The 41765-nt window shown below is 69.6% G+C and carries 25 protein-coding genes and 1 tRNA gene; 12 read left to right on the forward strand and 14 right to left on the reverse strand.

The features are described from left to right. Window positions 1–117: 117 nt before the first annotated feature. From pth to ACZ7M3_RS40970, 6 genes are all read right to left on the reverse strand, one after another. Window positions 118–729, reverse strand: coding sequence for an aminoacyl-tRNA hydrolase (gene pth / locus ACZ7M3_RS40945; RefSeq protein ID WP_067376219.1), 612 nt, complete (start codon window positions 727–729; stop codon window positions 118–120). A gap of 81 nt (window positions 730–810) precedes the next feature. Then, complete coding sequence (locus ACZ7M3_RS40950; RefSeq protein ID WP_472070484.1) at window positions 811–1401, reverse strand: 50S ribosomal protein L25/general stress protein Ctc; 591 nt, start codon at window positions 1399–1401, stop codon at window positions 811–813. 172 nt (window positions 1402–1573) lie between these two features. Then, window positions 1574–2548, reverse strand: a complete 975-nt coding sequence (locus ACZ7M3_RS40955; RefSeq protein ID WP_095854208.1) for a ribose-phosphate diphosphokinase — start codon at window positions 2546–2548, stop codon at window positions 1574–1576. Window positions 2549–2697: 149 nt separating this feature from the next. Beyond that, on the reverse strand, window positions 2698–4146 hold the full coding sequence (glmU, locus tag ACZ7M3_RS40960) for a bifunctional UDP-N-acetylglucosamine diphosphorylase/glucosamine-1-phosphate N-acetyltransferase GlmU (protein WP_472070486.1): 1449 nt from the start codon (window positions 4144–4146) through the stop codon (window positions 2698–2700). A gap of 117 nt (window positions 4147–4263) precedes the next feature. Continuing rightward, window positions 4264–4334 (reverse strand) — tRNA-Gln (locus ACZ7M3_RS40965). An 11-nt stretch (window positions 4335–4345) separates the two neighbouring features. Continuing rightward, entirely contained in the window at window positions 4346–5221 is an 876-nt protein-coding gene (locus ACZ7M3_RS40970; RefSeq protein ID WP_472070488.1) for a hypothetical protein, read from the reverse strand. A 167-nt stretch (window positions 5222–5388) separates the two neighbouring features. Between ACZ7M3_RS40970 and ACZ7M3_RS40975 the strand changes: the two genes are divergently transcribed. Next, window positions 5389–6696, forward strand: coding sequence for a sensor histidine kinase (locus ACZ7M3_RS40975; protein WP_472070490.1), 1308 nt, complete (start codon window positions 5389–5391; stop codon window positions 6694–6696). A gap of 213 nt (window positions 6697–6909) precedes the next feature. Here the strand turns inward: ACZ7M3_RS40975 and ACZ7M3_RS40980 are convergent, their stop codons facing one another. Together ACZ7M3_RS40980 and ACZ7M3_RS40985 are read right to left on the reverse strand one after the other, a co-directional pair. Further along, window positions 6910–7443: an SUKH-3 domain-containing protein gene (locus ACZ7M3_RS40980; protein ID WP_472070492.1), complete on the reverse strand. Its 534-nt coding sequence runs from the start codon at window positions 7441–7443 to the stop codon at window positions 6910–6912. Window positions 7444–7525: 82 nt separating this feature from the next. Continuing rightward, entirely contained in the window at window positions 7526–8035 is a 510-nt protein-coding gene (locus ACZ7M3_RS40985) for a YwqJ-related putative deaminase (RefSeq protein ID WP_095854213.1), read from the reverse strand. A 228-nt stretch (window positions 8036–8263) separates the two neighbouring features. Here ACZ7M3_RS40985 and ACZ7M3_RS40990 point away from each other — a divergent pair, with 228 nt between their 5' ends. The 3 genes from ACZ7M3_RS40990 to ACZ7M3_RS41000 all read left to right on the forward strand — a co-directional run bounded on the left by ACZ7M3_RS40990 (window position 8264) and on the right by ACZ7M3_RS41000 (window position 13029). Beyond that, window positions 8264–9250: an SMI1/KNR4 family protein gene (locus ACZ7M3_RS40990; RefSeq protein ID WP_450482476.1), complete on the forward strand. Its 987-nt coding sequence runs from the start codon at window positions 8264–8266 to the stop codon at window positions 9248–9250. A 7-nt stretch (window positions 9251–9257) separates the two neighbouring features. Further along, window positions 9258–11954: an SUKH-4 family immunity protein gene (locus ACZ7M3_RS40995; RefSeq protein WP_472070494.1), complete on the forward strand. Its 2697-nt coding sequence runs from the start codon at window positions 9258–9260 to the stop codon at window positions 11952–11954. Between the two features lie 187 nt (window positions 11955–12141). Beyond that, the gene (locus ACZ7M3_RS41000) at window positions 12142–13029 is read left to right on the forward strand and encodes a cellulose-binding protein (RefSeq protein WP_472070496.1); all 888 of its coding nucleotides are present in this window, start codon (window positions 12142–12144) and stop codon (window positions 13027–13029) included. A 9-nt stretch (window positions 13030–13038) separates the two neighbouring features. On the opposite strand, the gene ACZ7M3_RS41005 is transcribed toward ACZ7M3_RS41000, so the two are convergent. The 3 genes from ACZ7M3_RS41005 to ACZ7M3_RS41015 form a co-directional block, all read right to left on the reverse strand. Beyond that, on the reverse strand, window positions 13039–14649 hold the full coding sequence (locus ACZ7M3_RS41005; protein ID WP_472070524.1) for a sodium/solute symporter: 1611 nt from the start codon (window positions 14647–14649) through the stop codon (window positions 13039–13041). 32 nt (window positions 14650–14681) lie between these two features. After that, a complete protein-coding gene (locus ACZ7M3_RS41010; RefSeq protein ID WP_472070498.1) occupies window positions 14682–15179 on the reverse strand; it encodes a DUF485 domain-containing protein in 498 nt (165 codons plus the stop codon). Window positions 15180–15376: 197 nt separating this feature from the next. Beyond that, a complete protein-coding gene (locus tag ACZ7M3_RS41015) occupies window positions 15377–16870 on the reverse strand; it encodes an MFS transporter (RefSeq protein WP_472070526.1) in 1494 nt (497 codons plus the stop codon). 410 nt (window positions 16871–17280) lie between these two features. On the opposite strand from ACZ7M3_RS41015, the gene ACZ7M3_RS41020 reads away from it, so the two are divergent. Further along, complete coding sequence (locus ACZ7M3_RS41020) at window positions 17281–18069, forward strand: ABC transporter ATP-binding protein (protein WP_351300865.1); 789 nt, start codon at window positions 17281–17283, stop codon at window positions 18067–18069. After that, window positions 18066–20633, forward strand: a complete 2568-nt coding sequence (locus tag ACZ7M3_RS41025; protein WP_472070500.1) for an ABC transporter permease — start codon at window positions 18066–18068, stop codon at window positions 20631–20633. The genes ACZ7M3_RS41020 and ACZ7M3_RS41025 overlap by 4 nt, the downstream gene beginning before the upstream one ends. Window positions 20634–20742: 109 nt before the next feature. Here ACZ7M3_RS41025 and ACZ7M3_RS41030 read toward each other — a convergent pair whose 3' ends face one another. Continuing rightward, entirely contained in the window at window positions 20743–22200 is a 1458-nt protein-coding gene (locus ACZ7M3_RS41030) for a DUF2079 domain-containing protein (RefSeq protein WP_472070502.1), read from the reverse strand. Window positions 22201–22471: 271 nt separating this feature from the next. On the opposite strand from ACZ7M3_RS41030, the gene mfd reads away from it, so the two are divergent. Further along, the gene (gene mfd, locus ACZ7M3_RS41035) at window positions 22472–26002 is read left to right on the forward strand and encodes a transcription-repair coupling factor (RefSeq protein ID WP_472070504.1); all 3531 of its coding nucleotides are present in this window, start codon (window positions 22472–22474) and stop codon (window positions 26000–26002) included. 72 nt (window positions 26003–26074) lie between these two features. Here the strand turns inward: mfd and ACZ7M3_RS41040 are convergent, their stop codons facing one another. After that, a complete protein-coding gene (locus ACZ7M3_RS41040; protein ID WP_472070506.1) occupies window positions 26075–26659 on the reverse strand; it encodes a TetR/AcrR family transcriptional regulator in 585 nt (194 codons plus the stop codon). A gap of 164 nt (window positions 26660–26823) precedes the next feature. Between ACZ7M3_RS41040 and ACZ7M3_RS41045 the strand changes: the two genes are divergently transcribed. After that, complete coding sequence (locus tag ACZ7M3_RS41045; protein WP_472070528.1) at window positions 26824–27702, forward strand: SCO6745 family protein; 879 nt, start codon at window positions 26824–26826, stop codon at window positions 27700–27702. Between the two features lie 145 nt (window positions 27703–27847). On the opposite strand, the gene ACZ7M3_RS41050 is transcribed toward ACZ7M3_RS41045, so the two are convergent. Further along, window positions 27848–28036, reverse strand: coding sequence for an Rv0909 family putative TA system antitoxin (locus ACZ7M3_RS41050; protein WP_472070508.1), 189 nt, complete (start codon window positions 28034–28036; stop codon window positions 27848–27850). 163 nt (window positions 28037–28199) lie between these two features. Between ACZ7M3_RS41050 and ACZ7M3_RS41055 the strand changes: the two genes are divergently transcribed. The 4 genes from ACZ7M3_RS41055 to ACZ7M3_RS41070 all read left to right on the forward strand — a co-directional run bounded on the left by ACZ7M3_RS41055 (window position 28200) and on the right by ACZ7M3_RS41070 (window position 41350). After that, window positions 28200–28925: an HNH endonuclease family protein gene (locus tag ACZ7M3_RS41055; protein ID WP_472070510.1), complete on the forward strand. Its 726-nt coding sequence runs from the start codon at window positions 28200–28202 to the stop codon at window positions 28923–28925. 316 nt (window positions 28926–29241) lie between these two features. After that, window positions 29242–40203: a LamG-like jellyroll fold domain-containing protein gene (locus ACZ7M3_RS41060; protein ID WP_472070512.1), complete on the forward strand. Its 10962-nt coding sequence runs from the start codon at window positions 29242–29244 to the stop codon at window positions 40201–40203. Between the two features lie 3 nt (window positions 40204–40206). After that, window positions 40207–40560: a hypothetical protein gene (locus ACZ7M3_RS41065; RefSeq protein ID WP_472070514.1), complete on the forward strand. Its 354-nt coding sequence runs from the start codon at window positions 40207–40209 to the stop codon at window positions 40558–40560. Between the two features lie 349 nt (window positions 40561–40909). Then, window positions 40910–41350 carry an SUKH-4 family immunity protein gene (locus ACZ7M3_RS41070; protein ID WP_472070516.1) on the forward strand — a complete coding sequence of 147 codons (441 nt, stop codon included), beginning with the start codon at window positions 40910–40912 and terminating at the stop codon, window positions 41348–41350. The last annotated feature ends 415 nt before the right edge of the window (window positions 41351–41765 follow it).

Raw genomic sequence — 41765 nt, forward strand, 5'->3', positions numbered from 1 at the left:
CAACTCCGGCCGGTTCCGGCGGGCGACAAGTCGGCAGTTGTACGCGTACATCGACCGCTCCTGAGACCTCCCGGAGACCTCCCGGAGACCTCCGGGAGAACCGCCCCGGAGAACCGATCAGGAGTTGTACGTGCCCTGCGCCCGCTCCAGCCCCTCGATGACGAGGCACTCCACGGCGTCCGAGGCCCGGTCCACGAAGTAGTCGAGTTCCTTGCGCTCCGCCGAGGAGAAGTCCTTCAGGACGAAGTCGGCGACCTGCATCCGCCCCGGAGGCCGCCCGATGCCGAACCGCACCCGGTGGTAGTCGGAGCCCATCGCCTTCGTCATCGACTTCAGCCCGTTGTGGCCGTTGTCGCCACCGCCGAGCTTCAGACGCAGGACGCCGTAGTCGATGTCCAGCTCGTCATGGATCGCGACGATGTTCGCCGTCGGCACCTTGTAGAAGTCCCGCAGCGCGGTCACCGGGCCGCCGGACAGGTTCATGTACGACATCGGCTTGGCCAGGATCACCCGGCGGTTCGCCGGCCCCGGCGGGCCGATGCGCCCCTCGATCACCTGCGCCTGTGCCTTGCCGGCCCGCTTGAACCTGCCGCCGATCCGCTCCGCCAGCAGGTCGGCGACCATGAAACCCACGTTGTGCCGGTTCATGGCGTACTCGGGGCCGGGGTTGCCGAGGCCCACGATCAGCCAGGGGGCGCCCGCATCGGTCGTCACGTCGGTGTCTCCCATGTGTCCTTGATACGCGGCAGCCGCCGCCCCTGAGGGGAGCGGCGGCTGACACAGATGAAGATTCCGGGGGAATCAGGCCGATCAGGCTTCGGCGGCCTCGGTGCCCGTGGCCTCGCCCTCGGTCGGCTCCTCGGCCTGGGCGGACAGGACCTGCAGGACGACCGCGTCCTCGTCGATCGCCAGCGTGGTGCCCTTGGGCAGCGGGATGTCCTTGGCGAGGATGGAGGCACCGGCCTCCAGGCCCGCGATGGAGACGGTGACCGACTCCGGGATGTGGGTGGCCTCGGCCTCGACCGTGAGGGTGTTCAGCACGTGCTCGAGCAGGAAGCTGCCCGGGGCGAGCTCGCCCTCGGTCTGCACGAAGACCTCGACGGTGACCTTCTCGCCGCGCTTCACGAGGAGCAGGTCGACGTGCTCGAGGAAGCCCTTGATGGCGTCGCGCTGGACGGCCTTCGGGATCGCGAGCTCGGTCTTGCCCTCGATGTCCAGGGTGAGCAGAACGTTCGGGGTGCGCAGGGCGAGCTGCAGCTCGTGGCCCGGCAGCGTGATGTGGACCGGCTCGGTGCCGTGGCCGTAGACCACGGCGGGAACCTTGCTGTCACGGCGGATGCGGCGGGCGGCGCCCTTGCCGAACTCGGTACGGGTCTCGGCGGCGAGCTTGACCTCGGACATGTGCACTCCTCGTAGAAATCTGGGGAAACCAGGGAAGGCGGTCACCCGGCCAAACCATCGGCCTGCTACGAAGAGCGCGTCGATAACGGACCGCCGCACAAAAAAGTGCGGCCTCCCTCGCCGAGCAACTTGAGCAGTCTACTCGGCAGGGAGGCCACACCCAAAAGGATCTCTACTGCTCCTCGAACAGGCTCGTCACCGAGCCGTCCTCGAAGACCTCACGGACCGCGTTGGCGATCGTCGGCGCGATCGACAGGACCGTGATCTTGTCGAGCTCCAGCTCGCCCGGGGTCGGCAGAGTGTCCGTGAAGACGAACTCGCTGACCTTGGAGTTCTTCAGACGGTCGGCCGCCGGGCCGGAGAGCACACCGTGCGTGGCCGTGACGATGACGTCCTCCGCGCCGTGCGCGAAGAGGGCGTCGGCGGCGGCGCAGATCGTGCCACCGGTGTCGATCATGTCGTCGACGAGGACACAGACGCGGCCCTTCACGTCACCGACCACCTCGTGGACGGTGACCTGGTTGGCGACGTCCTTGTCACGGCGCTTGTGCACGATCGCCAGCGGGGCGTCCAGGCGGTCGCACCAGCGGTCGGCGACGCGCACCCGGCCGGCGTCCGGGGAGACGACGGTGAGCTTCGACTTGTCGACCTTCGCCCCCACGTAGTCCGCCAGGATCGGCAGCGCGAAGAGGTGGTCGACCGGGCCGTCGAAGAAGCCCTGGATCTGGTCGGTGTGCAGGTCGACCGTGAGGATCCGGTCGGCACCCGCCGTCTTCATCAGATCGGCGATCAGACGCGCCGAGATCGGTTCACGTCCACGGTGCTTCTTGTCCTGCCGCGCGTAACCGTAGAAGGGCACGATGACGGTGATGCTCCGCGCGGAGGCCCGCTTCAGAGCGTCGATCATGATCAACTGCTCCATGATCCACTTGTTGATGGGAGCCGTGTGGCTCTGCATCAGGAAGCAGTCGGCGCCGCGCGCGGACTCCTGGTAGCGGACGTAGATCTCACCGTTGGCGAAGTCGAAGGCCTTCGTCGGGACAACCCCGACACCCAGCTTATGGGCGACCTCCTCGGCAAGCTCGGGGTGGGCGCGGCCGGAGAAGAACATCATCTTCTTCTCGCCGGTCGTCTTGAACCCGGTCACAGCACTGTCTCCTCAGAGGTGTCTCAGCTGGGGCATGAGGAGTCTTCTCAACCGGAGTGCGAGAAGCCTTCTCAGCTGGGGGTACGGGTGCGCATTTATGCGGGTGTGCACTTATCACGGTACGCCGTGTCAGACGCACCTGTTTCCGGTCAGGCTTCGCTCTCCGGCTCCCGGGACGCCGCCTCGGCCGCCTTCGCGGCCGCGCTTCCGGGACGCTTGCGGGCCACCCAACCCTCGATATTCCGCTGCTGGCCACGGGCCACGGCCAGCGAACCGGGGGGTACGTCCTTGGTGATCACGGAGCCCGCCGCGGTGTACGCGCCGTCCCCGACCGTGACAGGAGCCACAAACATGTTGTCCGAACCGGTACGGCAGTGGGAGCCCACGGTGGTGTGGTGCTTCTCCTGCCCGTCGTAGTTCACGAAGACGCTCGCCGCACCGATGTTCGAGTACTCGCCGATCGTCGCGTCGCCCACGTAGGACAGGTGCGGGATCTTGGTGCCCTCGCCGATCGTGGCGTTCTTCGTCTCCACATACGTGCCGATCTTGGCCTTCAGACCGAGGCGCGTGCCCGGACGGAGGTACGCGAACGGGCCCACGCTCGCCTGCGGCCCGACCTCGGCCCTGTCGGCGACGGTGTTGTCGACGCGGGCCCCCGCGCCCACCGTGGTGTCCTTGAGGCGGGAGTTGGGTCCGACCTCGGCGCCCTCGGCGAGGTGCGTGGCGCCCTGGAGCTGGGTGCCCGGGTGGACGATCGCGTCCTGTTCGAAGGTGACCGTCACGTCGATCCAGGTCGAGGCGGGGTCGACGACGGTCACTCCGGCGAGCATGGCCTCGGTGAGCAGCCGGTCGTTGAGGATGCGGCGGGCCTCGGCGAGCTGGACGCGGTTGTTGATACCGGCGATCTCTCGATGGTCGCCGGCGACGGCCGCCCCGACCCGGTGCCCGGCCTCGCGCAGGATCCCGAGGACGTCGGTCAGGTACTCCTCGCCCTGGCTGTTGTCCGTCCGCACCTTCCCGAGCGCGTCCGCGAGGAGCTGCCCGTCGAAGGCGAAGACCCCGGAGTTGATCTCACGGATCGCGCGCTGCGACTCGTTCGCGTCCTTGTGCTCGACGATCGCGGTGACCGCGCCGCTGGCGTCGTCCCGCACGATGCGGCCGTAGCCGGTGGCGTCGGGGACCTCGGCGGTGAGCACCGTGACGGCGTTGCCGTCGGAGGTGTGGGTGGCGGCGAGCTGCCGCAGGGTCTCGCCGCTGAGCAGCGGGGTGTCGCCGCAGACCACGACGACCGTGCCGTCGACGCCGCCGCCCAGCTCCTCCAGGCCCATTCGGACGGCGTGGCCGGTGCCGTTCTGTTCGGCCTGTACGGCCGTCCGTACGCCGGGGTCGATCTCGGCGAGGTGCGCGGTGACCTTCTCGCGGGCGTGACCCACCACGACGACCAGGTTCTCGGGCTCCAAGGCGCGTGCGGCCGCGAGCACATGGCCGACCAGGGAGCGGCCGCACAGTTCGTGCAGGACCTTGGGTGTGGCCGACTTCATACGGGTGCCCTCACCCGCTGCGAGAACGACGACGGCTGCCGGAGGAATGACGCTCACGGATATGCCCTTCGGCTTCGGATGGCTGGGGTGTGGACATCCGCAGGATACCGGGGCGTATCAGCAGTGACATGAGAGCGGGCCCTGACGGAGCTGTCAGGGCCCGCTCGATGGGGGCTCCCGGGGAAGGAATCGAACCCTCATTCAAGAGACCAAAACTCTTTGTCCTGCCATTAGACGACCCGGGATAGTTCGCGCGCTATGTCCGATTCGGCTCATCGGCTTCGCGTGCGGACAACACTATGCCGTACCACCAGCCCTCGATGCGACGGTATAGGTCGGCGCTTTGGAGGACGCGAACTACGAGGCAACCCCGGTAGTCCTGGCCAACGTTCCGCCGGTTGGTTTTCGGGCTGTGCTTCTTGAGGCTGGTCTTGCCGAATGCTGCGGCGTTGCCGCCAACAAGCTCTGTCCAGAAGCGCTCGGCGCCTTCTACGTCTCCCGACTCGTGGATGTGGACGTGGAACCGCAGGCGATCGGCGCTCACGCCCAGCAGTCGCAGCCAGGCCAGATAGACCTCGATCATGTGGGGATCGCTGTTGATGAAGGTGACCCGCTCTTGAGGGAGGTGCGGCTTGCTCTTGGAGCCCTCCGCCCAGTACAGGCCGACGCCGAGCAGGAAGAGCTCGCGGTCGGACATCGCGCCGATGCTGGTCGTGGCTGCTTGCTTTGTTTGCCGACGTTCCTCTTCACGCAATCGCATCGTGACTTCCCAGCCGCGCTTGGCGATGGCTGAAGCCTCCTCCCGGGTCCGCTTCTTCCTCTCCGGCGTCGGCAGATCCCGTACCCAAAGCGAGATCGAACTCTTCGAGCAGCCCAGCTCCACCTGGATCTGGTCGTAGGTCCAGCCCTGGAGCCGTAGCTCGCGGGCCTTGGTGCGGAGGTCGTCCTTCGCGTTCGGGCGTTTGGTCCACTCCGGAGGCGGCTCGCCCTCCAGGAGGCGGTTGAGGATGTCGTTGTTGTCGACGTGCAGCCGGTCGCGGATCTGGCGGCGGCTCAGTCCCGCCCGGCGCAGCGTGATCGCTCGTTCGCGCAAGGTCTCGAAATCCGCGTACTTGTTCTGTGAATGTGCCATGGGCATACCGTCCGGGCGGAATGCGATCTTCCGGGGGCGAACGGTGAGTGAATCAGCAGTTCGAGGGATATTGGTGGGTTTCGCTTCTGTTCGATTGCGGGGTGTGGTGTAGGCCAGGAGGTGAAAGTCACCGGAAATGGGGCGGGGTGCGAACGTAGGCTGGAGGCATGACCACGACGGGGGAAGAGCACACCGCGGCCGGTAGCGGGCCGTGGTGGTGGGTCAGATGGCGTAGTGCCGTGTTGGACGCGAGCCTGGCGTCGGCGTCGGCGGTGGAGTGTGCGATCGAGGGGATTCCGTTCGCGCGCGACGCGGGCCTGCCGGTTGCGGTGGGCGTGGGGTTCGGGCTGGTCGCCGGCTCCGTGCTGCTGTTGCGCCGGCGCTGGCCGATCGCGGTCGTGCTGGTGTCGATCGCCATCACGCCCGCCCAGATGGGGTTCCTGATGGGACTCGTCGGGTTGTACACGCTCGCCGCGTCCGAGCTGCCGCGCCGGATCATCGGGGCGCTCGCGGGGATGTCCTTCGCGGGGATGCTGATCGTCACGTTCGTGCGGGCGCACCAGGGCATGGTGCGCGGGGACGTGACGATGGGGGACTGGTTCGTTCCGTTCGTCTCCATCACGACCGCGATCGGGATGACCGCGCCGCCCGTCCTGCTCGGGCTGTACGTGGGGGCGCGGCGGCGGCTGATGGAGAGCCTGCGGGAGCGGGCGGACTCGTTGGAGCGGGAGTTGCAGCTGCTCGCCGAGCGGGCCGAGGAGCGGGCGGAGTGGGCGCGCAACGAGGAGCGGACGCGGATCGCGCGGGAGATGCACGACGTGGTGGCGCACCGGGTGTCGTTGATGGTGGTGCACGCGGCGGCGCTGCAGGCCGTGGCACGGAAGGATCCCGAGAAGGCCGTGAAGAACGCCGCGCTGGTGGGGGACATGGGGCGGCAGGCGTTGACGGAGTTGCGCGAGATGTTGGGTGTGCTGCGTACGGGGGACGGGTTGTCGTCCGTGCGGGTGCGGGCGGTGCCGTTGGCGGCCGTGGGGGTGGCGGCCGCGGCGGCGGCTTCGCGGGCGGTCGATGACGGGGCCGAGGGGCCGAGTCTTGCCGAGCTGGACGAGTTGGTCGGGCAGTCGGCGGCTGCGGGGATGGTGGTGGATCTCTCGGTGGAGGGTGACACCCGGGGGTATGCGGCGGAGATCGAGCAGACGGCGTACCGGGTGGTTCAGGAGGCTCTGACCAACGTGCACAAGCATGCGGCGGGGGCGAAGACGCATGTTCGGCTCGCTCATCGGGGCGCGGAGATCGCGATGCAGGTCGAGAACGAGTGTCCGCCGGAGCCGGGGTCGGCGTCGGCCATGCATCTGCCCAGTGGTGGTAACGGCCTGGTGGGTATGAAGGAGCGGGTTGCCGCGCTGGGGGGAGTGTTCGTGTCCGGGCCGACGGATTCGGGTGGGTTCCGGGTGTCGGCGGTGATCCCGGCGTAGGCCCTTCGGGGGGCGCGGTTGTCGGCTGCGGGTGGGTGGGGGTTGAGCGCGCAGTTCCCCGCGCCCCTGGGGGCGGGGCTGCGCCCCGGGCCCCCGCATCGGGCTGGTCGGCGTCGTCCTCAAACGCCGGACGGGCTGGAGGCTTTTAGGGGCGCGGGGAACTGCGCGCCCAGCCCCCACCGGCCCGCGGTGGAAGAACCCTCCCGGGGGCCGTCAGCCCGCGGTCAGGCGGACCGGGGCGATGCCGGACAGGAGGGTGGTGAGGGCGGTGTCGATCTCGGGGCCCAGGTACCAGTCGCCGGTGTGGTCGAGTGCGTAGACGCGGCCCTCGGAGTCGATGGCGAGCAGGGCTCGGGAGTCGGACTCCTCGCCGAGGGGGCAGACCTCGGTGTCCAGGGCGCGGCCGAGGTCGCCGAGGGTGCGGGCCATGTGGAGGCCGTGCAGGGGGTCGAAGTGGAGCGCGGTCGGCGCCAGCTGGCGGCCGGGCCCGGAGGGCTTCACGTGCAGTCCGCCGAATTCCGCCCACGCCTCCACCGCCGCGGGGAACACGGCGTGCCGGTGTCCCGCGGACGACTCGTGGCCCCGCAGCGCGTCGGCCCAGTACTCGGCCTGCTTTATGTCCCAGCGCCCGGGCTGCCACCCGGCGGAGCGCAGCGCGGCGTCCACGGGTACGGAGAAACGTGATGAGGGTCCCCCCTGCTCGAGCGGGGCCGAGAGCTTGGGGGAGGAGGAGTGGTCGGCGTGCATCTGCCCTTCGTTCGTCGAGGGTCGGGACATCGGCGCGCTGGCGGGGGCGCCGTCGTACGTACGGGTGCGGGGATGGGGGAGTTCAGGAGTCGCCGGTCGTCGCCGTCGGGTCGACGACGCGGACGCCGAAGTGGTCGCTGAGCGCCGTGCAGGCGCGGCAGGGCGCGGCGAAGCTGCCGTGCAACGGGTCGCCGTCCTCGCGGATCCGGCGTGCGGTGAGTTTGGCCTGTTTGAGGGCTTTGCGTGCCTCGCCGTTGGTCATCGGCTTGCGGGCGGCGCGTTTGCTGCGGGTGGCGTCGACGGTGGCGATGTGCCGGGAGATGAGGATCGCCTCGGCGCAGCGGCCGGTGTAGCGGTCGCGTTGCGCGCTGGTGAGGGTGTCGAGGAAGTCCTGGACCAGCGGGTGAAGGGCGGGCGGCTGGTCGCCGCGGGCGGCGGTGCCGGTGAGGGTGGCGCCGCGTACGGAGAGGGCGGCGGCGACGGTGGGAAGTATGCCGTCGCGGCGGTGCAGGAGGGTGGGTGCGTGGGCTGCCTCGGCACTGCTCCAGCCGACGCGCGGGTCCCCGGACGTGCCCGTATGTGTCGCGTTCATGATCGTTCTTCCCTCCCGTGCATCCCCCGATGCGGCTACAGACTGCCAAATGGCGTGGCGGGTGCGGTAGCTGGGGCGCGCGACACGCCCGGGCTTCGTCATACCGTCACGGCGGGGTGACGGCAGGTCACGGAACCGGAGGCCCGGTGACCGGTGTCTTCCAACCGCATAGGCTGTCGATATCCGCGATCCAAACAGCTATTGAGAACGCCGCAGGGGGCAACCGCCATGACGACAGGTCGGCTCGGGCAGCAAGCCGCGCCGCCGAACGCGGCCTACGCCGGGCAGGTCGTGCATTTCCCGGATCCGGTCCGGGCCGCTCGCCACCCCAGGGGTGTACGGGTCGACGCGCACGGCTACCCCGACTTCTCACCGTACGCGCGTGCCGCCGCCGAGATCGCCGAACCCCCGGAGGGTTTCGGCGTGGACGAACTGCGGTTGACGGACTACGTGTCGGCGAACGCCGCGCTCGCCACCGCGGGGCACGACCTGTGGGACACGATTCCGCCCGTGGCCACTCCGCATGGCTGGACCTGGCACCACGTGCGGGGCACGCGGCGCCTGGAGCTCGTCCCCGTGGAGGTCAAGGCGCTGTTGCGGCATCACGGCGGTATCGCGACGGCGGCCGTCGATCACGACAAGCGGGGGACGCGTCCGTTGCAGGACACGCGGCCCGCGCACTTCGGGCTGCCGAAGTCGTCGGTCGCGGTGAGCGAGCAGCAGGTACTCGGGGTCGAGGAGGATCTCGGCTATCGGCTGCCGGGTGCCTACCGGTCCTTCCTGAAGGCCGCGGGCGGGTGCGCGCCGGTCGGTGCCGCGCTCGACGCGGAGCTGGGTCTGCTGGTGGACCAGCCGTTCTTCACGGTGCGCGAGGAAGCCGCCGTGAACGATCTCGTCTACATCAACAAGTGCCTGCGCGACCATCTGACCAAGGACTATCTGTGCGTCGGATTCGTGCAGGGTGGCCTGCTCGCCGTCAAGGTGAAGGGTGACGCGATCGGGTCGGTCTGGTTCTGCGCGTACGACGATGCCCGCGACCAGGACGCCTGGCCGCCGGCCGAGCGCGTGCAGCGGCTGCTGCTGCCCTGCGGCGCCGACTTCGACCAGTTCCTGTCCCGACTCGCGGGCAATCCACCGGAGTTGGAGACGGTGGCGAACCTGATGGTGGACGGTGGCTTCGCGCGCGCCGTTCCCGTCTCTTCCCTGGGGGAGTGAACGTCCGATGGTGACCTTCGCGCAGGCGCAGGAGCGCGCGGAAGAGTGGATCAACGGCGAGGTGCCCGGGTACCAGCACCGTGAGGTGCGGGTGCGGGAGTTCGAACTCGGGTTCGTGGTGTGGGCCGAGGACCGTGTCGACGGTCCGCGTTCCGACGGGGGCGCGCAGCGGCTCGTCATCGCGCGGGACAGCGGGGAGGCGACGCTCTGGCCCGGGCTGCCGGTCGGTGAGGTGATCCGCCGGTACGAGGAGGAGTACGGGGTGCCGCAGGCGTCCCCGGAAGTGGCCCCGGCGCCTCCGGCCCGGGTCGATCTGAACCAGACGTCGTTCTTGCTGAGCCCTCCGGAGTGGTTGCAGGAGGCGGCGGACAAGCTGGGCATTCCGGATCGGCGGGCGGGTGCGACGGCCGGCGGTGCCAACGGGGCGGGTACCGGGGCCGGCCTCGGTGCGGGTTCCGGTGCGGGTTCCCACGCGGGTTCCCGTGCCAACGGGGCTTCCGCGGCCGGTGGTTCGACGACGCCTCCTCCCTCCTCTCACCCTTCGCCCTCGTCCCCTTCGGACGCGCCGCCGTGGCCCGCCGCCGCGGCCGGTGACGAGCGGGACGCGGGTCCGCGGGATGCCGTGGGGGCGCCGGGCGTGCCCGCTTCGGCGACTCCGTGGGCGGGGACGGACACCGCCGGGGACGGGGGCGAGGACCGTTCCGTGCCGCTGCCGGCGACGGTGTTCGCGCCGCAGCTGACCGACGCCGACGACAACGCGGGTCCGGGTGCGCCTCCCGGTGTGACCCCGGACGCCAAGACGGCTCTGATGTCCGGCGGCAGTCAACTCCCGCGCACGGCGCAGGCGCCCGCGGTCGACGACCGCACGGCCCCGCCGGCGTACGGCTACCCGCAGACAAGCCCGGGTGCGCCGGGCATGCCGGGCACGCCGCCTCCGGGTGTGCCGGTTCCTGGTGGTCCGCAGGGCACGCCTCCTTCTGGGCCGCCGGCCGCGTACGGCTACCCGCAGGGGCAGGCCCCGGTCGCGCCGCCGCGGCCGCTGCCGCCGAACGCCGGTGACATCGCCGACGCCGCGACCAGCAAGGCGCAGGCGCCGCCGAGGGGCGCGCGGGGTGGTGGCGTGAGCGCGCCGCCTCCGCCGAGCGCCCCGGGCGTACCGGGTGTGCGGCCGGGGAGCGCCCCGCCGCCTCCGCCCCCGGCGCCGTCGTCCGGGCCCGGTGCTCCGGGCACCCCGGCGGGCGGGTACGTACCGACGCAGCTCGTCTCGCAACTCGGCCCGAACGGGCCCGGAGTTCCTGGTGCGCCTGTCGCCCCCGGTGCTCCGCAGCCTCCGGGTGGTACGCCTCCCGGGGGTGTTCATCACGCCGCGACCATGCTGGCGGGTCCGCCCGCGGGCGGACCCGGCGCGCCCCAGCCTCCCGGTGCGCCTGGTGCGCCTGGTGCTCCGCAGCCTCCGGGTGGTACGCCTCCCGGGGGTGTTCATCACGCCGCCACCATGCTCGCCGGTCCTCCGGCCGGTCCTCCGGTCGCCGGTCCCGGCGTACCGCCGCCCCCGCAGGCCCCCGGCATGCCTCCGAGTGCGCCGCAGCCGATGCCGGGACAACCCGTGCCCGGGCAGCCGATGCCGGGACAACCCATGCCCGGGCAGCCGATGCCGGGGCAGCCGATGCCCGGTCAGTCGATGTCCCCGGGGCAGCAGCCTCCCGCGTACGGCTACCCGCAGGCCGGTCAGCCGACCGTCGGGCCGGGGTATCAGGCCGTCCTGCGCTACCGCGCGCAGGACGGTTCCGAGCAGCAGTTGATCCGGCGCTCCGCGCCGGGGACCCCGCACCCGGAGTGGCAGATCCTGCACGAACTGCGCGCGATGAACGTGCCGCCGCAGCAAGTCCTGGAGCTGCACACGGAGTTGGAGTCGTGCGAGCTGCCGGGCGCGTACTGCGCGCGGATGATCCGGGAGAGCTGGCCGCAGGCGCGGATCACCAGCATCGCGCCGTACGGCACGGATCACGCGAGCCGTCAGCAGGGCATGCACCAGCTCCTCGCGCACCAGGGCGAGTTGCACCAGGTGGCGGACGGTCCCGCGCGTCCGGCGCCGGTGCGGGCGCCGATTCCGCCGGTGCAGCCCGCACCGCCCGTTCCGCCGGAGGCGATCGGGCAGGAGCTGGCGGCGGCGTTCGGGCCGGGTCTGTTCCGGTTCGACCAGGCCGCGGTGTCGCGGCAGGGTGTGCCGAACATCGTGGCGCACACGCTGGTGGTGGCCGGACTGCCGGTCGACCTGGGCCCGTTCTTCTGGGCGCAGGCGCAGCCCGGCCGTCCGGTGCCGACGCTCGCCGAGCTGGCGCAGGAGCGTGGGGTGCAGCCGGCCGCGGACGCGGGCTCGTACCTCGTCATGGGCAGTGACTTCGGCAAGGCGATCTGTGTCCAGTACGGCACGGCGAACATCGTGGCCGTGCCGGTGGAGGCGGGCCCGGGCGGTGCCTCGGTGCCGCCGCAGTTCGTGAACACGGGGCTGCCCGAGTTCGCGCGCTGTCTGGCTCTGCTCGGCCGGATGTGGCGGCTGCGGTTCGGGCTCAACCAGGAGCAGGCGGGCCGCTGGACCGTCGACTTCCAGGCGCAGCTCGCCTCGCTCGACCCGGCGGCGCTCGGCTCGCCGGAGAGCTGGTGGTCGGTGCTGCTGGAGCAGATGTGGGACGGCTTGCTGTGATGCGCTGCTGAGTGCCCGTCAGGGAGCCGAAAGGGTTGGACCCGGTCGTATGACCGGGTCCAACCCTTTTTTTACGCGGCTGACCGCTACGAATGTGCGGAGTGTCGCGTTATGAACACTTAAGCCTGATCCACCAAGATATGCGCCAAATCGTGTTGTACGTCGCACAGTGGAGAGGGGACCGGGGATGAGCAGCGCATCGGTGTCGCCGCACGGCTTCGTGGCCGTACGGGGGCGCGGTTACCGTCCCGAGCAGGTCGACGCGTACTTCGCTGCGCTCTCGCGGGTCCGCGACACCGCCTGGGAACGGGCCGCCCGGCTGACCGTCCTGGCCAAGGAGATGGACGCGGAGGTCGGGCGGCTGCGGGAGGTCGTGGCGCGGCTGGCCCCGCAGACGTACGAGACGCTCGGCGAGCGCGCCTGCCGGATTCGCGAGCTCGGTGAGGAGGAGGCCGCGGCGGTGCGCGAGAACGCGCGGAGCGCGGCCCGGCTGGCCGTCGAGGAGGCCGAGGCGGAGGGGCGGCGGATGCGTGAGGCGGCGCAGGCGTACGCCGACGAGGTGCGCGGCGAGGCCGAGGAGCGCGCCCGGCACCGTCTCCTCGCCGCCCGCGCCGAGGCCGACGAGATGCGGATCGCGGCCCGTCGCGCGGTCAAGGAGGGCCGGGGGGAGGCGCTGGCGGCACTGCGCGAGGCGCGGCAGCGCACCGAAGGCTTCCTCGACGAGCAGGAGAAGGAGCGCGCCGAGCGCTGGGAGGAGGCGGAGCGGGCGGCGATGGAGCGGGCGGCCGCGCTCGACGCGCACCACGTGGAGCGGGGGGCGCGCGCCGAGGCCGCGTTGGTCGAGGCCGAGCGTGCCCTGGCCGAGGCGGAGGAATTCGCTCGGCACGGGCAGGAGGATGCGATGGAGCAGGCCGCCGAGGTGCTGGCCGAGGCTCGTGTTCATGAGGAGCGGATCGTTCGGGAGACGGAGCGGGTGCTGCGTGAGCACGGGGAGCGGTGGGACGGCGTACGGGCGCAGATGGATCAGGTGCGTAGGAGTCTCATGACGCTGACGGGGCGGGCACCGGTGGAGTAGCGCCGCCCCTTACGGCGTCCTGCGTACCGCCCCCGCCAGGATCCACCCCTCCACCGCCTCGTACTGCCTGCGCTGTTCCTCCGCCTTGCGGCGCCCGGAGATCACCGTCCCCAGCCACCCGTAGGCGAAGCCCAGGGGAATGGACACGAGGCCGGTGGTGGTGAACGGGAACCAGTTGAAGTCGGCCTCGGGGAAGGCCGAAGCGGGGGAGCCGGAGACCAGGTTGGTGCCGGTCATGAGGATGAGGACGGTCAGGGTTCCGCCGATGAGGGTGCACAGGAGGCCCGTGCGGGTGTAGCGGCGCCAGAAGAGGCCGTAGACCAGCGCGGGCGCTATGGCCGAGGCGCCCAGGCAGAACGACAGCGTGACCAGGGGTTGCAGGCTGCGGTGCTGGACGAGGGTGGCGAGCAGGATCGCCGGTGCGCCGACCGCGAGCGCGGAGACCCGGGCGAGGGTCATCTCGCGGCGCGGGGACAGCTCCCGGATCCGCCCGGCGAACACGTCGTGGGCGAGGGAGTTGGCGCAGGCGAGGATCATCCCGGCGACCGAGGCGAGGAGCGTGAGGAAGATCGCCGTCGTCACGGTCGTGAAGAGGAGGGTCTCGGCCGTCGACACGTCCGGTCCGAACGCGGCCCTGGATCCCAGCAGATACGCCGTGTTGCCCTGCGGGTCGGCGCTCGCGATCACGGACCGTCCGATCAGTGCCGTGGCCCCGAACCCGACGACCGTGATGACCAGCACGAAGACGGCCACGCAGGGTACCGCCCAGGACATCGAGCGGCGGACCTGACGGGCGCTGCCCGCGGTGTACATGCGCATGGTGATGTGCGGCAGGCAGGCACCGCCGAGGACCACGGTCAGCTCCGAACTGATCATGTCGATACGGGGGCTGGGGCCGCCCGCGAACTGCAGGCCGGAGTGCAGGAAGGCGGTCCCGACGCCGCTGTTGCGGGCGGCGGTGTCGAACAGGGCCCCGGGGTCCCAGCCGAAACGCTGCAGGATGAGGGCGGAGACCACGGTGCCGGAGCCGAGCAGCATCACGATCTTCAGGATCTGGATGAGGGCGGTGCCCTTCATGCCGCCGATCGCCGCGTAGCTGATCATCAGTGTGCCGAGGCCGATGATGCAGCCGGTCTTGAGGGAGTCGCTGGAGAAACCGAGGATGAAGGCCAGCAGATCGCCCGCGCCGGCGAGTTGGACCAGCATCAGCGGCAGCAGGGCGACGAGGGTCGCGGCGCACGCCGTGATGCGTACCGCGCGCCCCGGCATCCGTCGTGCGAGCGCGTCGCCCATGGTGAACCGGCCCGCGTTGCGCAGCGGTTCGGCCAGCAGGAACATCAGCAGCATCAGCGACAGGGCGGTGCTCAGGGCGAGGACGACGCCGTCGTACCCGGCGAGAGCGATGACGCCGCCGGTGCCGAGGACGGTCGCGGCGGAGATGTAGTCCCCGGCGATGGCGAGACCGTTGCGCATCGGCGACAGGGAGCCGTAGCCCGTGTAGAACTCGTCGAGGTCGTCGCGGTCCGGTCCGGTCATCACGCACAGCAGCAGCGTGATCGTGGCGACGGCCGTGAACGCCACCAGTGACATGGCCCGTGCGGAACTGCTGAACCCGACCATGCTCGTCAGGGCGGTCACCTCGGACATCCGGCTCATCGGGTCGCCTCCCGCTTCGCGTCCAGCTGGGTCTGTCGGCGGATCCGGTCCGCGATGGGGTCGACGCGCCGGCGCGCGGTGTACTCGTACAGCCCGATCGCCAGGCAGGTCACCGGCACCTGGAGCAGTCCGAGCAGCAGTCCGATCGGCAGTCCGCCGGACACTTCGCCCGTCATCAGCCCCGGCGCGAACGCCGACAGGAGGAGGAAGAGGGTGAAGTAGCCGAGTGCGGTGAGCGTTGCGACCCGCCGTTGCCAGCGGTAGGCGCCGCGCAGGACGCGGAGGTCGCTGTGCCTGCCGAGTGCCTGGTGACGCGGTTGTCGCCTTCTCTCGGGTTCGGGCGGCTGGGGCTGCGGTTGCCAGGGGTAGGTGAGGTGCGAGGGGGGCGTGTGATGGGGGGACGGGTACGGGGACGGGTGCTGCGGCGGGTCATACGGGTCGTACGACGGCTGGTGCCGCCTCTGGTGCTCGGGGGACGAGAACGCGTCTTGCATCCCGTGATCTCCTTGCGTGGCTCGGGCCCGGTGTGGACCGCAGGGAGTTGGGGGGTGGGCGAGGCACGCACGCTACTCGCAAGTAGCCGGTTTACGTGAGGCTTTCACCAAACTGAGCGGTCGGTATGCGCTTACTTCGGTGACCCGGGGCGTTACCCGCGTTTACACCGGGAGTTCATCGACAGTTGGCCCTGTCTTCAGTCCGCGGGATTCTTGATGACCGGAAAGCGCCGCGGTGCCACGAACAGCAGGACCAGGAAGGCGAGTGCTGCGGCGCCCGCCGCGCCCAGGTAGACGGCGTGGACCGCGTCGGCGACCGCGTGGCGCACATGTTCGGCGGGCGCGCCCGAGTCCAGCGCCCGCGTCACCGCGTCCAGGTCCCCGGCGCCGCCGAGCCGTGCGGCCAGCACCCCGTTGGCGATCGCGCCGAACAGGGTCGCGCCGATGGTCTGCCCGGTCTGGCGGCAGAAGAGGACCGACGCCGTCGTCGTGCCGCGTTCCTCCCAGCCGACCGTCGACTGGACGCCGATGATCAGGGGGAGTTGGAAGAGGCCCAGGGCGCCGCCCAGCAGGAACATCAGCAGGGCCGGCTGCCAGGGCTCGCCCGGGTAGGGCAGGAAGGGGAAGGCGAGCAGGATCAGGGCCGCGGTGCCGATGCCGAGCATCGCGGTGTTGCGGAAGCCGATCCGGCCGTAGACGTGCTGGCTGAACGCCGCCGACACCGGCCAGCTCAACGTCCACACGGAGAGCACGAATCCGGCGGCGACGGGCGCGAGGCCGAGGACCGCCTGCGCGTACGTGGGCAGGAACACCGTGGGGGCGACCATGAGCAACCCCAGTGCGCCGAGCGCCAGGTTGACGGCCGCGATCGTGCGGCGCCGCCACACCCACCCGGGGATGATCGGCTCGGCGGCCCGGCGCTCGATCACGACCACGCCGCCGATCAGCGCGAGTCCCGTACCGAACAGGGCGAGCGACGGGGCCGACAGCCAGTGCCAGGCGACCCCGCCCTGCACCAGCGCGGTGAGCAGCACACCGCCGCAGGCGAAGACGGCCAGCGCGCCCGCCCAGTCGATCCGGGGGCGGCGGCCGGAGGACTCCCGTACCGGCTCGTGCAGATGGCGGACGATCAGCCACAGTGCCAGCGCGCCGATCGGCAGGTTGATGAGGAAGATCCAGCGCCAGTCGGCGTACGCGGCGAGCACCCCGCCGAGGGAGGGGCCCGCGATCGCCGAGGTCGCCCACACCGTGGACAGCTTGGCCTGGATCTTGGGGCGCTCCTTGAGCGGGTAGAGGTCCGCGGCGAGCGTCTGCACCGTGCCCTGCAACGCGCCGCCGCCCAGGCCCTGCACGATCCGGAAGGCGATGAGCGCGGCCATGTTCCAGGCGGTGGCGCACAGCAGCGAGCCGAGCAGGAAGACGGCGGCGCCCGCGACGAGGACCGGCTTGCGGCCGAAGGTGTCGGACAGCTTCCCGTACACCGGCAGGGTGACCGTCACCGCGAGCAGATAGCCCGAGAACAGCCAGGAGAAGACGGAGAAGCCGCCGAGGTCGCCGACGATCTGCGGTACGGCCGTGGAGACGATGGTGGAGTCGAGCGCGGCCAGCGCCATGGAGAGCATCAGGGCGGCGACGACGGCACCCCTGCGGCTGCGCGAGGCCGCTGGGTGTTCCGTCGTCGCGGCCCGTATTCCGGTGTCCCCCTGGCCCACTGGAGCGCCTCCCCTGATCGGTTCCCCCTGCAACTATCCGCCGTCCTCCACCCTCTCACTTGACCTTCACGTAGCGGGAGGGTGGACGCTGACTGGGACCGAGGGTGGAGGCAACCCCGAGAGGGACTCCACCGAAGGGTGGACTGCCCCTAGGGGTCTCTCCCCACTAGGGCTCGGGGGGCGTTCGTACCGGCGGAGGACGAGACGGGGCGGGGGCCGTCCTTAACCTGGCTTTATGCCGCTGAGGGCGGTGGACCGGACCCACGGGGGTGGGGTTTTCCCCCGTAGAAGACTGCGCTGGGCACCAGCGCGCCGGACCACCCCTCGCCACCAGACTTACCGACGTAGCGAAGAGCACTTCATCCGCTGACCGACATAGGAGATACACCGTGACATCGGCTGTGACCATTCCCAGGCACGGGGGCACTGGAGGGCGTACGGCCGTTGCCGCACGGGCGCGGCAGGTCGTCAAGGCGTACGGGGCCGGGGAGACCCGGGTCGTCGCCCTGGACCAGGTCGACGTGGACATCGCGCGGGGGCAGTTCACCGCGATCATGGGCCCCTCGGGGTCCGGCAAGTCCACGCTGATGCACTGCCTCGCCGGACTCGACACCGTCACCTCCGGCCAGATCTACCTCGACGAGACCGAGATCACCGGGCTCAAGGACAAGAAGCTCACGCAGCTGCGCCGGGACCGGATCGGGTTCATCTTCCAGGCGTTCAACCTGCTGCCGACGCTGAACGCGATAGAGAACATCACGCTGCCGATGGACATCGCGGGCCGCAAGCCGAACAAGGGCTGGCTCGACCAGGTCGTGGAGACCGTCGGACTCGCCGACCGGCTCAAGCACCGGCCCAGCCAGCTCTCCGGCGGCCAGCAGCAGCGCGTCGCGGTGGCACGGGCACTCGCCGCGCGGCCCGAGATCATCTTCGGGGACGAGCCGACCGGAAACCTCGACTCCCGGGCGGGCGCCGAGGTGCTGGGCTTCCTGCGCCGCTCGGTGGACGAGCTCGGCCAGACCATCGTGATCGTGACGCACGACCCGGTGGCGGCCTCGTACTCGGACCGCGTGCTGTACCTCGCCGACGGCCGGATCGTCGACGAGATGTACCAGCCGACGGCCGATCAGGTCCTCGACCGCATGAAGGACTTCGACGCGCGGGGGCGTACGTCATGACCGTCCTGAAGACCTCGATGCGCAACTTCTTCGCGCACAAGGGACGGATGGCGCTGTCGGCGGTCGCGGTCCTGCTGTCCGTGGCCTTCGTCTGCGGCACGCTGGTGTTCACCGACACCATGAACACGACGTTCGACAAGCTGTTCGCCGCCACCTCCTCCGACGTGACCGTCTCGCCGAAGACGGCCAAGAGCGACAGCACCCCGCAGAACGGCAGGCCCGACTCGCTGTCCGCCTCGGTCCTGGAGCGGGCCAAGAAGGCGGAAGGCGTCAAGTACGCCGAGGGCGCCGTCAGTTCGATGAACGTGACCGTCGTCAACAGCGCCAACAAGAACATGGGGTCGAGCACCGGGGCCCCGACGATCGCCGGCAACTGGACGCGCAACGACCTGCGTTCGATGGAGATCACCTCCGGTCACGCCCCGCGCGGGCCGACCGAGACGATGGTCGACGCCGACACCGCCGACAAGCACCACCTGAAGCTCGGCGACGAACTGCGCACCATCGCCGTCACCGGTGACTTCAAGGCCAGGATCGTCGGCATCGCCACCTTCAAGGTGACCAACCCCGGTGCCGCCGTCGTCTACTTCGACACCGCCACCGCCCAGCGCGAACTGCTCGGCACCACCGGCCGGTTCACCAACATCAACCTCTCCGCCGCCACCGGTGTCACCAACGACACGCTCAAGCAGAACGTCATCTCCTCGATCGGCGCCGGCGCGTACAAGGTGCAGACGCAGAAGGAGTACTCCGACGAGAACCGCTCCGGCGTCGGCTCCTTCATGAACGTCATCAAGTACGCCATGCTCGGCTTCGCCGGGATCGCCTTCCTGGTCGGCATCTTTCTGATCATCAACACCTTCTCCATGCTGGTCGCCCAGCGCACCCGCGAGATCGGCCTGATGCGGGCGATCGGCTCGTCCCGCAAGCAGGTCAACCGGTCCGTCCTGGTCGAGGCGACCCTGCTCGGCATCTTCGGCTCGATCCTCGGCGTCGGCGCGGGCGTCGGCCTCGCGATCGGCCTGATGAAGCTCATGTCGGCGGCGGGCATGGACCTGTCCACCCGCGATCTGACGGTCAAGGCGACGACCCCGGTCATCGGACTCGTGCTCGGTGTCGTGGTCACCGTCCTCGCCGCCTATCTGCCCGCTCGCCGGGCCGGCAAGGTCTCCCCGATGGCCGCGCTGCGCGACGCCGGTACACCGGCGGACGGCAAGGCCGGTCTCGTCCGCGGCATCATCGGCCTGGTCCTCACCGGCGCCGGAACCTTCGCGCTCTTCACGGCGGCCCACGCCGACAAGGCGACCGACGGCTCGCTGGTACTGGGCGCGGGAGTCGTCCTGACCCTGATCGGGTTCGTCATCATCGGCCCGCTGCTCGCGGGCGGTGTCGTCCGGGTCATCAGCGCGGTGCTGCTGCGCTTCTTCGGCCCCGTCGGACGGATGGCGGAGCGCAACGCGCTGCGCAACCCGCGCCGCACCGGAGCCACTGGCGCGGCCCTGATGATCGGCCTCGCCCTCGTCGCCTGCCTGTCGGTCGTCGGCTCGTCCATGGTCGCCTCCGCGACCGACGAACTCGACAAGTCGGTCGGCACCGACTTCATCATCCAGGGCAACCAGCGGATCGTCCCGCAGGCCGCGAAGGCCATCGAGACGACGCCCGGACTGTCCCACGTCACGCACTACCGGGACATCGAGGCCAAGCTCACCACCCCCGACGGATTCACGGACAGCGACGGCGTCACGGCCGCCGACCCCACCTACGCGCAGGACCTGCACCGCAAGACGACGGCCGGTGAACTGACCGCCGCCTACGGCAAGGACTCCATGTCCGTCGGCTCGGAGTTCGCCACCAAGCACCACGTGAGGCTCGGCGACACCCTGACCGTCGCCTTCAAGGGCGGCAGCACGGCGAAGCTCAAGGTCGCCGCGATCACCGACGACGACGTGGTCATCGACCAGGGCGCGCGGTACCTCAGCACCCAGACCATGCGGACGTACCTCCCGGCCAACCGGATCCCGCCGGACCAGATCATGTTCGCCAGCGCCAAGGACGGCCAGGAGAAGCAGGCGTACGCGGCCCTGAAGAAGTCCATGGAGCAGTACCCGCAGTACCAGGTCCGCGACCAGACCGACTACAAGCAGGAGCTCAAGGACCAGATCGGCCAGCTCCTGAACATGGTCTACGGCCTGCTCGCCCTCGCGATCGTCGTCGCCGTCCTCGGCGTGATCAACACCCTCGCCCTGTCGGTGGTGGAGCGGACGCGCGAGATCGGCCTGATGCGCGCCATCGGGATGTCCCGCCGCCAGCTGCGCCGCATGATCCGCCTGGAGTCGGTCGTCATCGCCCTCTTCGGCGCGCTGCTCGGCCTCGGCCTGGGCATGGGCTGGGGTGCCACCGCCCAGAAGCTCCTCGCCCTGGAGGGCCTGAAGGTCCTGGAGATCCCCTGGCCGACCATCATCGGGGTCTTCATCGGCTCGGCGTTCGTGGGCCTGTTCGCCGCCCTGATCCCGGCGTTCCGGGCGGGCCGGATGAACGTACTGAACGCCATCGCCACCGACTAGTCGGCGGCAGCAGCCGCCGCGAAGCCACCGTATACGGGGGTTACGGGGGACGGGCCCGGCCCAGGAGGACATCACCTCCTGGGCCGGGCCCGCGGTCGTACGCGGTGCCTCAGGTCCGCCGCTCCAGGAGTACGTAGCCGTAGGCGGCGCCCACGACGTCGTACGCGGCGCGGGGGTGCAGACGGGCGGCGTACGCCTGGACGTCCTGGATCGCGTGGTCGGAGTCGTCGAGGGCGATGAAGTCCGGGGTGACGCCACCGGTGTCGCCCGTCCAGAAGACCCGGCAGCGCGCGACGAGCCGACTGCTCGGGCCGACGTTCGCCTCGACACTCGACCCGTCCGGGACACGCGCCAGCAGCCGCTCCACGGCACCCACGCGCGCGGGCTTGCGATACGCGGCGGACTCGCCCAGCACGGACAGCGGGAGCGAGGTCGTCAGCGCGAGCGCGGCCGCGACGACGGCCGTGGGCAGGTGCAGCGCGTACGAGCGCAGCCACGGGCGCGGGCTCCAGCGGGACCGGGAGAGCGCGTCGGCGAGGGCGAGGGACAGGACCGGCATCAGGACGGCGCTGTAGTGCCAGTCCGTGCCCCAGTAGTGCGGGTCCGAGGAGAGGAAACGCCAGCCCAGGGTCGGCAGGGCGACCAGGAGGAGCGGGGAGCGCAGCGCCAGCAGACCGGTGGTGGGGATCAGCAGCCAGGCGACGGTGCGGAGTTTGGTGCCCAGGCCGTCGAGGGGATCACCGCCGGCCTTGTTCCAGTAGGCGTAGGTGTCCGCGGTGTTGAAGGCAGGGATCAGCACCGTGAAGGTGAGCAGCGCGGCCAGCACTCCGAGGACGGCGACCCCGAGCGCGCACAGGGCCGTACGCGGGGCGGGCTTCCGGGCCCGCACGGCCACGACCAGGGCGATCGCGGCCAGGGTGAGCCCGAGGTCCTCCTTGACGAGGACCAACGGGAACGCCCACCGCAGGGCCGCGCGCCACCGTCGCTCCAGGACCGCTTCCAGGGCGAAGGCGATCAGCGGGACGGCGAAGCAGATCTCGTGGAAGTCGAAGTCGACGGCGCGCTGGATCCCCCACGACAGCCCGTACGCGAGACCCAGCGCGAGTCCCCGGGAGCGGCCGAGGAGCCGGGCGGCGGCACGGGTGACCGGGACCGCGGACAGGGCCAGCAGCGCGGCCTGGGCGACGAGGAGGGTGACCGGGGTGGGGAAGAGCCGGTACGCGGGCGCGAGGAGGGCCATGACCGGGCTGAAGTGGTCGCCGAGGAGGTTGCTGCCCGGGCCTTTGAGATCGGCGACGGGGGCGCGCAGGTGGGCGTAGGCGCGGACGGCCTGCTCGAAGATGCCGAGGTCCCAGGAACGGGTCGCCAGATGCCGCCAGCGGCAGACCGACAGGGTCGCGTAGGCGGTGAAGAGCAGGACCGCCAGGAGCTGGGGGTCGCGGGAGCGCCGGTCACGGGCGGGGACTGCCGTGACCGGCGGAGGTATGGGGGCGCTGTCGGTTTCTGGGGCGGTGTCGGCGGTGGCGGTGGCGGTGGCGGTGTCGGCGGGGGTCGGGTTCGAGCTCATGCGGCTCCCGGTACGTGATCACGTGTCACGGGGTATACGCCGGGGACGTGGGGTGTGGTTGACGGTTGGGGTGGGCTGTGGCGCGGGTCACTTCCAGTGGGGTGAGGTGGGGCTGTGCCCCGATTCCCCGACAGGCCGTCGAACCGGGGCCGGGGCCGTCCACCTCGTGCGTCTCACAGGGAGCGCGGCGCCGTCGTAGGCTGGACAACCCCGGCCCGTCGAGACGTGTCGGGCGGTTCGCGTTGCCCTCTCTCCGGGATGGAAGCCCTTCATGAGCCTGCACGGTCTGCTCGACGCCGTCGTCAAGGACGCCGCCCTCGCGGAAGCGGTGAAGGCCGCCACCGACGGCAACCGGATGCACATCGACCTGGTCGGCCCGCCCGCCGCCCGCCCCTTCGCGGTGGCGGCCCTGGCCCGCGACGCCGGCCGCCCCGTACTGGCCGTGACGGCGACGGGACGCGAGGCCGAGGACCTGGCCGCGGCGCTCAGGTCCCTCCTCCCGGCCGACACGGTCGCGGAGTACCCGTCGTGGGAGACGCTCCCGCACGAGCGGCTCTCCCCCCGCTCGGACACCGTCGGCCGCCGTCTCGCCGTGCTGCGCCGCCTGGCGCACCCGCGCCCCGACGACCCCGAGACCGGCCCGGTGTCGGTCGTCGTCGCCCCGGTGCGCTCGGTGCTGCAACCGCAGGTCAAGGGCCTGGGAGACCTGGAGCCTGTCGCGCTGCGGACGGGCCGGAGCGCAGATCTGGGCGGGGTCGTCGAGGCGCTCGCCGCGGCCGCGTACTCCCGGGTCGAGCTCGTCGAGAAGCGCGGCGAGTTCGCCGTACGCGGCGGCATCCTGGACGTCTTCCCGCCCACCGAGGAGCACCCCCTGAGGGTGGAGTTCTGGGGCGACGACGTCGAGGAGATCCGTTACTTCAAGGTCGCCGACCAGCGCTCCCTCGAGGTCGCCGAGCACGGACTGTGGGCGCCGCCCTGCCGCGAGCTGCTCCTGACGGACGAGGTGCGGGAGCGGGCGGCCCGGCTCGCCGAGGAACACCCCGAGCTGGGCGAACTGCTCGGCAAGATCGCCGAGGGCATCGCCGTGGAGGGAATGGAGTCACTGGCTCCGGTCCTCGTCGACGACATGGAACTGCTGCTCGACGTCCTGCCCAAGGGCTCGATGGCCGTCGTCTGCGACCCGGAGCGGGTGCGGACGCGGGCCGCGGACCTGGTGGCGACCTCGCAGGAGTTCCTGCAGGCGTCCTGGGCGGCGACGGCCGGGGGCGGCGAGGCGCCCATCGACGTCGGCGCGGCCTCCCTGTGGGCCATCGCGGACGTCCGCGACCGGGCCCGCGAGCTGGACATGATGTGGTGGTCGGTGTCGCCGTTCGCGGCTGACGAGGAACTGGACGCGGACACCCTCAAGCTCGGCATGCACGCCCCCGAGAGCTACCGCGGCGACACGGCCAGGGCACTCGCCGACACCAAGGGCTGGCTCGCGGACGGCTGGCGCACGGTGTACGTCACCGAGGCGCACGGCCCCGCCGCCCGTACCGTCGAGGTCCTCGGCGGCGAGGGCATCGCGGCCCGCCTCGACGCGGAGCTGACCGAGCTGACGCCCGCCGTCGTGCAGGTCGCCTGCGGTTCGATCGACTACGGCTTCATGGACCCGGCGCTCAAGCTCGCCGTCCTCACGGAGACCGACCTCTCCGGCCAGAAGGCGGCCGGCAAGGACGGCGCGCGCATGCCGGCCCGCCGCCGCAAGACCATCGACCCCCTCACGCTCGAAGCGGGCGACTACATCGTGCACGAGCAGCACGGTGTCGGCCGCTACATCGAGATGGTGCAGCGGACCGTCCAGGGCGCGACGCGCGAATACCTGGTGGTGGAGTACGCCCCGGCCAAGCGCGGCCAGCCCGGTGACCGCCTCTACATCCCCACCGACCAGCTGGAACAGATCACCAAGTACGTCGGCGGCGAGGCCCCCACCCTGCACCGCCTGGGCGGCGCCGACTGGACGAAGACCAAGGCGCGCGCCAAGAAGGCGGTCAAGGAGATCGCGGCGGACCTGATCAAGCTGTACAGCGCGCGCATGGCGGCCCCCGGTCACGCCTTCGGTTCCGACACCCCTTGGCAGCGCGAACTCGAGGACGCCTTCCCGTACGCGGAGACCCCCGACCAGCTCACGACCATCGCCGAGGTCAAGGAGGACATGGAGAAGACGGTCCCGATGGACCGCCTGATCTGCGGCGACGTCGGCTACGGCAAGACGGAGATCGCGGTCCGCGCGGCCTTCAAGGCGGTGCAGGACGGCAAGCAGGTCGCGGTCCTTGTGCCGACGACGCTGCTGGTGCAGCAGCACTTCGGGACCTTCTCCGAGCGCTACTCGCAGTTCCCGGTGAACGTCCGCGCCCTGTCCCGCTTCCAGACCGACACCGAGGCCAAGGCGGTCCTGGAGGGGCTGCGCGAAGGCTCGGTGGACCTCGTCATCGGCACCCACCGGCTGTTCTCCGCCGAGACCAAGTTCAAGGACCTGGGCCTGGTCATCGTCGACGAGGAGCAGCGCTTCGGCGTCGAGCACAAGGAGCAGCTGAAGAAGCTGCGCGCCAACGTGGACGTCCTGACGATGTCCGCCACCCCCATTCCCCGTACGCTCGAAATGGCGGTGACGGGCATCCGGGAGATGTCCACGATCACCACCCCGCCGGAGGAGCGGCACCCGGTGCTGACCTTCGTCGGCCCGTACGAGGAGAAGCAGATCGGCGCGGCCGTCCGCCGCGAACTGCTGCGCGAGGGCCAGGTCTTCTACATCCACAACCGGGTCGAGTCGATCGACCGGGCGGCGGCGCGGCTGCGTGAGATCGTCCCCGAGGCGCGTATCGCGACGGCGCACGGCCAGATGGGCGAGCAGGCTCTGGAGCAGGTGGTCGTCGACTTCTGGGAGAAGCGGTTCGACGTGCTCGTGTCGACCACGATCGTCGAATCCGGCATCGACATCTCCAACGCCAACACGCTGATCGTGGAGCGCGGCGACAACTTCGGCCTCTCGCAGCTGCACCAGCTGCGCGGCCGGGTGGGCCGAGGCCGTGAGCGCGGCTACGCCTACTTCCTGTACCCGCCGGAGAAGCCTCTGACGGAGACCGCGCACGAGCGGCTCGCGACCATCGCCCAGCACACGGAGATGGGCGCGGGCATGTACGTGGCGATGAAGGACCTGGAGATCCGCGGCGCGGGCAATCTGCTCGGCGGCGAGCAGTCGGGTCACATCGCGGGCGTCGGCTTCGACCTGTACGTCCGTATGGTCGGCGAGGCGGTCGCGGACTACCGGGCCTCCCTGGAAGGCGGAGTCGAGGAGGAGCCGCCCCTGGAGGTCAAGATCGAGCTGCCGGTCGACGCGCACGTCCCGCACGACTACGCGCCGGGTGAGCGGCTGCGTCTGCAGGCCTACCGTGCCATCGCCTCCGCCAACACGGAGGAGGACGTCAAGGCCGTACGCGAGGAGCTCACCGACCGCTACGGCAAGCTGCCCGAGCCGGTGGAGAACCTGCTGCTCGTCGCGGGCCTGCGGATGCTCGCGCGGGCGTGCGGCGTCGGCGAGGTCGTGCTTCAGGGCAACAACATCCGCTTCGCACCGGCGGAGTTGCGCGAGTCCCAGGAACTCCGCCTCAAGCGGCTCTACCCGGGCACGGTCATCAAGCCGGCCGCCCACCAGCTCCTGGTGCCCCGCCCGAAGACGGCGAAGGTGGGCGGGAAGCCTTTGGTCGGGCGGGAGTTGCTGGGGTGGACCGGGGAGTTCCTGGCGACGATTCTCGGGTCGTAGAGGTCGACGATTGTCGGGTCGTAGGTCGTAGAGGTCGTACGGAGTCGTAGCGGCCGGTGGTGGAGGCCGGGCTCACGCCGATGGTGGCTGGAACAGCATTCCCGTCAGGGTGCGGAAGGCCTCCTCGGGGTCCTGGTCGCCGACCGCGCCGTCCAGGTTGTGGCCGAGGAGCAGCGTGGCGAAGCCGTGGGCCAGGGACCAGGCGGCGACTCCGGCGAGGCGGGGGTCGGTGCCGGGTTCCGGCGCCCGGTCGGAGACGGCCTGGCGCAGGCGGTCCGCGGTCAGGGCGCGGGCCGTGGTCAGCTCCAGGTCGTTCTCACGCAGCAGCTCCGGCGTGAACATCACCTGGAAGTGCGCGGGGTGCTCACGCGCGAAGCGTACGTAGTGGACGCCCGCGTCCCGTAGGTCCGTGGCCTCGGCGAGCGCGGCCGACAGCAGCGCGTGGCCCTCGGCCGCGATCGCCGTGAGCAGGCCGGTGCGGTCCTTGAAGTGGTGGGCCGGAGCCGCGTGCGAGACGCCTGCCCGGCGGGCCAGGTCGCGCAGACTCAGCGCGGACGGGCCTTCGGCGGCGATGACGTCGAGCGCGGCGCTCAGGATCGCGCGACGCAGATCGCCGTGGTGGTAGGGGCGTTCGGGAGTGGTCTTCGCGGTCTCCATGGTCATCAGCGTACGCGGAATCTAGGCATTGACAAGTTCGGCGGGTTCGGGCAATCTTGTCAGTGTCAAGTTGTCGCACGGGTGGGAACGGGGCGAGGGGATTCGTCATGTCGGAGCACGGTAGTGAGGTGGCCGGGGTGGTTCAGGGGGACGGGGCTGTCGGTATGGAGACCGGGATCGGGCTCGGCGAGGTGCGTCGGCTGTGGCACCTGCTGGAGCCCCTGCACGCGGTGCTCTACTACGCGCCGGAGGTCTTCGAGGAATCGGCCGCGCTCGGGTACGCCGGGTCGGCGCAGAACCGCTGGCCGACCTACTTCCCCTTCCGCGCCGCGCCGTTGGGGGCGGTCGGGAGCGAGCGCGTGTCGTCCGCCTTCTACAGCTTCAGCCCGCGCATGGTCGCCGCGCACATGGACTCCGCGTGGGACACCGCGAGCCCCGCGGACGTGCTGAAGGCGAGGGAGCGGGGCATGGACCGGGCGTACCGCGCGATATTCGGCGACCGCGCGGCGAGCCCCGAACTCGTCGAGGCCGCGGGGCTGTTGCGCCGTGCCGCCGAGGCCGCGAACACCGCGGGCCGGCCCATGGCCGCGGCCAACGCGGAGCCGGCGTGGCCGGTCGCCCCGCACCTCCAGCTGTGGCATGCGGCGACGATCCTGCGCGAACACCGCGGCGACGGACACCTCGCGGCGCTGCTCGTCGCCGGGCTCGACCCCGTCGAAGCGCTCGTGTCCTTCGCGGCGATCGGTGCGGCCTCCGTCGAGCGCTTCGAGAGCCGCGGCTGGAGCCCGGGGGAGTGGAGCGCCGCCCGTGAACGCCTCGCCGCGCGCGGCCTCGTGACCGAATCCGGCACCGCCACACCCGCGGGCCGCGAGCTCCGCGCCGAGGTCGAACGCCACACGGACGAACTGGCCGCCGCCCCCTGGCTCGCCCTCACCCCGGCCGAGCGGAGCCGACTGACCGAGCTGCTCGGCGAGTTCTGGGTCGCGGTGCTGGGTTCGGGGCTGCTGCCTTCGGAGTCCACGTTGGGGATCGGGAAGGTGTGAGGGGAGGGCGTGAGGGTGTGCGTCGCCGGGCGACGCGCGTGAAGCCGCCCGCGGGAGTGGGACTTCGCGGACGGCCTCGGTGTCACGGTCGATCGGTGGGTGCGTCGTGTCCTCGCGTGTCTGCGCGGCTACGGCTGATCGGGGTCTACGGCTGATCGGGCCGGTCGGTCGGTTCGCGGTCCATGCCCATCGCGCCCTCGATCTTCTGCTGGGCGTCGTCGACCTGGTCCGTGTACTTGTTGCCCGTCTTCTCGTTGATCTCCCGTTCCCCGGCGTCGGACATGTCCTTGCCCTTGGACTTCGCATGGTCCTTGAACCTGTCGAAGATGCCCATGCAGGAGCTCCTTCCGGAGGTGTGTCACCACCGACGATACGCCCGGCGTGCACCTATTGCCCGTTGGGGGAGGGTATGGGCTGGGCATGCCCGCCGCTACCGTGGGCACCAGGGAAACGCGCCCTGTGCAGGGCGGACCCGGGGAGCAAAGGGGAGGGGCGTCGTGGTGCGTCTGAGGGGTGGGGCGGCGGCTGCCGCAGTGGTGCTGTGCGTCGTCGGCGCGGGGGTCAGCGGTTGCAAGAAGGAGACCACGGGCTCCACCGGCCCGCAGGGCACGGCGGTCGGCGGCGCCGCGCTCACCGCCGTGAACTCGCTGACCGTCAAGGGGCGCGCGCCCAAGACGGGCTACAGCAGGGCGAGGTTCGGCACGGCCTGGGCCGACACGGACTCCAACAAGTGCGACACCCGCGACGACATCCTCAAGCGGGACCTGGAGAACGTGAAGTTCACCGGCGGCACCTGCAAGGTCGTCTCCGGGGCGCTCGACCCGGACCCGTACTCCGGCAAGGAAGTGACGTACAAGCGCGGCCGCAGCCTGGTGGACATAGACCACCTCGTCGCGCTCTCGGACGCCTGGCAGAAGGGCGCCAAGTACTGGGACGCGAGTAAGCGGATAGCGCTGGCCAACGACCCGCTCAACCTGCTGTCCGTCGACGCGAGCACCAACCGCAGCAAGGGTGACGGCGACACCGCGACCTGGCTCCCGCCCAACAAGGGCTACCGCTGTACGTACGTGGCGGCGCAGGTGGCCGTGAAGAAGAAGTACGGGTTGTGGGTCACCGGCGGGGAGAAGGCCGCGATGAAGAAGGTGCTCTCCGAGTGCCCCGGCCAGAAGCTTCCCTCGGGCGGCAATCCGACCCAGGCGCCGAAGCGGTTCACCGCCAACTGACGCCGTTTCATACCGCTCGGCACAAGGGCGACATGACGAGAGTCTGTCAAGAAGGTGAGGAGCCGGCAAAAGAGTTCACAAGAAGCAAAGGGGCGAGTCGAAACAAGTCGACTTGGTTCAGCAAGATCCGGTCAAGGTAAGGCCAAAAACGTTCCTCGCGCCTGTCTACGGCATGTTCACAACAGTCAAGATCAGCGGGTTTTCCGTGCTTCTCCTGCGCGTTCCCCCTGCCTGACCTCTCTTGACTGTTGGAGTCGAAGCCGTGCGCATTCGGCCTGCCCGCCGTTCCCGCCAGCCCCGCCGTCCCGTCGGCCGTATGCACCGCATCCGGCGGCAGGTGGCCATGGTCGCCCTGACGGCGCTCGCACTGATGCTGACGACCCAGCAGGCGGTGGCCGACGGCCGCGAGTTGGACCAGGTGTCCCTTTCGATGCCGAGTCTGTCCTCCGTGATGGCCTGGTTCCAGGACCCGCACTGGGGCCGGATCCCGCACCAGAAGTCGGGCACCGCGGCCGGACACGCCCACCACGTCTCCGCGAAGACGACCGACGCCAAGCGCGGTGTGGGCAGGGCGCCGGGCAAGGGGAAGGGCGAGCTCGCCGCCTACCAGCCGCACAAGCCCGCCGCTGCGCAGGGCAAGAGCCGCGGCGGCGGCACCTACAACCCCAAGACCAGCAAGCGCAGCGCGGCCAAGTCCTCGCGTACCGACACCGTCTACGACAACGCCGACGGCAGCACCACCCGCCGAATATCCCCGACGCCCGTCAACTACCAGGTCGGCAAGGGGAGATGGGCGCCGATCGATGTGGACGTGAGAGCCGGTCCCGACGGCCGTTGGCACGAGAAGGCCAACTCCGTCGGTGTCGACTTCGGCGCCAAGGCCGGTGACTCCGGCCTCGTCTCCTTCGCCGCCGACAGCGCGCACTCCCTTTCCTACGGACTCAAGGGCGCGGCCTCCGTCAAGGGCACGGCGGACGGCTCGCGCGTCACGTACGAGAACGTCCTGACGGACACCGACCTCCAGGTCGCCCCCACCGCGACCGGGGTCAAGGACGCGGTCGTCCTGCGTTCCGGGGACGCGGGGAACAGCTGGACCTTCCCCCTGGACCTCAAGGGCCTCACGCCCGTCCAGACCAAGAGCGGGTCGATCGACCTGCGTGACTCCACCGGCAGGACCGTCGAGCGCATCCCCGCGTCGTACGCCTACGACTCGAAGGTGGACCCGCGCTCCGGGGACCCGGCCACCACCCACGACGTCACCACCGAGCTCGTCCACGACAAGGACGGCTACGCGCTGAAGGTGACCCTCGACGACAGCTGGCTGCACGATGCGCGCCGCGTCTTCCCGGTCACCGTCGACCCGCAGGTCACGGACGGCTGGACCACCACCTACGCCGAGTCCGGCGCCGCGGGCGACCACTCCTACGAGCAGACCGTCAAGGTCGGCTCCTACGACTCCGGCACCCACTCCGCGGTCAGCTACGTCAACCACTGGGACACCGCCTGGGACGGCAGCGGTGTCACCGTCTCCTCCGCGACCCTGCACCTCTTCGACACCTGGGCCGCCACCTGCACCGCCGAGCGTTTCGACGTCGCGCTGGTGACGAAGGCCTGGACCCCGGAGGGCGTCACCAGCTACCCGGGGCCGACGTACGGCTCCTCCATCGGCAACGCGACGCCGAGCGTGCCCAACGCCTGCGCCAACACCGGCGCCGACCGCACCGTCGGCGACAACGTGACCGTGTCCCTGTCCACGTCCGCCATCCAGGGCTGGATGAACGGCACCACCGCCGACTACGGCCTCGCGCTCTACGCGTCGACGACCGACAACCTGCACTGGAAGCAGTTCGGCTCCTTCAACGACCCCGGGCTCGGCCCGTACATCGTGGTCACCTACACGGGTAACACGGCGCCGCAGCTGTACGAGCAGTTCCCCGCCGACAACGCGGTCGTGGGCACCACCACACCCGAGCTGACCGCCTGGGCGGGCGGCGCCAACTCCAGCGGCAGCGCAGGCCAGTACGTCTTCAAGGTCTACGACGCGACCAACACCCAGGTCGCCACGTCCGGTCTGATCTCCACCGGCGACTGGACGGTCCCGGCGGGCAAGCTGGCCTGGGGCAAGCCGTACACGTGGACGGTTCAGGCGTACGACTCCACGACGGGCCTTTACTCCACGGCGGATCCCTACGCGCTCTCGGTCCAGGTGCCGCAACCCGTGATCACCTCGGGTCTGTCGCAGAACAGCAGTGACCACGGCTTCGACGCGTCGATCGGCAACTACACCACCTCCGACACCGACGCCTCCATCTCCACCGTCGGCCCCTCGCTGGACGTGGAGCGCGACTACAACTCCCGCGACCCGCGCTGGACCGGCGCGTTCGGATCCGGCTGGTCGAGCATCTTCGACGCGCGGGCGACCGAGCAGTACACGGCGGCGGGCGCGGTCTCCAGCGTCAACGTCACCTACCCGGACGGCTCGCAGGTCGGGTACGGCAAGAACAGCGACGGCACGTTCGCCCCGGGCAACGGGCGGTTCGCCACCTTCACCACGGTCACGGGCGGCGGCTACAAGCTGACCGACAAGGACGACACGGTCTACACGTTCACCCAGTCCCTGGGGTCGGGCGCGTACGGTCTGCTCTCCGTGACGGACGCCAACGGGCGGTCCATCACCTTCACCTGGACCAGCGGCCACATCACGAAGATGACGTCCGCGGTCTCCAACCGTTCCCTCAACCTGACCTGGTTCACGCCGTCCGGTGCGTCGGCCACGCACGTCCAGACCGTCGTCACCGACCCGGTCACCGTCGGCGACTCCTCCTCCGCGCAGACCTGGACGTACGGCTACACCGGCGACCAGCTCACCAAGGTGTGCTCGCCGCTGTCGACGACCAAGTGCACGACGTACGGCTACACGAGCGGCTCGCAGTACCGGAACGCCTCGCTCGACCTCGACCCGCACGCCATGTGGCCGCTGTCGGAGGCCTCGGGCGCGACGACCGCCAAGGACGCCGTCCTCGCCAATGAGGGCACCGACAACGCGACCTACGAGAACGTGACGACGGGCCAGAGCGGTGGCCCGCTCACCGGCTCCTCCTCCACCGTCGCCACCTTCAACGGCACCTCCTCCGACGTCTCGCTGCCGAAGAACACCGGCAACGACACCGACTCCGGCGCGCTCTCGCTCTGGTTCAAGACCTCCGCGGGCCCCGGCGTCCTGTACTCGTACGCCTCCCAGCCCATCGGCTCCGGACAGGCCGCGGGCTTCTACACCCCCTCGATCTACGTCGGCACCGACGGCAAGCTGAACGCCGAGTTCTGGTACAGCGGCGGCATCAACCCGATCGTCACGACCGCGTCGGTCGCCGACGGCAGGTGGCACCACGTGGTGCTGTCGGCCGCGGGCAACTCGCAGACGCTGTACGTCGACAACGCGAAGATCGGCTCGCGCACCGGCACCGTATCCATCCAGAGCGCGGTCGCCTTCGGCAAGAACCAGTCCTTCAACTACCTCGGCACCGGATTCCTCGGCGGGAACTGGCCCGACGAGCCGCACCAGAGCGCCAGCGAGAAGACCGGCTACGCCACCTACTTCAACGGCTCGGTCGCGGACGCCGCCTGGTACGGCCGCCCGCTGGTCGCCGCCGACGTCAACGCCCTCTACCAGTACGGCACCCACGCGGCGAGCCTGCTGACCTCCATCACCCGGCCGTCCGGCAAGACGTACGCGGCGATGCAGTACGACCCGGGCACCACCACCGTCACCCAGCTCACCGACGAGAACGGCGGCGTCTGGAAGCTCGGGGCGCCCACGGTCACCGGCTCCAGCCAGACCTACCGGGGCGCGGTCCTCGGCGCGGCGCCCGCCGGCTACTTCCGTCTCGGTGAGGCGGCCGGCGCGACCGCCGCCGTCGACGAGGTGCGCGGCGGCAACGGCACGTACAGCGCGGTGACGCTCGGCGCGACGGGACCGTTCAGCGACCAGAAGGCCGCGACGTTCAACGGCAGTACCTCGTACGTCGAGGTGCCCGCGGCGACGCTGCACGCCACCAGCGACCGCAGCGTCGAGCTCTGGTTCAAGACCGCGGCGCAGGGCGTCATCATCGGCGACCAGTCGGTGGCCGTCGGCGGTGCGACCGTCGCGTCGGGCACGTACAGCCCGTTGCTGTACGTCGGCACCGACAACAAGCTGCACGGCCACTTCTGGTCCGTCAGCGGCTCCGGCACCGCCGACTTCGGCTCCACCGGCACGGTCACGGACAACGCCTGGCACCACGTGGCGCTCACCGTGTCCGGCGCCACCCAGACCCTCTACCTGGACGGCGTCCAGCAGGACACCTTCTCCGGCACGCCGAACGACCAGTCCAACTCGCACCTCTACATAGGCGCCGGCTTCGCCAAGGGCTGGCTCGACTCGCCCGCCGACGTCAGCCACTTCACCGGTTCGATCGCCGACGTCGCCCTCTACCACTCGGGGCTCACCGCGCAGGACGTCGCGGCCCACATGGAGGCGGCGAAGAACTCCACCGGCCTCCTCCCGGTGGAGACGGTCAAGGTGACCACGCCGGCGAACGCCACGCTCACCTACACCTACGACGTCGACAACGGCAACCGGGCGCTGACCGAGACCGACGGCCTCGGCAACAGGACGAGCTTCGGCTACGACTCCGCCGGTTTCGAGCACACGGTCACCGACCCCAACGGCTCGATGAACATCACCGGTCACGACGTGCGCGGCAACATCGTCTCCTCGACCGCCTGCCAGGACGAGTCCGCGAACAAGTGCTCGACCGAGTACTACACGTACTACCCGGACGACACCACGGCCCAGCTGACGACGACCGACCCGCGCAACGACCAACTGCTGACCGAGCGCGACGGCCGCTCGGCGTCGGCGACCGACACCACCTACCTGACCTCGTACGCGTACGACGCGCAGGGCAACCAGACCGGTATCACCGGCCCGGCCGTCCCCGGCTTCTCGCACGGCCGCACCACCACGACCGTCTACAGCGACGGCACCAGCACCTACCCGTCCGCAGACGGCGGAGTGGTGCCCAAGGGCCTGCCGGTGAAGACGACCAGCCCCGGCGGCGCGGTCAACCAGGTGGCGTACTTCAAGAACGGCGACGTCGCTTCGACCACCGACGCCATCGGTCTGGCGACGACGTACACCTACGACGGCCTCGGCCAGGTCCTCAGCCAGAAGGTCGTCTCGGACACCTACCCGAACGGCCTGACCACCTCGTACACGTACGACCTGAACGGCCAGGTCACCGAGGAGCACGACCCGCAGCTCACCGACCGCGTCACCGGCGCCACCCACGCCGCCGTCTCCTCGACCGTCTACGACGAGGACGGCAACGTCACCTCGCAGACCGTCGCCGACGCGAGCGGCGGCGACACCGCGCGCACCGAGACGCAGACCTACGACGCCTACGACCACCTGCTGACCGAGTCGGACGCCAACGCGGTCGCGGGCGCGAGCAACGGCAACACCACCACGTACACCTACGACAACCAGGGCAACAAGACCAAGGAAGTCACCTCGGCGGGCAACGAGACCCGCTACACGTACGACGACAACGGCAACCTGCTCACCCAGGCCCTGATGTACACCGGTGACCCGGTCAACCCGGGGACCGCGACCCTGCTCACGGAGTCCTCGCGCGCCTACGACCCGGCCGGCCGCCTCCAGTCGGTGACCGACGCGATGGGCAACACCACCTCGTACACCTACCTGGACGACGGTCTGACCGCCGCGGTGAAGCGGACCAGCTCCGACGGCACGAAGAGCTACGTCCTGGAGTCGGACACCTACGACGCCGCCGGGAACCTGCTCACCTCGACCTCCGACAACGGCGAGACCGTCACCAACTACAAGGTCGACGCGGCCTCCCGCACCACCTCCACCACGGTCGACCCGACCGGCGTGGACCGCGTCTCCACGGTCTCGTACACCCCGGACGACCAGGTCGCGAGCGAGAACGACCACGACGCCACGGGCTACGACCGCACCACCACCAGCACGTACGACGCCATGGGCAACGTGCTCAGCGAGACGCTGTACGGAGACGCCTCCGGGCACCCGGCCGGCTGGTGGAAGCTCAACCAGGACTCCGGCACCAACATCACCGACTCCTCCGGCACCGGCAACACCGCCACCGCCGGATCGGGCGTGACCTGGTCGGACAGCGCGGCGAAGTTCGCGGGCACCACCACCGGCACCGGCAACGTCATCGACTCCACCGGCCCGGTCCTGGACACCACCGCCTCCTACACGGTCTCCGCCTGGGTCAACCTCAGCGACACCTCCACCTACCGCACCTTCGTCGCGCAGGGCGGCACCAACCGGGCCTCCTTCTACCTGCAGTACTCCAAGGCCGACAACGCGTACCGCTTCCACGCGGCCAACGCCGACGTCGCCTCCCCGACCGCGTTCTACGACGCCACCGCCACCGCGGCACCGGCGCTGAACACCTGGACACACCTGGTCGGCGTCTTCGACTCCACCACCGGCTCCATGAAGCTGTACGTCAACGGCGCCCAGGCGGGCTCGGGTACGAACACCGCGCCCTGGACCGGCACCGGACCGCTCTCCCTCGGCGGCACCGAGAAGGCGGACGGCACGACGAGCGACGTCGTCGCCGGTTCGGTCGGTGACGTGCAGGTCTACCAGCGGGCCCTGTCCGCGACCGACGTCACCTCCCTCTACGGCAAGGGCCGCACGGGCGGCACGGTCGGCTCCTCCACCGAGCAGACCACCAAGTACGCCTACGACAAGCGGGGCCTGCCGACGTCGACGACGGACGCCGAGCAGAACACCACGACGTACGCCTACGACGAGGCCGGCAACCTCGCGGTCTCCACCGCGCCCGCCGTCCAGTCCGAGCCTGACGGCACCACGCCGGCGACCGTCCATCCCGTCACCACCAGCGGCTTCAACACCTTCGGCGAGGGCGTCGAGGAGGAGGACCCGAACGGCCTGGTGACGACCACGGCGTACGACGCCAACGGCAACAAGGTCTCCGAGGCACTCCCCTCGTACACCCCGTCGGGCGCCCCGACACCCAACGCGGGCACCACGGTCTGGAAGTACGACAGCGAGGGCAACCAGACCGACGAGATCAGCCCGAGCGGCAAGACCACCTCGTACCTCTACGACCAGATGGGCAACCTCGCCCAGATCACGGCGCCCGACGGGACCAAGACGCACGCGCTGTACGACACCGACGGCGAGCAGCTGTCGGCGACGGACGCCGCGGGCGCGCAGACCCAGGCGACGTACGACTTCATGGGCCGCCAGCTCACCTCGTCGACGATGGAGCGCTACCCGTCGACGAGAACGCTGACGACGACGAACTCGTACGCGGTCACGACCGGCAACCCGTACGGCGCCCACACCGCGTCGACGACCTCGCCGGGCGGTGTCTCGAACACATACGCCTACAACCGGGCCGGTGACGTCACCTCGGTGACGGACGGCGCGGGCAACACGACCCGCTACGGCTACGACTTCGAGGGCAACACGACGAAGACGACGCTGGCGGACGGCACCTGGACCGAGACGGACTACAACGCCTCGGACGACCCGACGGCGACGCGTGAGTACGACGCGAGCGGCACGAAGCTGTCGGGGACCTCGCAGCAGTACGACGGCGTGGGCAACATGGTCTCCTCCACGGACGCCAACCAGCACACCACCCGCTGGACGTACGACGCGTCGGGCGCGATCACACAGCAGGTCGAGCCGGTGGACGCCGCGACGTCGATCACCACGACCTTCGGCTACGACGCGGCGGGCAACCGCACGCGCTTCACCGACGGCCGCGGCAACTCCTGGCGCTACACGTACACGCCGTGGGGCCAGCAGGAGAAGGTGATCGAGCCGACGACCGCCACGTACACCTCGGCCGCCGACTCGACGACGACCTTCGCCTACGACGCGGACGGTCAGCTCACGACGGCCACCCTTCCGGGTGGCGTCACGACGTCGATGACCTACGACGTCAACGGCCAGCTCAAGACGATGAACGGCTCCGGCGCGGACGCGGCGACGGCGAAGCGCACCTTCAACTACGACGCGGACGGCCGGGTCCTGTCGGCGGACACGGACGAGGCGGGCATCGCGGGCGCGGTGGACCACCAGGCCGCCACGCACGACGCGTTCACGTACGACGACCGCGGTGACGTGCTGAGTGCCTCGGGTTCGGCGGGTTCGTCGAGCTTCACGTACAACAACGACGCGTCGATGCTGACGCGGACGGACGCCGCGGGCACGACGAGCTACGGCTACGACACGGCAGGCCGTCTCTCATCCCTGAACGACGCGGCAACGGGCACCCAACTGACGTACGGCTATGGCCAGTTGAACGAGGTCAAGTCGGTCAAGTACGGCTCGACGGGCCAGACCCGCACGTTCGGCTACAACAGCTCGCACGAGCTGACGAGCGACGTCCTGGTCCAGGGCGCGTCGACGCTGGCGAGCTTCTCGTACGGCTACGACGACAACGGCAACCTGACGTCGAAGGCGACGACGGGAGTCTCGGGCGCCTCATCGAACACGTACACGTACGACTGGTCGGACCGCCTGACGTCGTGGAACAACGGTTCGACGACAACGCAGTACGCGTACGACGCCTCGGGCAACCGCATCCGCAACGGCTCGGACGTCTACACCTACGACGCCCGTGACGAGCTGACCTCGGACGGCACGCACACCTACGACTACTCCGCGCGCGGCACGATGACGCAGGAGTCACAGACGTCGGGTGCGGTGGCGTACAAGACGGACGCGTTCGGCGGCCAGATCGCGGCCGGCACGCAGTCCTACACGCTGGACGCGCTGGGCCGGAACATCACCGACACGGACACGACGGCGCAGTCCACCCGCACGTTCGCCTACTCCGGCGCGGACAACACGATCGCGTCGGACGGCGACAACACGTACACGTACGACCCGGCGGGCGGCGTGATCGGCGTCAAGCCGTCGGGCGGCAGCGGGGTGCTGGCCCTGACGGACCTGCACAGCGACGTGGTGGGCACGTTCACCTCGGGCGCGACCTCGCTGACGGGTTCGGCGTCGTACGACCCGCTCGGCAAGGTGGTCTCGCCGACGAACACGGTGACGGGCCACCTGGGCTTCCAGTCCGGCTGGACGGAACCAGGAACCGGTGACGTGGGCACGGCCTCGCGCTGGTACAGCCCGGACACGGGTCAGTTCCTGAACAAGGACAGCATCTCGCTGAACGCGGTGCCGAACTCGGTGGCGGCGAACCCGTTCGCCTACGTCGACGACAACCCGATGGCGGGCACGGACGAGTCGGGCAACTGTTCCTGGTACGACGCGATCTGCGGTGCGAAGAAGGCCGTGCATCACGTCAAGCGGGCGGTCTCGCACGTGGCGCACAAGGTCTACCACGCGGCCAAGCACGCGGCCCGCAAGGTCGTCCACGCGGTGAAGCACGCGGCGCACAAGATCGTCCACCATGTGCGGGACGTGTACCACGCGACGGTGCGGGTGGTGCGACGCGTGTACCACTACGCGGCACGACACGTCAGACGCGTCTATCACGCGGCCGTCCATGCGGTGCATACGGCGTATCACAAGGCCTCACGTGTGGTGCATCGCGTGGTCCACGCGGTGAAGAAGGCGGCGCACAAGGTCGCAAGCCATGTGAAGAAGGCCGCGAAGGCGGTCGCCCATGTCGCCCGGACCGCGTACCACGCGACGGTCAAGGCGGCGAAGGCGACGGCGACGTACGTCAAGCACCACGCGGCGGCGATCACCTCCTTCGTGGTGTCGACGGCGGTGTTCGCGGGGTGTGAGGCGTTCACGGCCGGCCTGGGCACGATCGGGTGTGCCGCTGCCGCGGGTGCGGCGGGCTCCCTGGTCGAACAGGGCTTCAAGTGCGCCGAGAACGGTGGCGGGGACTGCAGCGCGGGAGCGTTCGGCGAGTCCGCACTCGAGGGCGCGGTCTCGGGCGCGGTCGGCGGTGCGCTCGGCAGCCTCGGCGGCAAGATCCTGGCGAAGGTGGCACCCAAGGCGATGAAGGTCGTGGGCGGCCTGTTCGGCAAGGGGGCGACGGAGGCCGGGGATTCCGCGGCGGCGGATGCCACGGAGGAGGCGGCTTCGGCGGCGGAGTCGGAGGGGGCGGGGACCAAGAGTCAGTCGGAGTCGGGCAAGGGTTGTCCGACGAAGCACAGCTTCACCGGGGCGACCCAGGTGCTGATGGCCGATGGGGCAACGAAGCGCATTGACCAAGTGCGAGTGGGTGACACGATCGCCAACTCGGTGCCGGGAGTAACGGGTACAGAGGCGCACAAGGTCACCGCGGTGATTGTGACGCAGACCGACCACGATTTCGTCGACCTCACCATCAAGAAGACTGCCACGTCGGCGACGAAGCAGAGTTCGAAGGGCGGGGCGAAGTCCCTGGCCCGAAAGGTGGCTCGCAAGGCCGCGTTCGGCCTGGCGGCATCGGCGGCGGTACTGGGCGCACTGGCGGCGAGCCACGGGCACCACGCTCAGGAGCCGGCGACGGCTCCGGCGTCGGCGGTCAGCACGGTTTCCACTCAGGACACCAAGGCCGTTGTCGGTACGGAGGCCGCGCAGAGCGAGCATCTGACGACGACGTTCCACCACCCGTTCTACGACGAGACCCAGTCGGCGTTCGTCGACGCCAAGGACCTCCGCACGGGAGATGTCCTCCAGACCCCGACCGGCACCGCCGAGGTCACCGGTGTCCGCCTGTACCACGCGAACACCACGACGTACGACCTCACCATCGGCACCCTCCACACGTACTATGTGGAGGCAGGCGACACGCCGGTCCTCGTTCACAACGACAACTGCCCAGAGATCTCGGCGACGGCTCGCGAACATGTGTTGCACGGAGTCGAAGACGACGGGAAGTTTGCTGGCTGGCACTTGCATCCGGACCAGACTGGCGGAGTGCCGGAAAACCGCTTCATCAATGGCGATCTGGTTACCAACGCTGACGGAACTTCGACCGTCAACGGTACGGTTGGTGCACTCAGGCCAGACGGGAGCACGCTGCAGAAGGTAGCCTCCGCAGGGCACACCTTCTTCCCGGCGGACTGGACCGAGGAGGATGTGATGGCAGCTGGAGTAAAACTCTTCGCTCAGGGGACGTACAAGCGCGGCGGCACCATGGTCACACACACTGTAAAAGGCGTGAAGATGATCGGATTCCTGGAGAAGCTCGCCGACGGCTCCTACACACCGTCAACCTTCTTCCCGAAGGGGAAGTAGACCATGGCCGATGCCGCATGGTTCTTTGAAGTAGACAGCGACGAATTGATTACGCTGTCAACCGTGCCCGAAATTCCCGAAAATACTGTTCTCGCGCTTGAAACCCTGATTCTCCCGTTCGGTCTCAGTCGGCAGAGCGCCTCGATTTATCTTCGTGAATGGAGGCGAATGGCGCGGGAGCTTGGCGAGGGATACGTATTGGGTACGCCCGCCGCTAGCGTTGAACGTGTGGATGAGGGGCATGTGAAGATTGATGACATGTACGGTCAGTTTGATGATTGCCGCATGAGTAACGGTGATTTCGAAGAATTCCTGGAAGAGCTCATCGAATATCTGGCAGGGATTGAGGCAAATTGAATAGCTGCCCGATGTGCGGGATGGTTCGGTAGCTTGCCCCGAGTGCTGATGGCCGACGGCGCAGCCGAGGCGATCGACTGGGTGAAGGTGGGCTTGCGCTGCAGCTGTCGGGTCTATTCCGACTTCATGGTCTTGGAATTGGACGACATCCGCTGAAGGTGCGGCGTCTCGCAAGTCCCAACTGGCGGCGGTGCGTGGGATGTTTGCTGATGCACTAGCGGGGAAATGGTAATTTTCCTAAGGGAGAGGGTGGCCGCTGACGATTTGTAGCGGCCTCCCTCTCGTGAAGGATGGGAAGGAGTTCAAAGTGTCGGCTTACCACCTGTATGCTCCGCCAAGCGTCTCGTCCGTGCGTGACGTCCACGCGCGAGAGTTTCTCCAGGACGTCGGCCTGCCCGTTGACCATCTTCTCTTTGCCTCTGCGGAACCGGCAACTCGAATTGTCGAGACTGATGGCATCAAGCGGAATCTTCTCAAGATCGGGGAAGGTGGAGACTATGAAGAATTCTGCATCGATATTGAATCGGGTGAGATTGTATCTCTCAGTACGTCGGATTCGAGCATCTGGCACGTAAACGATTCCCCGGTCATGTTTCAGAGATGCCTCGAAGAGTTTATGGCTCGCTTTCCGTACGGGGGTGAGGGTCTCGATCTCGCTGAGAGGGAGGCCCTGGCGGATGAATTGGGGAGAGCTCTGATCGGGATTGACGCTACGGCACTCAGAGATGATCCCGGGTTCTGGTGTGGCCTTCTTGGGGATGTTGCTATTGGCGATTATTCCGAAGAGTGACCATGACCGATTCGCGACCAGGGCTATCTTGAAGTCGTACTCGACCATGAATCTGGATCTTGCGGAGCGCCTTAAAGGTGATCCTGCGTCGAGTGGCGGGTGCCAGAGTTCCGGTAATTCCGCTCTGATGGGCAGTTGGCCACGGTAGTAACCCAGGCGCTTGACGGCAACGCTGACGGCAACGGCAACGGCAACGGCAACGGACGCCGGAGCCCCCACCTGCGGTTTGTGGTGGGGGCTCCGGCGGCTCTGCGTGGTGTGGTCAGTCGGATGCGACTGTGGCCATCGGCGGGTCTTCGGGATCGTCGTCATCCGAAGTAGGGAGTGTCTTTTTCTTTGTGTAAGCCCGGTGCTCGTACCTGTTCTTACTGGTCGGTGACGCGGTCGCCGTAGTAGCCGGCGAGGGTATTGATGG

The sequence above is a fragment of the Streptomyces sp. NPDC111656 genome (genome assembly GCF_055656965.1).

Bases quoted from the DNA above. Each gene is read 5' to 3' on its own strand.
- pth (WP_067376219.1), bottom strand. From the start codon at position 729: ATGGGAGACACCGACGTGACGACCGATGCGGGCGCCCCCTGGCTGATC.
- ACZ7M3_RS40950 (WP_472070484.1), bottom strand. From the start codon at position 1,401: ATGTCCGAGGTCAAGCTCGCCGCCGAGACCCGTACCGAGTTCGGCAAG.
- ACZ7M3_RS40970 (WP_472070488.1), bottom strand. From the start codon at position 5,221: ATGGCACATTCACAGAACAAGTACGCGGATTTCGAGACCTTGCGCGAA.
- ACZ7M3_RS40975 (WP_472070490.1), top strand. From the start codon at position 5,389: ATGACCACGACGGGGGAAGAGCACACCGCGGCCGGTAGCGGGCCGTGG.
- ACZ7M3_RS40980 (WP_472070492.1), bottom strand. From the start codon at position 7,443: ATGCACGCCGACCACTCCTCCTCCCCCAAGCTCTCGGCCCCGCTCGAG.
- ACZ7M3_RS40985 (WP_095854213.1), bottom strand. From the start codon at position 8,035: ATGAACGCGACACATACGGGCACGTCCGGGGACCCGCGCGTCGGCTGG.
- ACZ7M3_RS40990 (WP_450482476.1), top strand. From the start codon at position 8,264: ATGACGACAGGTCGGCTCGGGCAGCAAGCCGCGCCGCCGAACGCGGCC.
- ACZ7M3_RS40995 (WP_472070494.1), top strand. From the start codon at position 9,258: ATGGTGACCTTCGCGCAGGCGCAGGAGCGCGCGGAAGAGTGGATCAAC.
- ACZ7M3_RS41000 (WP_472070496.1), top strand. From the start codon at position 12,142: ATGAGCAGCGCATCGGTGTCGCCGCACGGCTTCGTGGCCGTACGGGGG.
- ACZ7M3_RS41005 (WP_472070524.1), bottom strand. From the start codon at position 14,649: ATGGTCGGGTTCAGCAGTTCCGCACGGGCCATGTCACTGGTGGCGTTC.
- ACZ7M3_RS41010 (WP_472070498.1), bottom strand. From the start codon at position 15,179: ATGCAAGACGCGTTCTCGTCCCCCGAGCACCAGAGGCGGCACCAGCCG.
- ACZ7M3_RS41025 (WP_472070500.1), top strand. From the start codon at position 18,066: ATGACCGTCCTGAAGACCTCGATGCGCAACTTCTTCGCGCACAAGGGA.
- ACZ7M3_RS41030 (WP_472070502.1), bottom strand. From the start codon at position 22,200: ATGAGCTCGAACCCGACCCCCGCCGACACCGCCACCGCCACCGCCACC.
- mfd (WP_472070504.1), top strand. From the start codon at position 22,472: ATGAGCCTGCACGGTCTGCTCGACGCCGTCGTCAAGGACGCCGCCCTC.
- ACZ7M3_RS41040 (WP_472070506.1), bottom strand. From the start codon at position 26,659: ATGGAGACCGCGAAGACCACTCCCGAACGCCCCTACCACCACGGCGAT.
- ACZ7M3_RS41045 (WP_472070528.1), top strand. From the start codon at position 26,824: ATGGAGACCGGGATCGGGCTCGGCGAGGTGCGTCGGCTGTGGCACCTG.
- ACZ7M3_RS41050 (WP_472070508.1), bottom strand. From the start codon at position 28,036: ATGGGCATCTTCGACAGGTTCAAGGACCATGCGAAGTCCAAGGGCAAG.
- ACZ7M3_RS41060 (WP_472070512.1), top strand. From the start codon at position 29,242: ATGCACCGCATCCGGCGGCAGGTGGCCATGGTCGCCCTGACGGCGCTC.
- ACZ7M3_RS41065 (WP_472070514.1), top strand. From the start codon at position 40,207: ATGGCCGATGCCGCATGGTTCTTTGAAGTAGACAGCGACGAATTGATT.